This window comes from Leclercia sp. LTM14 (assembly GCF_023736175.1).
Classification (GTDB): domain Bacteria; phylum Pseudomonadota; class Gammaproteobacteria; order Enterobacterales; family Enterobacteriaceae; genus Enterobacter; species Enterobacter barmai.
Map to the genome: position 1 here is coordinate 287,978 of NZ_JAIKTT010000003.1, position 57,172 is coordinate 345,149.

Sequence of the window (57,172 nt, forward strand, 5' to 3'; positions counted from 1 at the left end):
GTCGATAAAGGTTAAGTAGCCCAACGAATATAATTTGGCAACGAGAATGCGTACCATGCCGATAAACAGAATGGCGAAAAAAGCCGTCAGGAAAAGCCGCCGTTGGTTGCGTAACTTGTTGTTTTTAGGTCGATACAAATAACACTGCGTGTACTCGCCAAACAGTAAAAATGCGGTGGAGTATAATAGGCTGATCAAAATTACAGTGTCGAAAGACTCCATTTTCAACCACCAACCACTGAGCATCAGAATTAAATTAATTGAGAAGAAATCAATTAATTTAATGAATACTGAGTAACCTCCATGGGTGATCTTTTGCGAATTTCTCAGCATGTCCTGACCTACTTATAATTAAGCATCGGTATTATTTTTTTGTTGTGCTAATTGCACCGGTAAGCGTAGTAAAAATAAAACACGGGTCCGCGCAGGGAGGCGCAACCTAAATGAGTCAGCATTTTAGGGTCTGGCTGGGTTCACTGCTATGTCGGTGTAAGACTCGGCATACACATCCCTTATAGCGCTGAAGCGTCGGTTTTATAGAGACATCTGTTTATATACAGCGTAAGCACTATTCAATAAAACCGCCAACAAACTTTAGTTGTATTCCGTTCAGGAATGAAAAAAGCGATTACGCAAACTAAAGGCATAAAAAAACCCGGCCGAGGCCGGGTTTTTAATTTACTCGTTTATGCGGGGGTGTTGGTCCACCAGCCGGGACCGCTTCGCCTGCAGCTCCGCGATTTCAGCATCGATATCTTCAATCTTCTGCTCGATGTTGTCATGATGCTCACGCAGGATCTCCTTCGCTTCCTGGAGGTCAGACGCAGCAGGCGTCGCCCCTTTCAGCGGCAGGTTCGCCGTCTCTTTCATATAAATGCCGGTAACCAGGCCGATGACCGCAATCACCATCAGGTAGTACGCGGGCATCATCAGGTTCTGGGTACTCTCTACCAGCGATGCCGCCAGCGTAGGGGTAATACCGGCAATCAGCACCGAGATATTAAACGCCGCTGCCAGCGCACTGTAGCGAATGTGCGTCGGGAACATCGCTGGCAGGGTCGAGGCCATCACGCCGATAAAGCAGTTGAGGATCACCGCCAGCATCAGCAGACCGGCAAAAATCAGGCCGATCACATTACTGTTGATCATAATGAAGGCCGGGATAGCCAGCACGAACAGCGCGACACTGCCGAAAATAATGAAGGGACGACGGCCGAAGCGGTCGCTCAGCAGGCCCATAATCGGCTGCACAAACAGCATCCCAACCATGATAGCGATGATGATCAGCACGCCGTGATCTTCTGAGTAGTGCAGGTTATGCGACAGGTAGCTCGGCATGTAGGTGAGCAGCATGTAATAGGTCACGTTGGTGGAGATCACCAGACCGATACAGGTCAGCAGACTGCGCCAGTGACGGGTGGCAATCTCTTTGAACGAGACTTTAGGCCCTTCCTGCAGACCTTCGCGATCGCCCTGCTCCAGCTTATCAACGTGCTGCTGGAACGCCGGAGTCTCTTCTAACGCGTGGCGCAGATAGAGGCCGATGATGCCTAACGGCAGCGCCAGGAAGAACGGAATACGCCAGCCCCAGGAGAGGAAGTTCTCTTCGCCCACCACGGTGGAGAGCAACACCACCACGCCCGCGCCGAGCACGAACCCGGCAATGGAGCCAAAGTCGAGCCAGCTGCCCATAAAGCCGCGCTTACGGTCCGGAGAGTACTCGGCGACGAAGATCGACGCACCGGTGTACTCGCCCCCAACCGAGAAGCCCTGAGCCATCTTACACAGCAGCAGCAGGATCGGCGCCCAGATACCAATGCTCTCATACGACGGGATCAGGCCGATACAGAAGGTACTGACCGACATGATCACAATGGTTATCGCGAGGATTTTCTGACGTCCATACTTGTCCCCCAGCATCCCGAAGAACAGGCCGCCGAGCGGACGAATAAGGAAAGGCACAGAGAAGGTCCCGAGGGCGGCAATCATCTGCACGCTGGGATCGGCACCGGGGAAGAAGACTTTACCCAGCGCATAGGCCACAAAGCCATACACGCCAAAATCGAACCACTCCATCGCATTACCGAGCGAGGCGGCGGTGATCGCTTTGCGCAGTTTGCCGTCATCAATAATGGTGACGTCGCGCAGGGTGATCGGTTTAACTTTTTTCCTTTTAAGCATTGCTATCCTCGTAGACTGAGCCCAGCTCTCCCCACAGCGCTCAAAAAAAGCACTCTGTGGAACCCGGGAAGCGCCTCATGCGCATTCTCCTCACTCAAGCGTAGCAGGTTTACTTACACTGACCTTTTTTGACCGGTACAACCGAACCTGTTGACGCCTGCCTGGGCTTGTTGATGACCTCAATACCCTACCAGCGTTTATATGTGTGATCAACTTCACATATATTTTTCAGTTTATCACCAGAAGTGTAAAAACTGTAAAACCATGACCATTAGTTGTTTCTTATGTCTGCCTCTGTAAATACCCTTCCGCGCGTTATTATTTGCGGTGAAATTAAAAAAGAACGACATTTTTTTACAAGACATTCACAGCCGCTTTAATAATCAAGAGGCAAATATCCTGTTTCCTTAAAATATGTGATGAAGATAACTAAAACGGTGTTTTATTTTGATTGAATCATCATTCCAACGATCGCATCATAAGTCCGTCAGAACGAGTCAGGCCTCCTTCAAATGAAGGTTTAATGAGCCGAACTGTTTTATATCTGCTGTATGAATAACGAATCGCCTGACGTCAATGAGCAGCAATTCGTTGTATTAATTAGATTATTAATTATGACTTGTCCGCCGGCGATGCGCGATGAGATGTGAGGGTTGATGATGAAGATTAAAGCCGCGATTGAACGCATCCCCGGTGGGATGATGCTGGTTCCGCTGGTTCTGGGCGCAATTTTAAATACCTTAGCACCAAATACCGGAGCCTATTTTGGTGGGTTCACCAAAGGTATGATTACCGGCACAGTTCCAATTCTTGCGGTATGGTTCTTCTGTATCGGCGCCTCCATTAATTTACGTGCAACGGGCACGGTATTACGTAAATCCGGTACGCTGGTTATTACCAAAATTGCCGTGGCGTGGATTGTGGCGATGGTTTGCGCGATGTTTATTCCGGAAAACGGCATTCAGACCGGCTTCTTCGCGGGCCTCTCGGTGCTGGCAATTGTCTCTGCAATGGACATGACCAACGGCGGTCTGTACGCCAGCCTGATGAACCAGTACGGCACCAAAGAAGAGTCCGGTGCTTTCGTTCTGATGTCTCTGGAGTCCGGCCCGCTGATGACCATGCTGATCCTCGGCTCCGCAGGTCTGGCGTCCTTTGAACCACACCACTTTGTTGGCGCCGTCCTGCCGTTCCTGATCGGTTTTGCCCTCGGCAACCTCGACCACGATCTGCGCGACTTCTTCAGCAAAGCAACACCGGTTCTGATCCCGTTCTTCGGCTTCGCGCTGGGTAACACCATCAACCTGAATGTGATCCTCGACACTGGCCTGCTGGGTATTGTTCTGGGTGTGGCGGTTATCGTTATCACCGGTATTCCGCTGATTATTGCCGACCGTGTTATCGGTGGGGGGAATGGTACTGCGGGTGTGGCCGCCTCTTCAGCAGCAGGCGCTGCGGTGGCAAACCCGGTGATTATCGCCCAGATTAACCCGGCGTTCGAACCGGTTGCCGCTTCCGCTACCGCGCTGGTTGCCGCAAGCGTCATCGTCACCGCGATTCTGGTTCCGATTATTACCGCGCTGTATGCCAAACGCTTTGGTCAGGTCCCGGCAAAAGCCGAAGAACCGCAAGCGGTGGAGTCACTGCACCACTAACAGGTAAACCCTAAACGTTAGCCCTCTCCCCTACAGGGAGGGGGCTTTGTATTTATAGCAAGGAAGTCATTACAGGATAATAAATGACTTACAGCGGCGCCCTGGTCCGGCTGAAAATCGCCGAAGCGTTGACCGCAGGCCGTGGCGAGGCGCATGGATGCGCCGAGAGGGCGTGACCTACAGGGATGTAGGATCACGCCCGACCCTAAGCCTGCGGGAATAAGCTGAGGACAAAATTGCCGGGAGCAATTTTGGACAGCGCTTGCGCTGGCCCCGAAGGGGTGAGCCCCAGGGATGGGGCGAACAATCCGCGAAGCGGCGATTTTCTTGCCGGGAGCCGGGATTGTTAAGGGGCGCGATAGCCCCCTTAACACGTTCACAGTTGACGTTGTTTACAAAGGAGCGCTGCTCTGGAAGTGAACGGAAAAACCATCGGTGCCGCATATTCCCCCTCACCCCAACCCTCTCCCTCAAGGGAGAGGGGGCTAACCGTGCCAACCCTTACTCCCCAAACACCTCCCCCACCATCGCTTTTGCCAGCCTGGCCGCCGAACAAAGCCTCGGCATCCCCAATGCCACGTTCTGCCAGCTCTGCGTCACCGACCAGCACACCGGATGCCTGTCGGTATCACACCAGTCCCCCAGCCAGCCCAGCATGTCTTTATGATCGATAATCCCCGGCGTACCGGGCGTGGTCAGCCACTGGTGATAGAAATGTCGGGTGTTGGGCGCGGCGTTGATCCCCTGTGCCAGATAGTTCGCCACCATGCTGCACAGGTTATCTTTCAGCATGGCGCTGACGTCCGCATTCGCCAGCCGGCAGGCGTCACCAAACGCTCCCCAGCGCAGCTCCTCCAGCGCCACATAACCGCGCCCGGCCAGCGACCAGCCGTCATAGTGTCCGGCCCGCCAGCGGGTAAAAATCTGCTCGCTGTGAACGCCGGCCTGCACCGTTAATCCGCGCTGGGTTAAGGCTTTCTCTTTAAACTGCGCACGTTGCTGGAAATGGGCGGCGAGGGTTTCGTACTGATGCACCAGCCCGATGGCTGGCTGATTACGCAGGCTGGCCTGCTGGCGCAGGGTGGTGAGGATTTGCGTCATCCGGGTCAATGCCAGATGGCCGGGGTCAAACATCCCCGCCAGCTTCTCTGCCAGCCCGAGCCGCAGCACAGCATTTTCGCTGAACATTCCCCCCATGGCCCACTGGCGAAGCTGAGTCTGCGCCATGATCTCCTGGGTTAAACGTTCACGAAAGTGCTGCTGTTGCGACGCCACAGAGGTATGACGCTGCGCGTCAGCCCCCTGTACCAGGTCGACCATAAATTTAGGATGGATACATTCCAGCGTCCGTCCGGGACCGTCCAGTAAGTGTTTTGTCATGGTTGCTCTGCCGCGAATAGCGTTTGAATATCATCGCGTAACAGTCGGGTATCTTCCTGAATCCACGTCGCAGTGGTAATACATTGCTGCAGCAGCTGGCTGAGCGCCCGTGTGGCATGCTCATTTTGCTGGCGCACTGCGAGGCTATCACGCAAGCTTTCCTGTAATCCAGCAAGGCATAACGAGAATTCCGCAAAGAATGTTGCCATACCTGCTGTAACAGAGACATCGACCTGCGCCGCCAAAGCTTTACGAATTTGTTCACAAAAGTGATCTATATGCTGTTTAAATTTTTCATGAAGCTGTGACACGTTGATAACGTATCGCGTCCGCGTCATCACGTAATCTTCCCAGCCCCAGCCCGGATTGTTCAACCAGCGGGAGACCGTCTCGCGCAACGCGCTGCTGGCTCCCTGCGCCTGGCTGGCGGGCTGACTCTCCTGGGCGATAGCGTCGCTGAACAGGCTCCGGGTGTTGAAGTTAAGCTGGTTCGCCTGGAACGCCGGGAAGCTGATCCGCGCGCGGAAACCGGCGTGGCTTAACTCCTCTTTAATGCGCGTCTCAATCGGACGCATGGCGTCGTTCAGCGAGCGGGCCAGAGTGGTTTCCAGCTGGTCAAACCGCAGCGCCAGCTCGCGGCCGATTTTGGCCTGCGCATCCAGCATGATCGTTTCGCAGGAGGAGCGGATTTTGCTCAGCAGGATCTGCGCCTGGCCTTCATCCTCAAGCACCAGCTGGCCGGGCGTCGCTAATGCATCGGCATACAGCGTATGCGGATTAAACCCGGCCAGATCCAGCAAATTGTCCGGGTTGAAGATGTGCTCTACCGCAAGTTTGATATCGCTCTGCTGGGTGCTGATAAACAGATCGGTTGCCGTCAGCGCCTGGCTAACCTCATGCCTCACCTCATCGCTCACCGACGCCTGGCGGGACTGCAGCAGCGCCATATCCTCTTCCAGCCGGGCGATATTTAGCTCCAGCTCCTCAAAGGCCACCGTCAGCCCCTGATAGCGGAAATCCAGATATTCGCGGGCGTTCTGGGCATAGTTCAGCAGCTTATGTGACGCCGAGCGTAGCGCGTAGAGCGAGGCGTTAGCGTAGGCGGCGTGAATCAGCTTGCGGATCGGCTGCTCGAAGAGGGAGTCCTCCCACAGCAGATCGGCGGAGTGGCGAACATGTTCAATATCGTCCAGATCGGCAGTCCGCCAGCGGCGGCCCAGCGCGGCTTCGGCAAAATCCTGCACCCAGCGCTGCTCCTGGTGATCCGGCAGCTTACCGTGCTGCGTCAGCTCATGACGGGCGCGGTTCGCCAGGTATCCCCACATCGACGACACCGGGAAGATCTGGCCCGGAGAGATGTGGCCTTTCATCAGGGTGCCGGATATCATCGCCCGCACCTGCTCTTCATCGTCGCTGTTACGGTCTTTCTGATCGAATTTATTGACCAGCGCATACAGCGGAACCGATTTGCTGACGGCAGAAATAGCCAGCCGCACTTCGGCATCCGAAATCGACTTCAGCTGCGTATAGTCCATCACCGCCAGCACCGCCGAGGCACGTGAGAGCTGCTCGGTGAGCATTTTTTGCAGATGAGGCTGCCCGGCCTCGTTCGGCCCCGGGGTGTCCAGCAGGGTTAATTGCCCCAGATGCGCGTCCAGCCCGGCCAGATGAACAAATTCCACTTCAATAACCGGGATATTTTCAATTGCGGCATAGGCCGAAAACGGAAAATCGGTTCCCAGCGCCTGGGAAAGGCGCACTAAATCGTTAAGGTTTTTTAAACAGTTAAATATTGGCTGCGCACCCAAATAATGTTTTTCAAATGCCTCGCCGGATTCAATGCGCCCCAGCAGCGCATTCATATCTTTATCAATTTCAAGTTGCTGGGCCAGCTTGCCACGATCGAAATTGGCGAGCTTCTTTTGCATCTGTTTTATTAATGTATCGATCGGCGCCACGTGAGAAAAATGCAGCACCGGCTCTTTCTGGCCCGGGGTATGGCGGATCAGCGTCGGCAACGCGGTCATCGGGCGGTTGCGGTTGGGCAACACCTCGGTGCCCACGATGGCGTTGATGGTGGTGGACTTCCCGGCTTTCATGGTGCCCACGATCGCCAGCACCATCTCCAGACGGGTAATTTTGCGCAGCTCATTATTCAGCATCGACTGCTGCGCTTCTAAGCCACGGGCACTAAAGTGCAGAGGTAATATGTTACTGGTTTCGCCGGTAAGGGCCGACGTCGCGTTGTCCAGCATCGCAACAGGCATGGCGCTCAGCGCATCGAGATTCTGCAAGGAGAGTTGCAGCAGCCTTTCTGCTTCCTGGCTTAACTCAAATATTGTTTGTGTGTGCATGGTAAAAGCCTTCCCTTAACACAAATTTTATATAACCGAATTATTTTAAGAATGAAGGATCGGCTTATATGATTCCGTGTAGCAAATATGTTCGACGCAATATAATTGCTTGATGGCAATAAAATATATTCTTTCGGCGCGTAAAGCAGCGGAGCACGCTCCTTCGGTCAGGGAAACCGAAAGATAAAGAGCGTAGCTCAAATTGACGAAATTTCAGGATAAACCATCTTTAATCGCCCACCAAAAATGAGGGGTAATTCACCCCTTTGTGGATCGGGGATGGCTTTAAAAACATTTACGGTGAATATCATTAGCACCTTAACCTTATCTGAAATAGTACGGCGTATCAATTTGCCGCAATAAATATTATTGCTTTCATTCATAAGAGTTTCTCCTCCTGTGCCTGAGACTTATCATTACCTGAGTCACTGACAAACAATGTCACTGAAAACGCTTTTTTGGACAAAAGCGAAAAATAATATCACCGACAACAGTAAGGACATGCGCTATACTTGCCGCCTTTTTCGACAACCTGTCGATTTTTGGCGGGCCTTATTGCCGCCGGTTCGCACTATTTTGAGGAGAACACCATGCAGCTTCCACACTGTCCAAAATGCAACTCTGAATACACCTACGAAGATAACGGTATGTTTATCTGCCCGGAATGCGCTTACGAATGGAATAACGCAGAGCCCGCAGCAGAGAGCGACGAACTGATCGTCAAAGATGCCAACGGCAATCTGCTGGCGGATGGCGATAACGTCACCGTCATTAAAGATCTGAAGGTAAAAGGCAGCTCGTCAATGCTGAAGATCGGCACCAAAGTGAAAGGCATTCGTCTGGTCGAGGGCGATCACAACATCGACTGCAAAATTGACGGCTTCGGCCCGATGAAGCTCAAATCCGAGTTCGTGAAAAAGAACTGATTTGTTTTGTAGGCCCGGCAAGCGAAGCGCCGCCGGGCGCTTTTGCCGGATGCGCTCCGCTTATCCGGCCTACAAAAAGCGAACTAAACTTAACGGGCTTCTCTTACCTGAGGTAACGATTATGCCGTTAAGTCCCTACATCTCTTTCGCCGGCAACTGCGAAGAGGCCATCGCCTACTACCAGCAGGCCGTTGGCGCAGAACTCCTCTATAAAATGACCTTCGGTGACATGCCCAAAGACGACAACAGCGAAGAGGGCTGTCCGTCCGGCATGCAGTTCCCCGACTCCGCTATCGCCCACTCCAACGTGCGCATCGCCGGCAGCGACATCATGATGAGCGACGGCACGCTCAGCGGTAATGGCACCTACGCCGGGTTTACCCTGGTACTTGATACCCAGGACGTGGCCGAGGGCAAACGCTGGTTCGATAGCCTGGCCGCAGGCGGCACGGTTGATATGGCCTGGCAGGAGACCTTCTGGGCGCACGGTTTCGGTAAAGTGACCGATAAGTTCGGCGTTCCCTGGATGATCAACGTTGTTAAACAACCGTGATCCCGTCGGCGGGGGCCATGCCTCCGCCTGTCATCGCTTTCACCTCAACTCTTCAAACTCCCGCAACTAACACTTAACCTAAATGTCACATTGATCCGCCAGCATGAGGCCACATTCGAATCGAGGCCTCACCCATGCACACTGTCATCCGCGTCGAGAAACTGAGCAAGACCTTCCATCATAACAAGGCTCTGCATGCCGTTGATCTGACCGTCCATCAGGGCGAAATGGTAGCGCTGCTCGGGCCGTCCGGTTCCGGTAAATCCACCCTTCTGCGCCACCTAAGCGGCCTTATCACCTGCGATAAAACGTCGGAAAGCTTTGTAGAGCTGCTGGGCAACACCGTGCAGCGCGCGGGCCGTCTGGCGAGTGACATCCGTAAAAGCCGCGCCCAGACCGGCTACATCTTCCAGCAGTTCAACCTGGTGAATCGCCTGACGGTGCTGGAGAACGTGCTGATCGGCGCCCTCGGCAGCACCCCGTTCTGGCGCACCTGCCTGCGCTGGTTCTCCCCTGCCCAGAAGCAGGAGGCGCTGCAGGCGCTGGCCCGCGTCGGCATGGCCCATTTCGCCCACCAGCGCGTCTCCACCCTGTCCGGTGGACAACAGCAGCGCGTGGCGATCGCCCGGGCGCTGATGCAGAAAGCCAAAATCATTCTCGCCGATGAGCCGATTGCCTCGCTGGATCCGGAGTCGGCGCGCATCGTCATGGAGACCCTGCGCGACATCAACCAGAAAGACGGCATCACCATCGTGGTGACGCTGCATCAGGTGGATTACGCCCTGCGCTACTGCGAGCGCATCGTCGCCCTGCGTCAGGGCCACGTCTTCTTCGATGGCGCCAGCCATCAGTTTGATAACGAACGTTTTGACCATCTCTACCGCAGCATAAATCGCGTCGAAGAGAGCGCGCAGGCTGCTTAACGTCCCCACAATGAGGAATGGAAATGAGCTATAAAACGGTTGCCGCGCTGGCCTTCACCAGCATGTTCAGCATCAGCACCCTGTTAAGCCCGGCGTTCGCTGAGGAGCAGGAAAAAGCGCTGAACTTCGGCATCATTTCGACGGAATCACAGCAGAACCTGAAGCCACAGTGGGAACCCTTCCTGAAGGATATGGAAACCAAACTGGGGATCAAAGTGAACGCCTTCTTCGCCCCGGACTACGCGGGCATCATCCAGGGAATGCGCTTTAACAAAGTGGACATCGCCTGGTACGGCAACCTCTCCGCCATGGAAGCGGTGGATCGCGCTAACGGTCAGGTCTTTGCGCAAACCGTCGCCGCCGACGGCTCCCCGGGTTACTGGAGCGTGCTGATCGTCAACAAAGACAGCCCGATCAACAACCTTCAGGACATGCTCGCAAAACGTAAAGAGCTCACCTTTGGCAACGGCGACCCGAACTCCACCTCGGGCTTCCTGGTCCCTGGCTACTACGTCTTCGCCAAAAACAACGTCTCCACCAGCGAATTCAAACGCACGGTCAACGCCGGGCATGAAACCAACGCCCTGGCCGTCGCCAACAAGCAGGTGGATGTGGCCACCAACAACACCGAAAACCTCGACAAGCTGAAGACGTCCGCTCCGGACAAGCTGAAAGAGCTGAAGGTGATCTGGAAATCTCCGCTGATCCCGGGCGACCCGATTGTGTGGCGTAAAAACATCTCCGAAAGCACCAAGGACAAGGTGTACGACTTCTTTATGAACTACGGCAAAACGGCGGAAGAGAAAACCGTGCTGGAACGTCTGGGCTGGGCACCGTTCCGCGCCTCCAGCGACCTGCAGCTGGTACCTATCCGCCAGCTGGCGCTGTTCAAACAGATCCAGGGCGTGAAGGACAACAAGGGTCTGAAAGAGGAAGAGAAGAGCAGCAAGATGTCTGAAATTCAGGCCCAGCTGGACGATCTCGACCGCCTGACCGCCGCGCTGGGCGCCATGACCAGCGTGAGTAAAGCGGTGCAATAACCCTATACCCCTCACTCCAGCCCTCTCCCCATAGGGGAGAGGGTGTTCAGGTTCCCTCTCCCCTATGGGGAGAGGGTTAGGGTGAGGGGAACATAAACCAACGGAGTTAACATGCAAACCATCACTCTCCCACCGCCAAAGCGCGGCTGGTTCTCGCTGATCGGCTGGGCCGTTCTGCTGGCGGTGCTCGTCGTCTCCTGGAAAGGCGCGGAAATGGACCCGCTGACGCTGGTACGTGACTCCGGCAACATGGCGACCTTCGCCGCCGACTTCTTCCCGCCGGACTTCAGCCAGTGGCAGGACTACCTCAGCGAAATGGCCGTCACCCTGCAAATCGCCGTCTGGGGCACCGCCCTGGCCGTGGTGCTCTCCATTCCGTTTGGCCTGATGAGCGCCGATAACATCGTGCCGTGGTGGATTTACCAGCCGGTGCGCCGCCTGATGGACGCCTGCCGCGCCATCAACGAAATGGTCTTTGCGATGCTGTTCGTGGTCGCCGTCGGTCTCGGTCCCTTCGCCGGGGTGCTGGCGCTTTTTATCCACACCACCGGCGTGCTCTCCAAACTGCTTTCGGAAGCGGTGGAAGCCATCGAGCCCGGCCCGGTCGAAGGCATTCGCGCCACCGGCGCCAACAAGCTGGAAGAGATCCTCTACGGCGTCCTGCCGCAGGTGATGCCGCTGCTCATCTCCTACTCCCTCTACCGCTTTGAGTCCAACGTCCGCTCGGCGACGGTGGTCGGCATGGTGGGCGCGGGCGGAATTGGCGTCACCCTGTGGGAAGCGATTCGCGGCTTCCAGTTCCAGCAAACCTGCGCCCTGATGGTGCTCATCATCATCACCGTCAGCCTGCTGGACTTCCTCTCTCAACGTTTGCGTAAGCACTTCATCTGAGTAGCGAGGCATTGTTTTATATGCACTTATCCAGACATCCGACCAGTTACCCAACCCGCTGGCAAGAGATCGCCGCGAAGCTCGAAGTGGAGCTGCGTACCCACTACCGCTGCGGCGACTACCTGCCTGCCGAACAGCAGCTTGCCGACCGCTATGAGGTCAACCGCCACACCCTGCGCCGCGCCATTGACCAGTTGGTGGAGCGCGGCTGGGTCCAGCGCCGTCAGGGCATCGGCGTGCTGGTGCTGATGCGTCCGTTCGACTACCCGCTCAACGCCCAGGCGCGCTTCAGCCAGAACCTGCTCGATCAGGGCAGCCACCCTACCAGCGAAAAACTGCTCTCGGTGCTGCGTCCGGCCTCCAGCCACGTGGCGGACGCGCTGGGGATTTCGGAGGGCGACAACGTCGTTCACCTGCGCACCCTGCGCCGGGTCAACGGCGTGGCGGTCTGCCAGATCGACCACTACTTCGCGGACCTGGCCCTCTGGCCGGTGCTGCAAAATTTCACCAGCGGCTCGCTGCACGACTTTCTGTTCGACGCCACCGGGATCGCCCTGAAGCGTACCCAGACGCGGATCAGCGCCCGCCGCGCCCAGGCTAAAGAGAGCAAGGTGCTGGAGATCCCCAACATGGCGCCCCTGCTCTGCGTGCGCACCCTTAACCACCGTGACGACGAGGTGAACGCGACGGAGTACTCCGTCAGCCTGACCCGCGCCGACATGATTGAATTCACCATGGAGCACTGAATGCACTTCGATACCTCCACCCGTCAGCACTGGATGGCCGTGCTCGCCCACAGCCAGCCTGCGGCACTTGCTGCGCGGATGTCGGCCCTGAGCCTGACCCCGGTTTATGAGCTGATCCGCGCCCCACAGAGCGGGCTGGTGCAGATCCAGGCCCGGATGGGCGGCACCGGCGCACGCTACTTTGCCGGCGACGCCACCCTGACCCGCGCCGTGGTGCGCCTCGCCAGCGGCACGCTCGGCTACAGCTACCTGCTCGGGCGCAACAAAACCCACGCCGAGCAGTGCGCCGTCGTGGACGCCCTGCTGCAGGAAGCCCCCCATTTTCAGGCCCTGATGGAAACCGTTATTGCCCCGCTGGAAGCCGATCGCGCCGCACGCCTTGCTGCCCGTCAGGCCGAAGTGAACACCAGCCGGGTCGACTTCTTTACGCTCGTTCGCGGAGACAACGCATGACCCTTCATCCCGCTTTTACCCTCGCCGTGCAGGATGCCCAGCACAGTTTTCGTCGTCTGCTGAAAGCCATGAGCGAACCGGGCGTCATCGTCTCGCTGCATCAGCTTAAGCATGGCTGGCAGCCGCTGAACCTCGCCACCACCAGCGTGCTGCTGACCCTGGCCGATAACGACACCCCGGTGTGGCTGTCGGGCGCCGTCAGCAACGATATCGTCAGCAGCAACCTGCGTTTTCATACCAGCGCCCCGCTGGTGGATCAGCCCCAGCAGGCGGTGTTCGCCGTTGCCGACGAGCACATCAGCCACGAGCAGCTCAACGCCCTGAGCGAAGGCACCGCCGTGGCCCCCGAGACCAGCGCCACCCTGATTTTGCAGGTTTCCAGCCTGAGCGGCGGACGCATGCTGCGCCTGACCGGCGCCGGGATCGCCGAGGAACGGATGGTCGCCCCGCAGCTGCCGGAGTGCATCATTCATGAGTTGACCGAGCGCCCGCACCCGTTCCCGCTGGGGATCGACCTGCTGCTGACCTGCGGCGAACGCCTGCTGGCGATCCCGCGAACCACCCATGTGGAGGTGTGCTGATGTACGTTGCCGTCAAAGGGGGCGAGAAGGCGATCGCCGCCGCCCACGCGCTGCAGGAGCACCGACGCCGGGGCGATGACCAGCTTCCCGAGCTGAGCGTGGCCCAGATTGAACAGCAGTTGAACCTCGCCGTCGACCGGGTGATGACCGAAGGCGGCATTGCCGACCGCGAGCTGGCGGCGCTGGCGCTGAAGCAGGCCAGCGGCGATAACGTCGAGGCCATCTTCCTGCTGCGCGCCTACCGCACCACCCTGGCAAAGCTGGCGGTGAGCGAGCCGGTGAATACCGCAGAGATGCGCCTCGAGCGCCGGATTTCTGCCGTCTATAAAGACATTCCCGGCGGCCAGCTGCTCGGCCCGACCTACGACTATACCCATCGCCTGCTCGATTTCACCCTGCTGGCAAACGGTGAAACGCCGGAACTGAACACGGCAGAGCCGCAGCAGGATGCCGCCCCGCACGTCTTTAGCCTGCTGGCCAGCCAGGGGCTGGCGAAGGCGGAAGAGGACAGCGGCGAGGAGCCGGACGACATCACCCGCACCCCGCCAGTCTACCCCTGCTCCCGCGCCTCGCGCCTGCAGCAGCTGATGCGCGGCGACGAGGGCTACCTGCTGGCGCTGGCCTACTCCACCCAGCGCGGCTACGGACGCAACCACCCCTTTGCCGGTGAAATTCGCAGCGGCTACATCGATATCAACATTGTGCCGGAAGAGCTGGGTTTTGCGGTGAACGTCGGCGAAATGCTGGTGACCGAGTGCGAAATGGTTAACGGCTTCGTCACCCCTGACAACGACGCGCCGCACTTTACCCGCGGCTACGGGCTGGTGTTTGGCATGGGCGAGCGCAAGGCGATGGCGATGGCGCTGGTTGACCGCGCCCTCCAGGCGCCGGACTACGACGAGAACCTCTCAGGCCCGGCGCAGGACGAGGAGTTCGTGCTGGCCCACGCGGATAACGTCGAGGCTGCCGGGTTCGTCTCGCACCTCAAGCTGCCGCACTACGTCGATTTCCAGGCTGAACTGGAGCTGCTTAAACGTCTGCAACAGGAGCGCAAAAATGGCTAACCTCAGCGGCTACAACTTTGCTTATCTGGATGAGCAAACCAAACGCATGATCCGCCGCGCCATTTTAAAAGCGGTAGCCATCCCCGGCTATCAGGTGCCGTTTGGTGGCCGTGAAATGCCCATGCCTTACGGCTGGGGCACCGGCGGCATTCAGATCACCGCCAGCGTGATTGGCGAGGCGGACGTGCTGAAGGTCATCGACCAGGGGGCCGACGACACCACCAACGCCGTGTCGATCCGCCAGTTCTTTCAGCGCGTCACCGGGGTCAACACCACCGAGCGCACCGAAGACGCCACCCTGATCCAGACCCGCCACCGCATCCCGGAAACCCCGCTCACCGAAGATCAGATTTTGATTTTCCAGGTGCCGATCCCGGAGCCGCTGCGCTTTATCGAGCCGCGCGAGACCGAAACCCGCACCATGCACGCCCTGGAAGAGTACGGCGTGATGCAGGTGAAGCTGTACGAGGACATCGCCCGCTTCGGCCATATCGCCACCACCTACGCCTACCCGGTGAAGGTCAACGGCCGCTACGTCATGGACCCGTCGCCGATCCCGAAATTCGATAACCCGAAGATGGACATGATGCCTGCCCTGCAGCTGTTCGGTGCCGGGCGCGAGAAACGCATCTACGCCGTGCCGCCCTACACGCGTGTTGAAAGCCTCGATTTCGACGACCACCCGTTTACCGTGCAGGAGTGGGACGAGCCCTGCGCCATCTGCGGATCGAAACACAGCTATCTGGATGAAGTGGTGCTGGATGACACCGGCAAGCGGATGTTTGTCTGCTCCGACACCGATTTTTGCCGCCAACAGAGCGAGGCCAACAGCCAATGAAACCGCTGCTTTCGGTCAATAACCTGACCCACCTTTATGCGCCGGGCAAAGGCTTCAGCGACGTGTCGTTCGACCTGTGGCCGGGCGAAGTGCTGGGGATTGTCGGCGAGTCCGGTTCCGGCAAAACCACCCTGCTGAAGTCCATCTCCGCCCGTCTGGCCCCGCAGAACGGCGACATTCTCTATGACGGCGATTCGCTGTACGGCATGAGCGAGGCGGAGCGCCGCCGCCTGCTGCGCACCGAATGGGGCGTGGTGCACCAGCATCCGATGGACGGCCTGCGCCGCCAGGTGTCGGCGGGGGGCAATATCGGCGAACGGCTGATGGCCACCGGCGCGCGTCATTACGGCGAGATCCGCGCGACGGCGAAACACTGGCTCGAGGAGGTGGAGATCCCATCCTCGCGCATCGACGACCTGCCCACCACCTTCTCCGGCGGCATGCAGCAGCGTCTGCAGATCGCCCGCAACCTGGTCACCCATCCGAAGCTGGTGTTTATGGACGAACCCACCGGCGGGCTCGACGTCTCGGTGCAGGCCCGTCTGCTGGATCTGCTGCGTGGTCTGGTGGTGGAGCTGAACCTGGCGGTGGTGATTGTCACCCACGATCTGGGCGTCGCCCGCCTGCTGGCGGACCGTCTGCTGGTGATGAAGAGCGGCGAGGTGGTGGAAAGTGGGCTGACCGACCGGGTGCTCGACGACCCGCATCACCCTTACACCCAGCTGCTGGTGTCGTCCGTTTTGCAGAATTGAGATTGCTGTTGCCCGGCGGCGCTTCGCTTGCACGGGCCTACGATTTTGTAGGCCGGGTAAGGCGTAGCCGCCACCCGGCAATAAATCCAGCACCTTGTAGGCCGGGTAAGGCGCAGCCGCCACCCGGCAATAAATCCAGCACCTTGTAGGCCGGGTAAGGCGCAGCCGCCACCCGGCAATAAATCCAGCACCTTGTAGGCCGGGTAAGCGAAGCGCCACCCGGCATCCCGAACCACGAGGCCAACATGATCCGCGTTGAAAACGTCAGTAAGACCTTTGTACTCCACCAGCAAAACGGCGTCCGCCTGCCGGTGCTGCAAAACGCCTCCCTTGAGGTAAAAAATGGTGAATGCGTGGTGCTGCACGGCCACTCCGGCAGCGGTAAATCGACCCTGCTGCGCTCGCTGTACGCCAACTATCTGCCGGACGAAGGCCACATCCATATCCGCCACGGCGACGAATGGGTGGATCTGGTGCAGGCCCCGGCGCGCAAGGTGCGCGATGTGCGCCGTACCACCATCGGCTGGGTCAGCCAGTTTTTACGGGTGATCCCGCGCGTTCCGGCGCTGGAAGTGGTGATGCAGCCCCTGCTGGATCTCGGCGTGCCGCGCGACACCTGCGCCGCCAAGGCCGCCAGCCTGTTGACGCGCCTCAACGTGCCGGAGCGCCTGTGGCATCTCGCCCCCTCCACCTTTTCCGGCGGGGAGCAGCAGCGGGTGAACATCGCCCGCGGCTTTATCGTCGATTACCCGATTTTACTGCTCGATGAACCGACCGCCTCGCTGGATGCGAAAAACAGCGCCGCGGTCATGGAACTGATCGAAGAAGCCAAAGCGCGCGGCGCGGCGATCGTCGGGATCTTCCACGACGACGCCGTGCGGGATCGCGTGGCGGATCGTCTGCACCCGATGGGGATCACAGCATGATCGTAAACAACGTAAAACTGGTGCTGGAAAACGAGGTCGTTGACGGCTCCATCGACGTTCAGGACGGCGTCATTCGCGCCTTTGCCGAAACCCAGAGCCGCCTGCCCGAGGCGATGGACGGCGAAGGCGGCTGGCTGCTGCCGGGGCTGATCGAGCTGCACACCGACAACATGGACAAGTTCTTCACCCCGCGCCCCAAAGTTGACTGGCCCGCCCATTCGGCGATGAGCAGCCACGACGGGATGATGGTCGCCAGCGGCATCACCACCGTGCTGGACGCGGTGGCGATTGGCGACGTGCGCGACGGCGGCGACCGTCTGGAGAATCTGGAGAAGATGATCAACGCCGTGGAAGAGACGCAGAAGCGCGGCCTCAACCGCGCCGAGCACCGTCTGCACCTGCGCTGCGAACTGCCCCATCACACCACCCTGCCGCTGTTCGAGAAACTGGCGGGCCGCGAGCCGGTGACCCTGGTATCGCTGATGGACCACTCCCCAGGCCAGCGCCAGTTCGCCAACATCGAAAAGTATCGCGAATACTATCAGGGCAAGTACTCCCTCAACGACGCGCAGATGGCGCGCTATGAAGAGGAGCAGCTGGCGCTTGCCGCCCGCTGGTCGCAGCCCAATCGTCAGGCCATTGCCGCGCTGTGCCGGGAGCGCAATATCGCTCTTGCCAGCCATGACGACGCCACCGCGGATCATGTCCGGGAATCCCACCAGCTTGGCAGCGTTATCGCCGAATTTCCCACCACGTTCGAAGCCGCAGAGGCTTCGCGCCAGCACGGAATGAACGTGCTGATGGGCGCCCCGAACATCGTGCGCGGCGGATCGCACTCCGGCAACGTGGCGGCAAGCAGGCTGGCGTCCCTCGGCCTGCTGGATATCCTGTCGTCCGATTACTACCCCGCCAGCCTGCTGGATGCCGCGTTCCGCGTGGCGGATGACGAAGGTAACGGATTTACCCTGCCGCAGGCGATCCGCCTGGTGACCCGAAACCCGGCGCAGGCGCTGAGCCTGCACGATCGCGGGGTGATTGGCGAAGGCAAGCGGGCCGACCTGGTGCTGGCGCACCGTAAAGGCGAGCATATTCATATCGACCACGTCTGGCGTCAGGGAAAACGGGTGTTCTGATGGGAAGAGTGATCTGGTTAATGGGGCCGTCCGGCTCCGGAAAGGACAGCCTGCTGGCGGCGTTGCGCCAGCAGTCACAGCCGCAGATGCTGGTGGCGCATCGCTACATTACCCGCCCTGCCAGCGCCGGGAGCGAAAACCATATCGCCCTCAGCGAGCCCGAGTTTTTTACCCGCGCCGGGCAGCAGCTGTTTGCCCTGAGCTGGCACGCCAACGGCTATTATTATGGGGTGGGCCTGGAGATCGACCTGTGGCTGCACGCCGGGTTTGACGTGGTGGTAAACGGCTCGCGCGCCCATCTGCCCCAGGCGCAGGCGCGGTATGCGCAGGCATTGCTGCCGATCTGCCTGCAGGTGTCGCCGGAGATCCTGCGTCAACGCCTGCAGGACCGGGGTCGGGAGAGCGCAAAAGAGATCGACCAGCGGCTGGAGCGCGCCGCCCGCTATACGCCCTCCCACTGCCCTGTTCTGAATAACGACGGAAGTTTGCACCAGTCTGTCGATAACTTCCTGTCACTCATTAGCCAGAAGGAGAAAAACCATGCCTGAGTGTGAGTTGCGTCCCGCCACCCCGGAGGACGTCGATGCGGTCTATGGCCTGATCTGCGAATTAAAACAGGCGGAACTTGACCGCTCGGCGTTTCATGCCGGGTTCGCGGCCAATCTGCAGGATCACAATATGCGTTACCAGCTGGCCGAACGGGATGGACACATCATCGGGATGATCGGCCTGCACATGCAGTTTCATCTCCATCACGCCAACTGGATCGGCGAAATCCAGGAGCTGGTGGTGATGCCCCAGGCGCGCGGCCTGAAGGTTGGCAGCCAGCTGCTGGCCTGGGCGGAAGAGGAGGCCCGCCATGCCGGGGCGGAGATGACCGAGCTTTCCACCAGCGTCAGGCGCCTCGACGCGCACCGTTTTTATCTTCGTGAAGGGTACACACAGAGCCATTTCCGCTTTACCAAACCGCTGTAAGGGGGCGCTATGAGTCTGACCATAACGTTAACGGGAACCGGTGGCGCCCAGCTGGTGCCCGCCTTTGGCTGCGACTGTCCGGCCTGTCGCCGGGCGCGTTTGCAGGAGGATCATCGCCGTCGCCCCTGTAGCGCGGTGGTCAAATTCAATGATGCGGTGACGCTGCTTGATGCGGGGATCACACACCTGATGGACGACTGGCCGGCGGGCAGTTTTCAGCAGATTTTGCTCACCCATTACCACATGGATCATGTTCAGGGGCTGTTCCCGCTGCGCTGGGGGGTGGGGGCAACCATTCCGGTGTACGGCCCGCCGGATGAAAGCGGCTGCGACGATCTGTTTAAGCACCCCGGCATCCTCGACTTTAGCCACACCCTGGAGCCCTTTATGGTGTTTGAACTGCAGGGTCTGCGGGTAACGCCGCTGCCGCTCAACCATTCGAAGCTGACCTTTGGCTATCTGCTGGAGAGCGCCCACAGCCGGGTGGCATGGCTGTCCGATACCGCCGGGCTGCCGGATAAAACGGTGAAGTTTTTACTCAACAACCAGCCGCAGGCTATCATGATTGACTGCAGCCACCCGCCGCGGGAAGAGACGCCGCGCAACCATTGCGACCTGAATACGGTTATCGCGCTCAATCAGGTGATTGGCTGTCCGCAGGTGATCCTGACCCATATCAGCCATGAGTTTGACGTCTGGATGATGGACAACCCGCTGCCGGAGGGGTTTGAGGCGGGGTATGACGGGATGGTATTGATGCTGGATTGAGGCATCGCATCGCCCGGCGGCGCTGCGCTTACCCGGCCTACGGGTTTTGTAGGCCCGTGCAAGCGAAGCGCCGCCGGGCGTTACCGCCGATCGTAATCATCCTCCAAACGACGCTCGTCATCTTCTAAACGACGTCGCTCTTCATCCAACTGCCGCTGACGATCGTCCAGCTGACGGCGCCGGTCCTCAAGCTGTCTGCGACGATCTTCATACTGTCGGCTGTCATTACTGCGACGGCTATCTTCGTAGCGATCGTCGTCGGAATTACGATTATTGCTGTCAGGATTGTAAGCGTCGTTGATGGCCTGCTGAATATTGCCGATCGTATCGTCAACGATATCGGCATGAGCCAGATGGCTGGTTAAAGAGAGCAGACCAAATAACAGAGCGGTAGAGTAACGTTTCATAAAGCCAGTCTCGCAGGTGGGCTGGCTTTACGGTAATAAACGGCGGGTGGGGCGAGTAGCGGAGGAATCTCAAATTCTCATCGCTTTTTGTAGCGCCTGCGCCAGCTGCGCCTGGGTAAAGGGCTTGCGCAGCAGCTCCACGTCCGGGAGCTGCGGGTTGTGAGCCGGACGCAGATCCTGGCCGCTCATCAACAGCACCGGCAGATGCGGGAACTGCTGGCGGACCTGCTGGATCACCTCCGCGCCGCTCAGCGTGCCGGGAAGCATTAAGTCGCTGATAAACATCTCGATATCCGCCGAGGCGCTCAGCATCTGTAATGCCTGCTCGCCGGTTTCGGCCTCCAGCGTCAGATAGCCCAGCTGGTGCAGCTGTTCGCACAGGGTCTGGCGGACATCGCTCTGATCGTCCAGCACCAGTACCAGCCGGTCGCTTTGCGCCGCTGCGGCTGCCGCCAGCGTTTCCGGCTGGGGAAGCGCCTGCTGCGTGGCGCGCGGCAGATGCAGCCGCACGGTGGTGCCCTGTCCGGGGGCGCTTTCGATCTCCACCCGCCCGCCGGACTGGCGCACGAAACCATACACCATCGACAGCCCCAGCCCGCTGCCGCTCCCGGTCTGCTTGGTGGTGAAGAAGGGTTCAAAGACCCGGGATTTGATGGCCTGCGACATGCCGCTGCCGTGGTCGATCACCTCCAGCGCCACCATATCCTGCCTGCGGCCGTCGCTGCGGGTGACGCGCTGGTTCCAGGTGCGGATTTTGATGGCACCGGCGTGCCCTTCCATCGCATCGCGGGCGTTCATTACCAGGTTGATAATGGCGTTCTCGAGCTGGCTGACGTCAATCCATGCCGGCCACGCTGGGGTTTGCGCTTCGATCTCCAGGGCGATAGTGGCGGGCAGAGAGTGGCGCATCAGCTCGGCCAGGTTCTCCAGCAGGGGCTTCATCTCCACCGCGTGCGGGTTCAGGGACTGCTTGCGGGAGAAGGCCAGCAGGCGCTGGGTTAACAGCGCCCCGCGCTCGGCGGCCTTCAGCGCCCGGCTGATGCGCGGCGCGTCCGGCGAATGGGGATCGGCAAGCTCCAGGCTGCCGATGATCACCGCCAGCAGATTGTTGAAATCATGCGCCAGCCCGCCCGTCAGCTGGCCCACCGCCTTCATCTTCTGGCTGTGCAGCAGCGCCTCTTCCAGCCCCTGACGTTCAATGCGGTCCACCTCCATCTGGGAGGTCTTCTCTTTTAACAGCCGGGTGGTGTGCTCCAGCGACGCGGTATTGCGGGCAAAGACGTTGAACGCCCGCGCCAGCTCGCCCAGCTCATCCCGGCGCTGCAGCGCAGGCACCGAGACATCCTGCTCGCCGTGGGCCAGCCGCGACATCGCCCGGGAGATGGCGGTCAGGTTGGTGCCCAGGTTGCGGTAGATGTACCAGCAGGCAAAGGCGGTAATAATCAGCGCCAGCACGGCAAAAAAAGTGATAAAAACGCTGATGGAGCGCAGCTCCTGATGGCTCTCAGCGGTGCGCAGCTGCGAGGCCTGCGCCACCTGCTCCACGTACTGATTAATGTCGCTGTTGAGGATCGCCACCAGCGCTTTGATGTGGAACATATACCAGCTGATGGAGAGATCGCTCTCCTCCAGCTGCCTGGAGAGCGGGCCGAGCTTGTTCAGCTCGGCGTTAAAATCAGGCAGGACGAGGCTCACCACTGGCTGCGTGACCCCCTGAGGCAACATCGCCGTCACCCTGTCCAGCTGCTGAATGGTCGCCCGCGGCGAGGGGGTTTCGATGGCGGCGACGATAAGGCGGTCCATCTCGCTGAGCAACCGGGCGTCGGGGACGTTACTGGCGAAGCGACGGTTGATGTCCTGCAGATGACGCAGATAGCTCTGGCTCTGGTAGAGCGAGCTCAGCAGAGCGTTACGCTCCAGATGGCGACGCTGCCCGCGCTCGAGCATCCCGGTCACGCTTCGCTGCAGCTCGTTGCTGCGCCGGATGATCCGCGCCACCAGCGCCGGCTCCTGCTGTGCCAGCGGTGCCCAGGCAAGCTGCTCCAGCGAGTGGCCCAGCGCGGTCTGGGTCTGCTTAAGCCGGTTAGCTTCGTCTTTATATTCCAGCGCCCCCACCACCTGCGACAGCCGTACCGCCGCCGTCGCCACGTTGGCAGTTTCCCGCGCCAGGTTCATGCTGCCGGTCATGTCGTCCAGGGTCTGGCGCTGCACCTCCTCCTGAATATGGCTGGCGTGGCGAAAGCCCAGCACTGCCACGCCGCTGACCATTAACGTCACCGCCACCACCAGCAGATTAAAGATCAGCAGGCGGCCACGGGCGCTGGCAAAGAAGGGGGGACGGCGTGAGGGCATTAATTTTAGCTCCGCTGTAAGCATGTATTTTCCCCTCACCCCTCACCCTAACCCTCTCCCCATAGGGGAGAGGGAACTTGAACACCCTCTCCCACAGGGAGAGGGGAAAAGCGGGGAATTGTGACGGCGGTTAACTATTCAGAACTATGACAAATATGAACGACTTCTGACATTTTGCATTTACCGGGCTGTGATGAAGTGCGGATATCGAACGTCACAGGAGATCCGCCATGAGCAGGACCCCGGTTTTAGAGATGCGCAACATTGCCAAAACCTTTGGCAGTTTCCACGCGCTGAAGGGTGTGGATCTGACGGTCTTTCCCGGTGAGATCCACGCTTTAATGGGTGAAAACGGCGCCGGAAAAAGCACGCTGATGAAAATTCTCGCCGGGGCTTACATCGCCACCAGCGGCGAGATCCTGATCGACGGCAAGCCGTTTCACATCAAAGGCCCGAAGGACGCGCTGGCCGCGGGCATCACCCTGATTTATCAGGAGATGCAGCTGGCACCGAATCTCACCGTGGCCGAAAACATCTTCCTCGGCAGCGAGCTGTCGCGCGGCGGGCTGGTGCAGCGCAGAGAGATGGCGGCCCAGGCGCAGGCGGTGATTGACCGCCTCGGCGCTCACTTTAAGGCCACCGACCTGGTGATGAAACTGACCATCGCCGAGCAGCAGCAGGTGGAGATTGCCCGGGCGTTGCACCGCAACAGCCGCATTCTGGTGATGGATGAACCCACCGCCGCCCTCTCGTCGCGGGAAACCCACCGTCTGTTTGAGCTGATTATGCGTCTGCGCGATGAGGGGATGGCGATTATCTATATCAGCCACCGTATGGCGGAGGTCTATGAACTGTCGGACCGCGTCAGCGTGCTGCGTGACGGCCAGTATGTCGGCAGCCTGACCCGCGACAAGCTCAACGCCTCCGAGCTGGTGCGGATGATGGTCGGGCGGCCCTTAAGCGATCTGTTTAACAAGGAGCGCGATATCCCGCTCGGCAGCCCGCGTCTTAACGTCCATCACCTCACCGACGGCAGCAAAGTGCAGCCCTGCAGCCTGCTGGTGCGCTCCGGCGAAATCGTCGGCCTCGCCGGGCTGGTGGGGGCCGGGCGTTCGGAGCTGGCCCAGCTGATTTTCGGCGTGCGCAAAGCGACGGGCGGCATGATAGAGGTGGACGGCGAGCCGGTGGTGATCCACTCCCCGCGCGCCGCCATCGACCACGGGATCGGCTTTTTAACCGAGAACCGCAAGGAGCAGGGGCTGTTTCTCGAGCTGGCGGCGCAGGAGAACATCACCATGGCGACGCTGGAGCGTGACGCCACCTTCGGCTGGCTCAACCGCAAAAAAGCGCAGTCGATCTCCGATGACGCTATCGCCCTGCTCAATATTCGCGTGCCGCATTCCCAGGTGCGGGCGGGCGGGCTCTCCGGCGGCAATCAGCAAAAGCTGCTTATCTCCCGCTGGGTGGCGATTGGCCCGCGCATTCTGATCCTCGATGAACCGACCCGCGGCGTGGACGTCGGCGCCAAAAGCGAGATCTACCGGATCATGAACCAGATGGCGCGCAAAGGGGTGGCGATCCTGATGATCTCCAGCGAATTGCCGGAAGTGGTCGGCATGAGCGATCGCGTGTATGTGATGCGCGAAGGGAGCATTGCCGGGGAGCTACACCGGAGCGATATCTCTCAGGAAAATATAATGACGCTGGCAACCGGCGTGAACGACTCTCATCACCAGGCGGTAAAATCATGAGCCAACAAAACAGTCCGCAACAGGTGGCCAAAGCGGCCTCCGCCAAAAAAATGCTGATGGGCGATCTGATGCAAACCATCGGTATCCTGCCGATATTGATCCTGATTGTCGCGGTATTTGGCTTTATCGCGCCTAACTTCTTTACCGAAAGCAACCTGCTGAACATCACCCGTCAGGCGTCGATCAACATCGTGCTGGCGGCGGGGATGACCTTCATCATTCTGACCGGCGGCATCGATCTCTCGGTGGGGTCGATTCTGGGCACCACGGCGGTGGCGGCGATGGTGGTGTCGCTGATGCCGGAGCTGTCCATGCTCTCGGTCCCGGCGGCATTGATGCTCGGCATGGTGCTGGGGCTGTTCAACGGCGCGCTGGTGGCCTTTGCCGGGCTACCGCCCTTTATCGTCACGCTCGGCACCTATACGGCGCTGCGCGGGGCGGCCTACCTGCTGGCCGATGGCACGACGGTTATCAACTCCAGCATCAGCTTTGAGTGGATCGGCAATAACTACCTCGGGCCGGTGCCGTGGCTGGTGGTGATTGCCCTGGCGGTGATTGCCGTCTGCTGGTTCATCCTGCGCCGCACCACCCTTGGGGTACACATCTACGCGGTGGGCGGCAACATGCAGGCCGCGCGCTTAACGGGGATTAAGGTCTGGCTGGTGCTGCTGTTTGTCTACGGCATGAGCGGCCTGCTGTCGGGCCTCGGCGGGGTGATGAGCGCCTCCAGGCTCTACAGCGCCAACGGCAACCTGGGCACCGGCTATGAGCTGGACGCCATCGCGGCGGTGATCCTCGGCGGTACCAGCTTCGTCGGCGGCATCGGCACCATCACCGGCACGCTGGTGGGGGCGCTGATCATCGCCACCCTCAACAACGGCATGACGCTAATGGGCGTCTCCTACTTCTGGCAACTGGTGATCAAAGGGGCGGTGATCATCATTGCGGTACTGATCGACAAATACCGTACCCGACACCATCAAAGTGCATAACAACAATATTTCCCTAAATCATTCTGGTCGCAGGAAGGCGGCAAGTGAGTGAATCCCGATGAGCTTACTGTAGTAAGTGATTCGGGTGAATGAGCGCAACCAACGCATCTGCGGTCAGAAGGATGACGGGAAACCCTACGTGAGGAATACAGCATGAAATTGAAGCCCTTAGTTACCGCGCTCTGTGCTGGCGCACTGCTTGCAGCAAGCCCGTTTGTCCAGGCCAAAGAGCTGAAATCCATCGGCGTGACGGTGGGCGATCTGGCGAACCCGTTCTTTGTGCAGATCACCAAGGGGGCGGAGCTGGAAGCGCGCAAGCTGGCAGGCGATAACGTGAAAGTGACCCTGGTCTCCAGCGGTTACGATCTCGGCCAGCAGGTTTCTCAGATTGATAATTTTATCGCGGCGAAGGTCGATATGATAATTCTCAACGCCGCTGACTCGAAAGGGATCGGCCCGGCGGTGAAGCGCGCGAAAGATGCCGGGATTGTGGTGGTGGCGGTTGACGTGGCGGCAGAAGGTGCCGATGCCACTATCACCTCCAACAACACCCAGGCCGGTGAGATAGCCTGTAAGCTGATTACCGACCGCCTGAAAGGTAAAGGCAACGTGGTGATCATCAACGGACCGCCGGTCTCTGCGGTACAGAACCGTGTGGAAGGGTGCCAGAATGAGTTCAAAAAGCATCCGGATATCAAGGTGCTCTCGGATAACCAGAACGCCAAAGGCAGCCGCGAAGGCGGGCTGGAAGTCATGACCTCCCTGCTGGCGGCCAATCCGAAGATCGACGGCGTGTTTGCGATCAACGATCCAACGGCGATCGGTGCCGATCTGGCAGCCAAACAGGCGCAACGTAGCGAGTTCTTTATCGTTGGCGTGGATGGCTCACCGGATGCCGAAGAGGCCCTGAAGCGTGAAAACTCTCTGTTCATCGCGACCCCTGCCCAGGATCCGCAGGTGATGGCGGCGAAAGCGGTGGAGATCGGCTATGACATTCTGCAGGGCAAACCTGCGCCGAAAGAGCCGGTTCTGATCCCGGTGACGATGATCGATAAGAACAGCGTCGGCACCTATAAGGGCTGGACGGTGAAGTAAGGTCTGTGCGGCCTGATTCCCCTCACCCCGGCCCTCTCCCCATAGGGGAGAGGGTGTTCAGGTTCCCTCTCCCCTATGGGGAGAGGGTTAGGGGTATATCTGCACATCACGCAAGGAGTCCACATGAAACGCTCCGAAATCAACGAAATCCTCGGCCACACGCGGCAGTTTTTCTCCATGCACGATGTGCATCTGCCCCCTTTTGCCAGCTTTCCCCCTGCCCGCTGGCAGCAGCTTGAGGCTGACGCCTGGCGCGAAGTGTTCGAGCTACGTCTCGGCTGGGACGTGACCGCCTTCGGCGGGGACAATTTTGCGGCGCAGGGGCTGACCCTGTTTACCCTGCGTAACGGTTCGCCCGGCGGCAAGCCGTGGGCCAGATGCTATGCGGAAAAGATCATGCACGTGCGCGACGGCCAGGTAACGCCCCTGCACTTCCACTGGCGCAAGCGCGAGGACATCATCAACCGCGGCGGCGGCAATCTGATTGTGGAGTTGTGGAACGCCGATGAGGATGAGCAGAAAGAGGATGGCGATATCATCGTCTCCATCGACGGATGCCAGCAGACCCACGTCGCGGGCAGCCATATCCGTCTCACGCCGGGAGAGAGCATCTGCCTGCCGCCCGGTTTGTATCACAGCTTCTGGGGTGAAGCGGGCTTTGGGGATGTGCTGGTCGGGGAAGTCTCTTCAGTGAATGACGACGACACCGACAACCACTTCCTGCAACCCACCGCCCGCTATAACCACATTGATGAAGACGAACCGGCCGTGCTGGTGTTGTGTAACGAGTACAGCCTGTTTCGCCCGTAAGGAGTCACTGATGCCGCTTATCTCTCTCGCTGAAGGGCTGGCGCACGCCCGGGAACACCGTTACGCGCTGGGGGCCTTTAACGTCCTCGACTCTCACTTCCTGCGCGCGCTGTTTGCCGCGGCCCGCCAGGAGAACTCGCCTTTTATCATCAACATTGCCGAAGTGCATTTTAAGTACGTCTCGCTCGACTCCCTGGTGGAGGCGGTGAAGTTCGAAGCCGCCCGGCATGACATTCCGGTGGTGCTCAATCTCGATCACGGCCTGCATTTCGAGGCGGTGGTACGGGCGCTGCGCTTAGGGTTCAGCTCGGTGATGTTCGATGGCTCAGCCCTCAGCTACGAGGAGAACATTCGCCAGACGCGGGAGGTAGTGAAGATGTGCCACGCGGTTGGCGTGTCGGTGGAGGCGGAGCTGGGCGCGGTGGGTGGCGATGAGGGCGGTGCCCTGTACGGCCACGCCGACGAAGCCTTTTTCACCGACCCTGCCCTGGCGCGGGAGTATGTCGACCAGACCGGCATCGACGCCCTGGCGGTGGCGATCGGCAATGCCCACGGCAAGTACAAGGGCGAGCCAAAGCTCGATTTTGCGCGTCTTGACGCCATCCGCCAGCAAACCGGCCTGCCGCTGGTACTCCACGGCGGGTCCGGGATCAGCGACGCCGATTTCCGCCGCGCCATTGAGCTCGGGATCCACAAAATCAACTTCTACACCGGCATGTCCCAGGCGGCGCTGGCGGCGGTGGAACAGCGCATGGCCAACCGACAGCCGCTGTACGATGAATTTGCCGAACTGCTGCTGGGCATCGAAGAGGCCATTACCGACACCGTCGCCGCGCAGATGCGAACCTTTGGCAGCGCGGGGTTTGCCTGATGGAACGCCGGGGGATTATCGCGGCGGGGAATATGCTGGTGGATCACGTCCACCAGATTGTGCAGTGGCCGGAGCGCGGCTGGCTGGCTGAGATCACCCACAGCGAGCGCGCTACCGGCGGCGCACCGCTCAACGTGCTGTTAACCCTGGCGAAAATGCACGCCGGGATGCCGTTGCAGGCGGTCGGGCTGGTGGGAGACGATCACGACGGGGATTATATTCTCGCCATGCTCGACCAGTATCACGTCAACCGCCAGCGGGTGCAGCGCACCACCTTCGCCCCGACCTCCATGTCGCAGGTGATGACCGACCCCAGCGGCCAGCGCACCTTTTTCCACTCGCCGGGGGCCAACCGCCTGCTGGATCTGCCCGCCTTCGACCGGCTCGATCTCAGCATGAAGATTTTCCATCTGGGCTATCTGCTGCTGCTCGACAGCCTGGATATGCCGGACGAGGAGTTCGGCACCCGCAGCGCGCGGCTGCTGGCCCAGATGCGCGCTGCGGGGTTTAAGACCTCTCTCGACCTGGTGTCGCGCAAGGGCGATCCGCGCTATCAGCCGCTGGTGCTCCCTGCCCTGCGTCATCTCGACTATCTGGTGATCAACGAGCTGGAGGCGGGAGAATTCAGCGGCCTGCACATGCGTGACGATAACGATGCCCCGGCGATCGCCCACATCGCCACTGCCGCAGAGCAACTGCTGAAGGCGGGGGTCAACGCCAGGGTGGTGATCCACTGTCCGGAAGGGGCATGGGGTCAGGAGCCGGGCCAGGAAGGAAGCTGGATCCCCTCGTGGCGGCTGACGCAGGCTGAGATTGTCGGCAGCGTCGGCGCGGGTGATGCCTTCTGCGCCGGTTTTTTGTATGGCTGCCACGAGTCGATGTCGCTGACGGAGAGTATTCATCTGGCGCACGCCTGCGCGCGGGCGAGCCTTTTGGCGGCTAACGCCATCGACGGGGCGAAAACGTTGCAGGAATTACAGCTGTTTATCGCCGAAAACCGTCTGGTTTAGGCCGCCCTGTCGCCATGCTGGACGTCGGCGGCAAACACGTAACCCAGCCCGCGGATGGTTTTAATCAGCAGCGGCTGGTGGGGGTTGATTTCGATTTTGCGGCGCAGGCGCATGATCAACACATCAATGGTGCGGTCAAACACCTCCGCGCTTTCGCTGTGGGTCAGCTCCAGAAGCTGTTCCCGGCTCAGCACCCGACGGGCGTTTTGCGTCAGCGCCAGCAGCAGACCGTATTCACCCTGGGTCAGGGGAACCACGCTGCGCGCGGCGTCAATCAGCTCACAGCGGGCGGTATCCAGCGTCCAGCCGTTAAAGCTAATTCCACCCGCCCGGGCGACGGCCGCAGGCTCTGCCGCCAGCGCGCCGGTGCGGCGCAGCACGGCTTTGACGCGGGCCACCACCACCCGGGGGTTGAAGGGTTTACCGATATAATCGTCGGCCCCCATCTCAAGACCCACCACCACATCCGACTCGCTGCCGAGGCCCGTGAGCATGATCACCGGCAGCTCAGGACGCTGCTTTTGCAGCTGCTGCAACACCTGCAGGCCGTTGATATCCGGCAGCATCATATCCAGCAGCACCAGGGCAATATCCGGCTGCCGGGCCAGACGCAGGGCATCCTGACCGTTGTGGCACACATGGACGGTAAAGACGTGCTCGTTGAGGACGTCCTGCAACAGTTCGCAGACCGCGGTGTCGTCATCGACCACCAGAATTGCTGGTTTCATCACGGGATCCCATAGAGAAGATAACAATCAGTCTGGCCCATTCTGTGCAAGGCTCCAGCCCAAACGCCCTTTCCGTCTCGGATCTTCAACCGCCGTCACATCCCCGTCACTTCCGCTGCGACATTTTTTGCAGCTCGCCTGCTTCTGGTCAGGGTTTTGACCAGGATTCCCCCGTAAAGTCTGGGAAAAACCACAACAAGGATGTGGCATAGAAGCTGCATACTACACCGACACATCAGCATCATTTGACATGGAGCGAGAGCGATGAAAAACGTCATCACGGTTTGCCCCTATTGCGCATCAGGTTGCAAGATCAACCTGGTGGTCGATAACGGCAATATCGTCCGGGCGGAGGCTGCGACGGCAAAACCAACCAGGGCAAGCTGTGCCTGAAGGGCTACTTTGGCTGGGATTTTATCAACGATACCCAAATCCTGACCCCGCGCCTGAAAACCCCGATGATCCGCAGAAAACGCGGCGGCAAGCTGGAAGCCGTCTCCTGGGATGACGCGCTGGATTATGTCGCCAGCCGTCTCAGCGCTATCAAAGCAAAGCACGGCCCCGACGCGATCCAGACCACCGGCTCCTCACGCGGCACCGGGAATGAAACCAACTACCTGATGCAGAAGTTTGCCCGCGCCGTTATCGGCACCAATAACGTCGACTGCTGCGCGCGCGTCTGACACGGCCCCTCGGTTGCAGGTCTGCACCAGTCGGTCGGTAATGGCGCCATGAGCAATGCCATCAACGAGATTGATAATACTGCGTTAGTGTTTATTTTCGGCTATAACCCGGCGGATTCGCACCCCATCGTTGCGAATCACATTCTGCGCGCGAAGCAGAACGGGGCGAAAATTATCGTCTGCGATCCGCGGCGCATTGAAACCGCGCGCATTGCCGATATGCATATCGCGTTGCGAAACGGCTCGAATATCGCCCTGCTCAATGCCATCGGGCAGGTGATTATTGCAGAGGATCTCTACGATCGGGCTTTCGTTGCCACCCGCACGGAAGGCTTTGAGGAATACAGAAAAATCGTCGAAAGCTATACGCCGGAGTCGGTGGAAGCCATTACCGGCGTAAGCGCCCGGGAGATCCGTCAGGCCGCGCGCCTGTATGCCGGGGCGGAAACGGCCACCCTGCTGTGGGGAATGGGCGTCACCCAGTTCTGGCAGGGTGTGGAGACGGTACGGGCGCTGACCAGCCTCGCCATGCTGACCGGCAATCTCGGGAAAGCCCATGTCGGGGTCAACCCGGTGCGCGGGCAGAATAACGTTCAGGGGGCCTGCGATATGGGAGCCCTGCCGGATACCTATCCGGGCTACCAGTACGTTAAATTTCCGGAAAATCGCGAGAAATTCGCCAAAGCCTGGGGCGTGGAGAGCCTGCCTGCGCACACCGGCTACCGTATCAGCGAACTGCCACACCGCGCGGCCCACAAAGAGGTTCGGGCGGCGTACATCATGGGTGAAGATCCGCTGCAAACGGATGCCGAACTTTCGGCGGTGCGTAAGGCCTTTGACGATCTGGAGCTGGTGATTGTCCAGGATATCTTTATGACCAAAACCGCGGCGGCGGCGGATGTTGTCCTGCCGTCCACCTCCTGGGGCGAGCATGAAGGGGTCTACACCGCAGCCGATCGCGGCTTCCAGCGCTTCTTCAAAGCGGTGGAGCCGAAGTGGGATCTGAAAACCGACTGGCAGATTATCAGCGAGATCGCGACCCGGATGGGTTATCCGATGCACTACGACAACACGCAGCAGATCTGGGATGAGCTGCGCCAGCTCTGTCCGGGCTTCAAAGGGGCGACCTACGAGAAGATGGGCGAGCTGGGTTATATCCAGTGGCCGTGCCGGGACGAGTCCCCGGAGGACCAGGGCACCTCGTACCTGTTCGCGGAGAAATTCGATACTCCGAACGGGCTGGCGCAGTTCTTCACCTGCGACTGGATGGCGCCGATGGACAAGCTCTCGCCGGCGTATCCGATGGTGCTCTCCACCGTGCGCGAAGTGGGCCATTACTCCTGCCGCTCCATGACCGGCAACTGTGCTGCGCTGTCGGCGCTGGCCGATGAGCCCGGCTATGTGCAAATCAACACTGACGATGCCAAACAGCTGGGCATTGAGGATGAGGCGCTGGTGTGGGTCAACTCCCGCAAGGGCCGGGTGATCACCCGGGCGCAGGTGAGCGATCGTCCCAACAAAGGTGCGGTCTATATGACCTACCAGTGGTGGATTGGCGCCTGCAACGAGCTGGTGACGGAAAACCTGAGCCCGATAACCAAAACGCCGGAATATAAATATTGTGCCGTACGCGTCGAGCCGATAGCGGACCAGGCTGCCGCCGAGCAGTATGTTATCGATGAATATAACGCGCTGAAAAAACAATTACGGGAAACCGCCCTGGGATAATTTAATTATCGGAACTGCTAATAAAAGGGGGTGAAATATTCACTCCTTTTTTATTTGGGATTTTAGAATTTAAAAAACGAATATTATTTTGCGAGCATGATTCCAGAGAAATGTAATTTCGCACAAAGTGGATTACATCTTTTCTTTTTACTTCATGAGGATAAGATTAGCGGCGGGTGCTTAAGACTTTCTGTCTTAAGCCGTGTTGAGGGACAGAAAGTGAAAAACCCCGGCAATGTTTCCATTAACCGGGGGCTATCCCTCAACTCCCAACAAGTTGAGGATAGCCCCTTATTCTTTTCTTAGCAAGGAGTAAAGGGCATGACGCCATTTAAAACTGTGTTAGGCATGATAATTATTATTTGCCTGACCATAATACTATTCGCCTTTATTAATCGCGGCACGTTATGCGACCTTAAAATATACCCTAAATAATTCGAGTTGCATGAAGGCGGCGACGCAGCGAATCCCCAGGAGCTTACTCTGGTAAGTGACTGGGGTGAGCGAGGAAAGCCAACGCACAGGCAACTTGAAGTATGACGGGTATAAAGAGTGAACAATATGAAGTGGCGTCTAATTAGCCTGCGCTGCAGGCTAACGTTAGTGGGCGGGGAAACCCGCCCGGCTTGTGGGAAGCTGAGGTCTTAATGCACCCATTTTTTTCTTCACATAGCGCGCTTATACTGCCCGCTATGTACCCCTAAGAAAATAACGCATGAAACACCTTTATCTGTTGTTGATACTTTTTACTTCACTTGCGAACGCCGAGGAGATTGGCGGTCAGTATCTGAAGCAGGCCGAGGCGGGCGACAGCCGTGCCCAGTATTATCTTGCCGAAACGTATTACAGTTCGGGCGATGATAAGCAGGCCGAAATGTGGGCCGAAAAAGCGGCCAAAGGCGGCGACGTGGACGCCATGGCGCTGCTGTCACAGATTAAGTTTAAGCACGGCGATCTGGCGCAGGCGAAAGGGCTGGCGCAGCAGGCCACCGTGGCGGACAGTTCGCCGGGGGCGGTGATGCTGGCGCGGCTGCTGGTGAATACCCGGGCGGGGAAAACCGACTATCCGCAGGCGCTGAGCTTGCTGCATAAAGTCGCAGAGAATACCGAAGATGACGCCGCCGTCGATGCCCGGTTGCTGCTGGGGCTGATCTACGCCAACGGCGTGGAGGTGGCGCAGGATGACGTGCAGGCCGCGCAGTGGTTTAAGCAGAGCTCCACTCTCTCGCGCACCGGTTACGCCGAATACTGGGCGGGCAAGGTGTTTCAGCAGGGCGAGGCCGGGTTTATCACCCCGAATAAACAGAAGGCGCTGTACTGGTTAAATCTGAGCTGTAGCGAAGGGTTTGATACCGGATGCGAGGAGTTTGATGCGTTAAGCGGGGAGTAACCGTGCGGTCTGTCTGCCGGGGGCGCTTCGCTTGCCCGGCCTACAGGACCGTAGGCCGGGTTAGCGCTAGCGCCACCCGGCTTTCTTATTTACTGGTCAGCGGTCTTATCAAAACGACCCAGCACTTCGCGCTCGTACGCCAGCGCTTTCTTACGGTCGAATTTGTGTTCCCACTTGGCAATCACCAGCACCGCCAGGGCATTACCCACCACGTTCAGCGCGGTACGCGCCATGTCGAGGATACGGTCAACACCGGCAATAAACGCCAGGCCTTCCAGCGGAATACCCACGCTTCCCAGGGTCGCCAGCAGTACCACAAAGGATACGCCCGGCACGCCGGCAATCCCTTTTGAGGTCACCATCAGGGTCAGCACCAGTACGATCTCCTGCCACAGGGAGAGGTCGATCCCGTACAGCTGGGCGATAAAGATGGCGGCGATACTCTGGTACAGCGTCGAACCGTCGAGGTTAAAGGAGTACCCGGTCGGCACCACGAAGCTGGTGATCGACGCCGGTGCCCCGTAGGCTTCCATCTTCTCGATTATGCGCGGCAGTACGCTTTCGGAGCTGGCGGTGGAGTACGCCAGAATCAGCTCGTCTTTCAGGATGCGGATCAAAATCCAGATGCTCAGCCCGCACATGCGCGCCACCAGCCCCAGCACCACCAGGGCGAAGAAGATAATCGCGAAGTGAACCAGGATCACCAGCTTCGCCAGCGGCCACAGGGAGGCAAAACCGAAGTTCGCCACCGTCACCGAGATCAGCGCAAAGACGCCGACCGGGGCATAGCGCATCACCATGTGGGTCACTTTGAACATGGTTTCAGAGATGGAGCGGAACACGGTCACCAGCGGCTCGCGGTGGGTGGACGGCAGCGACGCCAGCCCCAGACCGAACAGCACCGAGAAGAAGATGATCGGCAGCATTTCGCCCTTCGCCATCGACGCCACGATATTGGTCGGCACCAGCGACAGGATAGTGCCCATCAGGCCATGAGCATGGCTCTGCACATCGGCGGTCGTGCTTTGGTATTTCGAAATATCCACCGTCGCCAACTGCGACATATCAATGCCGGCACCAGGCTGGAACACATTCGCCAGCGTGATACCAAGAATGATGGCCACCGTAGTGATCACTTCGAAATAAAGGATGGTTTTTGCGCCGATGCGGCCCAGTTGCTTCGCGTCACCGACCCCGGCAATCCCTACCACCAGCGTCGAGATGACAATCGGCACCACAATCATCTTGATCAGATGAATAAAGATATCACCGGCAGGCGACAGGAGGTTGGCGATCAGCCATTCGCGGCTGTCACTGTGATAATGCAGATAACTACCCAGCAAGATACCCAGCACAAGGGCCAGCAAAATTTGCCAGGCCAGGCTGACTTTCAAATTTTTCATGACAAGAAACTTCCTCAATGAAGTGTTCGTACTCGTAAAACGAAGGGGACGACACATACTGAAAGGGTATGAATTGTGTTGCGTTCATTTATGGGGTTTTTTAACGCGCGGTATCAGTACCACTTGCACGGCATGCTGCGCAAGCCTTTCAGAACAAGGCATTTGACTGACAAAAGAGGTTGTTACGCTAATTTGTGTTGATGATGAAAAATAACCTTTTGTTATAAAAAAACTTTTTTATCCATAAAAGCAAATAATCCTTAAGAGCAATTATTTTTCTTCAAAGTGTCATTTGCTCGTTTTTTGTACTCTGTAACATTTGCGTGATCTGTCGCCCAAAAAGTAAACAAAGCTGGCAAAGCCCCTACAATTAACGTTTTTGCGACATATTATTAACATCCTACAAGGAGAACAAAAACCATGAGCCAAGTCCATAAACACGACATTCCCGCAAATATTGCGGACCGCTGCCTGATTAACCCGGAGCAGTACCAGGAGAAGTATCAGCAGTCCATCACCAACCCTGACGCCTTCTGGGGCGAGCAGGGCAAAATCCTTGACTGGATCACCCCGTACCAGACGGTCAAGAACACCTCTTTTGCCCCAGGCAACGTCTCGATTAAATGGTATGAAGACGGCACCCTGAACCTGGCCGCTAACTGCCTGGATCGCCATCTCGACGAGCGCGGGGACCAGACGGCACTCATCTGGGAAGGCGACGACGCCACCCAGAGCAAAAATATCACCTACCGCGAACTGCACCGCGACGTCTGCCGCTTTGCCAACGTGCTGTTGGCCCAGGGCATCCGGAAAGGCGACGTGGTGGCTATCTATATGCCGATGGTGCCGGAAGCGGCCGTGGCGATGCTGGCCTGCGCCCGCATCGGTGCGGTGCATTCCGTAATCTTTGGCGGCTTTTCACCGGAAGCGGTGGCCGGACGTATTATCGACTCCAGTTCAAAACTGGTGATCACCGCCGACGAAGGCGTGCGTGCAGGCCGTGCCGTTCCGCTGAAAAAGAACGTCGATGACGCGCTGAAAAACCCGAATGTGAACAGCGTTAACAGCGTGATTGTGCTGAAGCGCACCGGCAATGCCATTGAATGGCATGAAGGCCGCGACCTGTGGTGGAGCGACCTGATTGAGCAGGCCAGCGACCAGCACCAGCCGGAAGCGATGAACGCCGAAGATCCGCTGTTTATCCTTTATACCTCCGGCTCTACCGGCAAGCCGAAGGGCGTGCTGCACACCACCGGCGGCTATCTGGTCTATGCGGCCACCACCTTTAAGTATGTCTTTGATTATCATCAGGGCGATATCTACTGGTGCACCGCCGACGTGGGCTGGGTCACCGGTCACAGCTACCTGCTCTACGGCCCGCTGGCGTGTGGAGCTACCACCCTGATGTTCGAAGGCGTACCAAACTGGCCGACCCCGGCGCGTATGAGCCAGGTGGTGGACAAACATCAGGTCAATATTCTCTACACCGCCCCGACCGCTATTCGCGCCCTGATGGCGGAAGGCGACAAGGCGATCGAAGGCACCGACCGCTCCTCCCTGCGCATCCTCGGGTCCGTGGGCGAGCCGATCAACCCGGAAGCCTGGGAGTGGTACTGGAAGAAGATCGGTAATGAGAAGTGCCCGGTGGTCGACACCTGGTGGCAGACCGAAACCGGCGGGTTCATGATCACCCCGCTGCCGGGCGCGACCCAGCTGAAAGCCGGCTCTGCGACCCGTCCGTTCTTTGGCGTCCAGCCTGCGCTGGTGGATAACGAAGGCACACCGCTGGAAGGGGCCACCGAGGGCAACCTGGTGATCGTCGACTCCTGGCCTGGCCAGGCGCGTACCCTGTTTGGCGATCACGATCGCTTCGAGCAGACCTACTTCTCCACCTTCAAAAACATGTACTTCAGCGGCGACGGCGCGCGCCGTGATGAAGATGGTTACTACTGGATCACCGGTCGCGTGGACGACGTGCTCAACGTCTCCGGCCACCGTCTGGGTACCGCAGAGATTGAATCGGCGCTGGTGTCGCATCCGAAGATTGCCGAAGCGGCCGTGGTCGGTATTCCGCACAACATCAAAGGCCAGGCGATCTACGCCTACGTCACGCTGAACCACGGCGAAGAGCCGTCGCCGGAGCTGTACACCGAAGTGCGTAACTGGGTGCGTAAAGAGATTGGCCCGCTTGCCACCCCGGACGTGCTGCACTGGACCGACTCGCTGCCGAAAACCCGCTCCGGCAAGATCATGCGCCGTATTCTGCGCAAGATTGCGGCGGGCGATACCAGCAATTTAGGCGACACATCAACGCTCGCCGATCCTGGCGTGGTGGACAAGCTGCTCGAAGAGAAGCAGGCCATCGCAATGCCATCGTAATTTGTTTTCTCCCTCTCCCCTCACCCTAACCCTCTCCCCAAAGGGGAGAGGGGACTAAAAAAAACCAACCTTACCTTTGGAGATTCTGTGATGAATGAAAATATTTGTCAGCAGATAGAGAACAGTGCGCACTACAGGGAGCTCGTGGATAAACGGCAACGGTTTGCCTTCATGTTATCTATCATCATGTTAATCATTTACGTTGGCTTTATTCTGCTTATTGCCTTCGCCCCACACTGGCTCGGTACCCCATTACATGCGGGTACCAGCGTGACCCGCGGCATCCCTATCGGTATCGGCGTGATCGTGATTTCGTTCGTGCTGACCGCGGTGTATGTCATTCGTGCTAACGGTGAGTTCGACCGTCTGAATAAAGCGGTTCTGCGTGAGGTAAAAGCATCATGAAGAGAGTCCTGACGGCGCTTGCCGCCACCCTCCCCTTTGCGGCAAATGCCGCCGATGCCATTGGCGGCGCGGTGGAACGCCAGCCAACCAACTGGCAGGCGATTGTGATGTTCCTGATCTTCGTGGTGCTGACGCTGTACATTACTTACTGGGCGTCAAAACGCGTGCGCTCCCGCAACGATTACTACACCGCGGGCGGCAACATTACCGGTTTCCAGAACGGGCTGGCGATTGCCGGTGACTTTATGTCGGCGGCCTCGTTCCTCGGCATCTCCGCGCTGGTCTACACCTCCGGCTACGACGGGCTGATTTACTCCCTCGGCTTCCTCGTCGGCTGGCCAATTATTCTGTTCCTGATCGCCGAACGTCTGCGTAACCTCGGGCGTTACACCTTTGCCGACGTGGCCTCCTATCGCCTGAAGCAGGGGCCAATCCGTACCCTTTCCGCCTGCGGCTCGCTGGTGGTGGTGGCCCTGTACCTGATCGCCCAGATGGTAGGTGCCGGTAAGCTGATCCAGCTGCTGTTCGGCCTGAACTACCATGTCGCGGTGGTGCTGGTGGGCGTGCTGATGGTGATGTACGTCCTGTTTGGCGGCATGCTCGCCACCACCTGGGTGCAGATCATCAAAGCCGTGCTGCTGCTGTTCGGTGCCAGCTTTATGGCCTTTATGGTGATGAAGCACGTCGGTTTCAGCTTCAATAACCTGTTCAGCGAAGCGATGGCGGTTCACCCGAAAGGCGAAGCCATCATGAGCCCGGGCGGGCTGGTGAAAGATCCGATCTCGGCGCTGTCGTTAGGCCTCGGCCTGATGTTTGGTACCGCGGGCCTGCCGCATATCCTGATGCGTTTCTTCACCGTGTCAGATGCGCGTGAAGCGCGTAAGAGCGTGCTCTACGCAACCGGCTTTATGGGTTACTTCTATATCCTGACCTTTATCATCGGCTTCGGCGCCATCATGCTGGTGGGTGCAAACCCGGCCTTCAAGGATGCGGCGGGCGCGCTGATTGGCGGCAACAACATGGCGGCGGTGCACCTGGCTGACGCGGTGGGCGGCAACCTGTTCCTCGGCTTTATCTCCGCCGTAGCCTTCGCCACCATCCTGGCGGTGGTAGCGGGCCTGACCCTGGCCGGTGCGTCTGCGGTCTCCCACGACCTCTATGCCAACGTCTGGCGTAAAGGTGCTTCCGAGCGCGATGAGCTGAAAGTCTCCAAAATCACCGTGCTGGTGCTGGGTGTGGTGGCGATCCTGCTGGGTATCCTGTTCGAAAACCAGAACATCGCCTTTATGGTGGGACTGGCCTTCTCGATTGCGGCAAGCTGTAACTTCCCGATCATTCTGCTCTCCATGTACTGGTCAAAACTGACCACCCGTGGTGCGATGGTTGGCGGCTGGCTGGGCCTGCTGACGGCGGTGATCCTGATGATCCTCGGCCCGACCATCTGGGTGCAGATCCTCGGTCACGAAAAAGCCATCTTCCCTTACGAATACCCGGCGCTGTTCTCCATCGCGGTGGCGTTCATTGGGATCTGGATCTTCTCCGCCACGGATAACTCGGCGGAAGGGAATCTGGAGCGTGAGAAGTTCCGCGCCCAGTTTATCCGTTCCCAGACTGGCCTCGGCGTTGAGCAGGGCCGCGCGCACTAAAATCCCCTCCCCGGCCGCTGGTCGGGGATCACATTTTTCCCCCTTCAGGTGACGTTAATCACGTCACCAAAACAGAAAAAGCCGACGCGCATCACAGGCTTTATCTGCAATCCGCTAAGACCATCACACTTTTCCCGATTTCATGCCGTTCCTCCGCTTTCCCTCCGCGCGCAATACAGACAACCCTGGCCGCAGTTTTTATGCTTTAGTTACCGCGACTCGCTGAGGCTTCTGGCAAAGCGCTGCAGGCGCTCCGGGCTCAGCAGCAGCGGCAGGAACAAAGGGCCGCTGACGGGCGGGTTCGCCAGCCAGCGCGCCAGGGTGTCGGCGTAGTGCAGCAGGCGCTGCTGATGCTTCTGCAGGGTATCAGCGGGCAGGCTGCTTGCGCCGTAGTGGTCAAGCCACAGCACGTCGGTGACGGCGGCAGCCACATGGGAAAACATCTGGCTGTAGATCTCCGCGCTGCGCCAGGCGGCCAGCAGGATCTCCAGGGTGTCGTCCGGACAGGTCATGCGCGGCATCAGCTCCCGCAGGTTTTGCAGCGTGCGTGATGCGAGGAAGCAGGCGGCCTCTTTTTCCAGCGCCACCCGCTCACGCTGCTCTTTGCCAGCCGCAGGATCGTCAGCGGGCATCAGCGGCTGCCAGGCGTGCAGCCAGTTGGCGCTGCGGGTATCCATATGCAGCAGCTGCTGCGCCTGGGCAATGCTCTCCGGGATCTGGCTCTGGTAGTGCAGCCGTCGGCCAAGAAAGTTTGGCGTTTTACACAGCCAGTCGTAGCTGGCGTGGACGATAGTCGCGAGCTGATGTTTGTCCTGCAGGGAGCGAAAGCCCAGCTGATGATGCTCGGCCCAGCGCGTAAAAGCACCGGGCAGCGCCGCATCGGCGGCCTGGTTGGCGGCAGAGAGGCCGAAGAGGTTGATGGCGTTGACGGAGTCCATCACCCGGCTGTCGGGCAGCCACTGCCAGCTCACCCGGGAGGTGATGGCTTCGATTTCGTTCTCTGCGGCGCTGAGCGCCCAGCTTAAGCGGCCGCCGATCTCATCGGCCAGATAGCACGGCAGCGCGGTCCAGCCGTAGCCGGTGCCGAAGAGATCGTACTCGATCCACTTTTTATGCCCCGGCAGGGTAGCGATGTGCGGGTGGTTGGCAAAGCCGGGATGGTAATCCAGCTCGGTGGCTTTTACCGATGCGCGCACGTCGTCCGGGAGCGTCGCCAGCATGTTTGAGAGCTGCTGCCGCGGCCAGCTGTTGTCGATAAAGTCGCGCAGGATGAGCTTCTTTCCCCGGGCGCGCAGCAGGCTCCAGACATCATGCAGGCTTTGCTGCCAGCGGCTGGTCTGAAAGTCCGGCGTCGTCAGGCTGAGAATAATTCCGCCGAGATGGGGCAGCGCAGGTAATAACGGATGCAATATCGCGGCATAAAAATGCTGCCAGAAATCGGGCGCGCTTTTTTCGTCGAAGGTCAGTTCAGGAAATTTACGCTTAATAATGTCGTCATTGGGCGCGGCCTCACCCTGAAGCCAGAACGATAAATTATTTTCCGCCAGATAACTGTCGACCCGCTTTAAATAGTGCAGGGCGTAATGTTGCTGATGAATAAGGTTCTCGACGTTGAGTTTCTGGCTTAACGGCGAGGGCGTCGCAAGTACTGAAAGCAGTTCCTGTTGGTGCAGGATGATGCCGGTGAAGCCGTGCTGTTTCGCGCTTTTTACGCCCTGAATAAACCAGGGCCAGTGCCAGATAAAAGTGCTGTTCAGCTCCATCAGTTGATGGGGAATACGTTTCATTGCGTCACCTTGCTGATATTTATTTCGCTATTCAATCGAGGATGCCATGAAAAAATATGCTCTGGTCGGAACCGGCGGTCGCGCGGGTTTATATATTTCCGCCATCGGTGGCGCCTGGCGGGAAAATGCCAGACTGGTCGCGTTCTGTGATACTAACAAGACGCGCATGCACTACGCTAACCAGTTATTAAAAAACGAAGGGGCGGCGCCGGTTTCCACCTGGCAGGCAACCCAGTTTGAAGAGATGATCCGCGAGACGCGTCCCGATGTGGTTATTGTCACCACCATGGACCGCACCCACGATGATTACATCGTGCGCGCGCTGCACGCCGGATGCGATGTGATCACCGAAAAGCCGATGACCATCGACGAGCAGCGCGCCCTGCGCATTCTCGACGCCATCGAAGAGACCGGCCGCACCGTGCGCGTGGCCTTCAACTACCGCTACGCCCCGCACCACAGCAAAGTGCGCGAACTGCTGATGCAGGGGGTGATTGGCAAGGTGACCTCCGTTCACTTTGAGTGGCTGCTCAACACCGAACACGGCGCGGATTACTTCCGCCGCTGGCACCGGGAAAAACGCAACAGCGGCGGCCTGCTGGTGCATAAATCCACCCACCACTTCGACCTGATGAACTTCTGGCTCGGCAGCTACCCGGAGCGGGTTTACGCCGAGGGCAGCCTGCAGTTCTACGGCAGGGAGAATGCTGAGCAGCGCGGCGTGACGCAGTTCTACCCGCGCGCCCACGGCTTTGCCGAAGCCAAAGACGATCCTTTTGCGCTGAATATGGCAGAGAACGCGCAGCTTAAGGCGCTCTATCTGGACGCCGAGCATGAAGATAACTACTTCCGCGACCAGAGCGTGTTCAGCGACGGGATCACCATCGAAGACACCCTGTCGGTGCTGGTGAAATACCAGAACCAGGTCCAGCTCACCTACTCCCTCAACGCCTATCTGCCGTGGGAAGGGCTGAACGTGGTCTTTAACGGCACCGAAGGGCGACTGGAGATGAAAATCGTCGAGAAGTCCTACGTCAACGCCGGGGGCGAACGGGAAAACGAGGGCAGCCTCGAGCAGTGCGATCTCACCGTCTTCCCGATGTTCGCCGAACCCTGGAGGGCAGAGTTCAGCCTCGGCGAAGGGGGCCACGGTGGCGGCGACAACGCCATGCTGGCCGACCTGTTTGGCACGCCGGGAGAGGATCCGCTCCAGCGCGCGGCCGACCATCGCGCCGGCGCCATGTCCATCCTCACCGGGATTGCGGGCAACATCTCCATGCAGCAGCAGCGCCCGGTGAACTTCAAGGAGTTTGAGCTGGTTTCCCGTCTGACGAAACGTTAAGAGCATGACAAAGGCGCGGCAGAAGGCTGCGCCGTTACTCACCTGTTTACGAATAAAAGTCCCGGAGAAAAATAATGAATAAACTCCTGTCAGGTGTCATCGCATCGCTGTTATTTTCCTGTACCTCTGTCTGGGCGCAGTCGCCCGTTGAATTACGCATGTCGTGGTGGGGTGGCAACAGCCGTCACCAGGCCACATTAAAGGCGCTGGAAGCCTTTGAGAAAGCCCATCCGGAGATCAAAGTGAAGGCCGAATACACCGGCTGGGACGGACATCTTTCGCGCCTGACCACCCAGATGGCGAGCGGCACCGAGCCGGATGTGATGCAGACCAACTGGCCGTGGCTGATTATTTTTCCAAAAACGGCGAAGGGTATTACGACCTGGATAAGCTGAAAGCGGAGCTCGATTTAAGTCAGTACCAGGCGCAGGATCTGCAGTCGACCACGGTGAAAGGCAAGCTCAACGGCCTGCCGATTTCGGTCAACGCTCCGGTCTTTTATTATAACGACGTTACCTGGCAGAAAGCCGGGCTGGCGTATCCTAAAACCTGGGATGACTTCTTCGCCGCCGGGAAGATCTTCCAGCAGAAGCTGGGCAACAACTACTACCCCTACGCCATGGTCGATCAGGATGTCATTCTGCTGCTCAATGCATACATGATGCAGATCCATCAGAAGCCGATGTTCAACAGCGACGGCACCTTCGCCTGGAACGACGCCCAGTGGGTCGAGGCCTTCGGCTTTGTGAAGCGCCTGAGCGACGACCACATTCTGCCGTCGCCAAAAACCCTCTCCTCCTACGGCAAAGGCAACCTCTATGAGATGAAGCCGTGGATCAACGGCGAGTGGGGCGGCCTGTTCACCTGGAACATCACCATCCGCATGTTTGCCAACAATATGACGCCACCGGCGAAGCTGGTGCTGGGCGACTACGTGATGCAGCCCGGCACGCAGGAGTCCGGGGTGTACTTCAAAACGGCGCAGATGCTGTCGGTGGCGAAATCCACTAAACACCCGAAAGAGGCGGCCATTCTGGTGAACTACCTGCTCAACGATCCGCAGTCGGTGCAGGCCCTGGGGCTGGAGCGGGGCATTCCGCTCAACAAGGCGGCAAAAACGCAGCTAACGGAGAAAGGGGTGATTGACCCGGGCGATCCGGTAATTGCGGGCCTGCGTCAGGCGCAGTCGCTGCACACCACGGTCGTCGCCACGCCCTACATCGAAGATTTGCAGGTGATCGACCAGTTCAGCTCGGCGCGGGAAAAGCTGGAGCAGGGTCAGCAGCCCGCCCAGGCCGCGGCGGATTTCCGCCAGAAGGTGGAGCGGATTGTGCGCAGACTTAACCGTTAGCGTATTGCCCGGCGGCGCTGCGCTTGCACGGGCCTACGGTTCTGTAGGCCGGGTAAGCGCAGCGCCACCCGGCAATAAAAGTCTCAGAACATCAACCAGCCCACCAATGGTGCCACCAGCACCATCACCACGCCGGAGAGCATCATCACCAGGCTGGCGACAACGCCCTCCTGCTGGCCCAGCTCGTAAGAGCGGGCGGTGCCTGCGCCGTGGGATGCCGCGCCAAATCCGGCCCCTTTCGCCATCCCTTCGCGGATGGAGAGGCGCAGAAAAAGCATGTCCCCTACCGCCATGCCAAACACCCCGGTCACCACCACGAACAGCGCCACCAGATCCGGCTGTCCGCCGAGCGGTTTTGCCGCCGCCAGAGCAAACGGCGTGGTGACGGAGCGTACCGCCAGGCTGCGCTGGATCTCATCCGACAGGGTAAATAACCGCGCCAGCCAGACGGAGCTGGTGACGGCCACCACCGTGGCGGTGATCACCCCGGCAGAGAGCGACATCCAGTGGCGTTTGATCACCGCGAGATTGTCGTACACCGGCACCGCAAAGGCGATGGTCGCCGGGCCCAGCAGCCACAGCAGCCAGTGCGCTTCACCGATATAGTTCTGCCAGGAGATATGGCCCCACACCAGCATCATCACCAGCAAAATCGGCGTGAAAACCAGCGGCATCAGGGGCAGTTTGCGAAAGCGGCGATAGAGGCGTTTGTTGGCGAAGTAGATCGCCAGCGTCACCACCAGGCAGAGGACGCTGACCTGAAAGTTAGTCATGTTTCTGCCTGCTGATTTCGAAGCGGTACACTTTATCCACCACCCACGCGGTCGCACCCAGCACCATCAGGGTGCTCAGAGCGATCACCGCAAAGATGCGCCAACCATCCACCATCAGCAGCTGAACGTAATTGACCACCGCCACCACCGCCGGAACGAAAAACAGCAGCATCTCGGCCAGCAGCCAGCGCGAGCCCGCTCGCACCCAGTTGAGAGGAATAACGCGACAGAGGATCAGGCTGAACATCAGCAACATCCCGACCAGATTGGCCGGCAGCGGCAGGTGCAGCCAGCTCACAAGATATTCAGCGAAGACAAACAGACCCGCATAAAGCAGTACCTGAACCGGTACCTGGAGTCGTTGCACGACGGCAGGCGTAACGCGACTTAGCGCCACGGTCATGGGAGATTTCCTCAAAATGAGATGAAGCGCCAGTATAGTCAGCGCCCGTAATTCACTGAAATGAATTAAAATCATCAAAGGTATAGTTTCGAGGAATAGTCATGGACATACGCACGTTGCGTTACTTTGTCGAAGTGGTCCGCCAGCAGAGTTTTACCCGCGCCGCGGAGAAGCTCTTTGTTACCCAGCCCACCATCAGCAAAATGCTAAAAAACCTCGAAGATGAACTGAACTGTACCCTGCTGATCCGCGACGGCCGCAAGCTGCTCTTAACCGACACCGGGCGCGTGGTGTTTGAGCGCGGGCTGGCGATCCTGGCGGAGTTTCGCCAGCTGGAGGCGGAGCTTGGCGACATCAACCACCTGAACAAAGGCGTCCTGCGCCTCGGCATCCCGCCGATGGTGGGCATGATGATGGCCGGGCCCATCAGCCTGTTTCGCCAGCGCTATCCCGGCGTGGAGCTGAAAATTTCTGAATTTGGCGGCTTAACCGTCCAGCAGGCGGTGATCAACGGCGAGCTGGATCTGGCGATGACCGCCCTGCCGGTGGAGGAGGACAGCGGCCTGACCGCCCTGCCGCTGTTCAGCCATCCGCTGTGCGTGCTGGTGCCGCGCTCCGGCAGCTGGCTGAAGCTTGATGCCATCAATCCTGAACTGCTGGCCGAGCATCCTTTGCTGATCTACAACGAAGATTTTGCCCTCAGCCGTCAGCTGATGCAGCTGTTCAACCAGCACGGCGTCAAGCCGCGCATCGCGGTGCGCAGCGGGCAGTGGGATTTTCTGGCGGCGATGGTGCAGGCGGGAGTCGGGATCGCGATATTGCCCCAGCCCATCTGCGAGCGGCTGGATAAAAACACGCTGCGCTGGATCCCGCTGCAGAGCGATCTGCACTGGCAACTGGGGATGATCTGGCGGGAAGGGGTGTACCTGTCGCACAGCGCCCAGGCATGGTTGAAATGTTGTGAGGGGTTTTGGGCCCCCTCACCCTAGCCCTCTCCCCATAGGGGAGAGGGAAAAAGCCGCACCGTGCCCGATTATCCCCTCTCCCCTATGGGGAGAGGGTCAGGGTGAGGGGTATTCGCGGCTACTGCTTCTCTATCAGCAGCGCTTCCATCAAATCGAGATCGTGCAGCAGTTTTTGCAGCGTCTCGTTGCTGATCTCCCGGGTGGCGCGCAGGTGGTACAGCTCCGCGCGTTCAGCGCGCAGCGCGGCCAGGCGGAAGCGGCGTTCGAGGTTCTCCTCCTGCAGCGAGCTCTCAACGTCATTGCGGCCATCCGCACGGCGGCGCAGGTTACCAATCACCCGCGAGCTCACCTCTTTCAGTAGCTGGGTATCGATGTTCTCTTCGGTATCGGCCGCCAGACGCTCCTCCATCTTCTGAATGGTGACAATCGCCACCTCAGCGGTCGCTGCCCGGGCAATGCGCGCCTCTTTATGCTGCTGGACGTGGTCGGCCACCTCCATGTGTTGCATCAGGATCGGCAGCATCACCACGCCGACAAACAGCGAGAACAGGATCACCCCCGCCGCCAGGAACACCAGCTCGTAGCGCGCCGGGAAGACGTCGCCGGTCGGCAGCAGCAGCGGAATAGAGAGCACACCCGCCAGGGTGATCGCCCCACGCACACCCGCAAAGGTCGAGATCAACAGCTCGCGCGTGGTCCAGGAGCCAAACTCCATCGGTTTCTTTTTCAGGAAACGCACGCTGAAGTTTTTCATCGTCCACAGCCAGCCGAAGCGCACCAGCATCAGCGCGGCGTAAATCAGCACGATGTCGGCAAACAGCATCCAGGTTTCGACGTTCGGGTCGGCCTCTGCCGCCACCAGCGAGGATTCGAGAATGCCCGGCAGCTGCAGGCCCAACAGCAGGAACACCATGCCGTTAAAGACAAACTCCAGCATCGCCCAGGTGCTGTTGGCGCGCAGGCGCATCGCCAGCGGCGCGGTACGCATCACGCCGGAACGGGTGATGGTCATCCCCGCCGCCACCGCGGCCAGAATGCCCGACACGCCAATATGTTCCGCAATCAGATAAGAGGCGAACGGCAGCAGGAACAGCAGGACAATCTGCGTAGCGGGTTCATCGCCGCCCCAGCGGCTGAGGAAGCGCAGCGAACGGCCGTACAGCCAGCTCACCACAAACCCGGCGAGGATGCCGCCGATTGCCACTTTGAAGAACTCGACGGTAGCGCCGCCGACGGTAAAGATCATCGTGCCCATCGCCACGGCGACGGCAAACTTCAGGGCCACCAGGCCGGAGGCGTCGTTCATCAGCGCCTCGCCCTGCAAAATCCCCATGATTTTTCGGCATCCGTCCTTCACCGACGATGCCGGACAGCGCCACGGCATCGGTTGGCGACAGCACCGCCGCCAGCGCAAAGGCAGGTATCAGCGGGATACCCGGCACCACCCAGTAGATGAGAAAACCGATCCCCACCACGGTGACAACCACCAGCGCCAGCGCCAGGCCGAAGATCTCGCGCCCGTGTTCGAGAAACTCGCGCGTGGGCGTTTTCCAGCCGTCGGCAAACAGCAAAGGAGGAATAAACAGCACCAGAAACAGTTCCGGATCAAACTCGACATGCAATCCGAACGTCGGCCACGCCAGCAGAGCACCGATGGCAATCTGCATGAGCGGCAGCGGTAGCTGAAAGGGCAGTACGCGGGTGACTACCCCGGAAAGTGAGACCACAAGGGTCATGATGAGTATTGTGAAGAAAATTTCCATGCGTTCCCTGTTTGCGATGATTCGGTTCGTTTAGGCCATTGGCATCGTGCCTTAATGTACCTTTCCCAGAGTAACGCATAAGACAACGAGATGTGTTCTGAAAATAAAAACGGGCGGCCTGAGCCACCCGTCTTTTTATGCAGTTGACAGCTTAGATCGCCCAGCCGCCCGCGTAGAACGCCACCAGCGCGACGGCAATCACCACCGTACCGATGTTCAGCTTGCGCCATTCACCAGAAACCACACGGCCAATCACCAGGGAGGCGAAACCGATCATGATGCCGGTAACGATGTTACAGGTCAGCACGATGAATACCGCCGTGATCAGGCCAGCCATCGCATCAACGAAGTCGGCAAAATCAATTTTCGCCACGTTGCTCAGCATCAGCAGGCCAACGTACATCAGCGCAGGGGCGGTGGCGTAGGCCGGAACCAGATACGAGAGCGGGGCAAGGAACAGGATCAGCAGGAACAGCACGCCAATGGTGACAGCCGTCAGACCGGTTTTACCGCCTGCCGCGGTACCCGCCGCCGATTCGATGTATACCGCCGCCGGGGCTGCACCCACCAGGCCCGAGAAGACGCTGCTCAGGGAGTCGGTGGTCAGCGCTTTGCCGCCATCGATAATCTGACCGTCTTTATCCAGCAGGTTAGCCTGACCGGCTACCGCACGGATGGTGCCGGTGGCATCGAAGACCGCGGTCATTACCAGCGCCAGCACGCTTGGCAGCACCACCGGATTCAGCGCGCCCATGATATCCAGGCTGCCGATCAGCGATTTGCCGTTTTCGTCACTCAGGGAAGGCATCGCGAACACGCCGGAGAAGTGCACGGCAGGATCGAAAATCAGGCCAACAATGGAGACGCCAATGATGGTCAGCAGGATGCCGCCCGGCACTTTCAGTTTTTCCAGACCGATGATGACCGCGAGGCCAATCAGCGACATGATCACCGGGAAGCTGGCGAAATTACCCAGCGCAACCGGCAGACCGTCCAACGGGTTTTTGATAACCAGGCCCACGCCGTTAGCGGCAATCAGCAGCAGGAACAGGCCGATACCGATCCCCGTTCCGTGCGCAACGCCCTGCGGCAGATTGCGGAGGATCCAGCTGCGGATACCGGTGGCAGAGATAATGGTAAAGAGCACACCCATCAGGAACACGGCGCCCAGCGCAACCGGGACGCTGATCTGCTGGCCCAGCACCAGGCTGAAAGCGGTGAAGGCAGTCAGCGAGATAGCACAGCCGATCGCCAGCGGCAGGTTAGCCCACAGGCCCATCACGATAGAGCCGACACCGGCAACCAGACAGGTAGCGACAAAGACTGCCGCCGGTGGGAAACCGGCTTTGCCCAGCATGCCCGGCACGACGATCACCGAGTAGACCATGGCCAGGAAGGTCGTCAGACCGGCAACGATCTCCTGACGTGGGGTACTGCCGCGGGCAGAAATTTTAAAGAAGGCGTCGAGTGAACCGCCGGTACGCGCAGATGGCGTAGACATAGAAAACATCCCCTGAAAATTATAATTGTCGTCTGTCAGCGTGACGGACACTCCACGACCGGCAAAACGTCATATCCATGTGCTGCGTTTATGACAAATAGGGGCGTCATAAAAAAAGCAAACGTTTAGCTTTGCGCTGACAAAACGGGTGTCGAAATGAAGGCAAACGATTATCCGGTCTAAACGCGGGCTTTTTCAACTTAACTTTGACGTTTTTCGCCAAATTACGTGCGAGGCGGTGAAGAAGTGAGCAGAGTATGCGCAAACGTTATCGTGAATGCGCAATTTGATAACATTTTCATGGTTCGCCAGGGATTTCGAACGGACCGCCCTGCTGGATCGCCCGCTGCCAGGCGGGACGCATTTCGACGTTTTTCTTCCAGGCTTGCAGGCGAGGCAGATCCTCTATACCGCCACGTTCCAGCAGGGCGAAAACGGGAAAGCTCATCTGCACGTCCGCCATGCTGAGATGATCCCCGGCAAACCAGCGGTGATCCGCAAGTGAGGACTCCAGAAAACGGGCGTGGGTTTCCAGCTGACGGTTGAGATACGCCTTCTGCACCCCCTGCCCCAGCACCTTGCCAAGCGAACGCAGGCCAAACGGGATAGGCGGCTTACCCAGGCTGGAAAAGACCAGCTTCATCAGCAGCAGCGGCATCAGCGAGCCTTCCGCGTAATGGAGCCAGAAACGGTATTGCAGCTTCAGCTCGCGATCCTGCGGCTTTAGCTGCGAGCCCTGGTCGTAAGTCTCCTGCAAATATTCAAGGATAGCGCCCGATTCCGCCAGGATCAGGCCGTTGTCCTCCAGCACCGGGGATTTCCCCAGCGGATGGACTTTGCGCAGCGTGGCGGGGGCCATCATGGTTTTATCGCGCTGATAACGAACGATCTGGTAAGGCAGAGAGAGCTCTTCCAGCGCCCAGAGCACGCGCTGCGATCGGGACTGATTGAGGTGGTGGACCGTAATCATCGATATCTCCAGTTAGCTGTACTCACTAACTATAGAAAATTGCACAACCCGGCGAAAAAATTTTGCCGAGATTTTGCGCGATGAGGCTGGAAAACCTGATGCCGCGGCCTAGACTTAAATTGTCAGCACAAACCGGAACCTCCACCAGATGCTCGACTGAGGGGTGTTGATGTCGGGGGAAACCCTCCTGTGAACCAGCGGGATAGAGAGAAAGACAAAGACCGGGAATAAACTAAAGCGCCCTGTTGTGGCGCTTTAGTTTTTTATGCGCCGGGCTAATCCTCTTCCAGCAGTCGCGCGCCGGTTCCCTGCTCGCCCAGTTTATCCCCCGGGTTACGCAGCGGGCAGTCGCTGCGCGACAGGCATCCGCAGCCGATGCAGCCATCAAGTTCATCACGCAGCGCCACCAGGGTATGAATACGCCGGTCCAGCTCATCGCGCCACTGGGAGGACAAGGCTTTCCACTCCTTCGCACTCAGGGTATGTCCCTCCGGCAAAATGCCGAACGCCTCGCCGATGGTCGCCAGCGGAATGCCAATGCGCTGGGCGATCTTAATGATGGCGACATAGCGCAGCACGTCGCGGGTATAGCGCCGCTGGTTGCCGGTGTTGCGGATGCTCTTAATTAACCCTTTGCTTTCATAGAAATGCAGTGCGGAGACCGCCACGCCGCTACGCCTTGCCACCTCGCCCGGGGACAGCAGCGGTTTAATCCGCGGTAATTTCTTTTCCATAAAACCTCTTTACCTCAAGTTAACTTGAGGAATTATACTCGCCCGCAGACAAAACCACGAATCAACCGATACAGGTGTATCCAGAGAGAGGCTACTCTATGTCGCATCAACAAATTATTCAGACACTTATTGAATGGATGGATGACCATATCGATCAACCTTTGAGTATCGATGTGGTGGCTAAGAAGTCGGGTTACTCGAAGTGGTACTTACAGAGAATGTTCCGCGCCGTTATGCACCAGACGCTGGGCGAGTACATTCGTCAGCGCAGATTATTGCTGGCTGCCCAGGCGCTACGCACCACCCAGCGGCCCATTTTTGATATCGCGATGGATTTAGGCTATGTCTCCCAGCAGACCTTCTCCCGCGTCTTCCGCCGCGAGTTTGATCGCACCCCCAGCGACTATCGCCATCAGCTCAACTAGTGGCTATGGGCAAGGGCTGCCGCGACGGGCTGATGTTGCCAGGTCATGAAATCCTGCGGTGACATCGCCCTGGCAAAGTGCCAGCCCTGGCAATACTGCACGCCGCGCTTGTTCAGCCACATTACCTGCTCAACGGTTTCCACCCCTTCCGCGATGGTTTTCAGGCGCAGGCTCTGGGCCATTTCGATAATGTGCTCGACGATGAGATGGCTGGTGCTGTTGGTGGTCAGCGTATCGATAAAGGTCTTGTCGATCTTCAGGATGTCCACGTTCAGCGAATAGAGGTTGTGCAGGTTGGAATAGCCGGTACCAAAATCGTCAATCGCCACTTCGTATCCCGCCTGGCGGAAGGCCTGAATCACCGGCGTGGTTTTGGGAACGTCGATAAAACCGCGCTCCGTTACTTCGATCTTGATCTGCTGCGCCCGCACGTTGTAGTGCCGGGCCTTATCGGTGATCATCGCAATCAGGCGTGAAGAGTGGAAGTCCGTCGCCGAGAGGTTAATGGAGATATAGAGATGCGGGTTACAGGCCAGGAAATGGCCCAGATCGTTGAATACTTCTTCTACGACGTAGTCGGTGATACGTTCACTCATCCCCTCTTTTTCTGCCAGCGGGATAAACTCTACCGGACTCATTACCGGGCCGTTAAACCCCGGCCAGCGTAACAGCGCTTCTGCCCCTACACACTCATTGGTTTTGATGTCGATAATCGGCTGGTAATGCAGACAAAGCTGTCTCTTATTTAGTGCCCGATGCAATAAGCGACCCGGCGAATTAAATTCGCGTCGCGTTCGTGACCACATCAGTAAAATAATAATGCTGCTGATCATCCCCAGCGGCAGAGTTAATGTTGCCTGATGATAAAGCACTTCATAAAAGCGCTGACTGGTGGTGGAAACAATCGCGGCAATCGGACGTTTGTCCGAGCGAACGATGGTGTAAAAGCGGCCTTCGTTCTGGAAAATAGCGTCATTATCACCAGTCAGCTTTTTTAATTCATTTTCATTGGCCTGTTCGCTGATAGAGAAAAAATCGTTATTCACCGTGTCAAATACGCCCCATGCCAGGGAGCGGTCTGATGACATCACTTCGCTATAGGTCAGGGGATTAACCACCACCACATAATTATCGACCTGCATATAGGTCATTTTATATCCCGCGTAAAACGGCGTATCGCGATAATAATAGATAGAGACGTCAGGCGCGCGTTGGTAATTGGCAGCAGAAATTATATAGGGGTTTTCAGGGGTGCTGGTCGTTGAACAGAGAAACTCTTTACCCTGGGCATACAGCAGGTCGGCAATGTAGAGTCGTCCACGGACAACATTTAACATATATTGCCGGTGTTCCGGTGTGCAAATATCACCCGAGTATTTTTCCGCCTCATGACGGGCCAGTTCAACCTGCTGAATAACCAGTTCAGTTTTGTCTAAAGCAAGGGCAGCAAATGAGCGAAGTTGACTGCTTGTTTCGTTGACCGCGCGTTGCTGAGCAAACCATAGCGCAAGCATCACAGGTAGCAAAACTACCATGATAACCCCGACTATCTTCAGCACCTTGTCCCGTGCGTTACGATTCATTTCCGCCCTATTATCCCTGCTTTTTATGTGCCTGTAGTCATGAAGGCCGGATGCTTTGCTAAACAGGTGATTACGTTGCATGAATCATGCGAAGTTAGCAACTGACTTTTAACGCCAATAACCTAATATTTAGTTATGCCGATAATATTTGTCCGTAAGCCAAACTGAAAGTATTCGTTTCGTCTTTATTCAGGAAAATAATTATCGGACGACAAAGCCAGGCTCCCGGATTACTCAACAGAACGTTGTTGATTAAGGCAAACTACCGGGAGAGTGAAAGAAGCGCAACTTCATCATGAAATTTTGTGCTATTTATCCCGTGAGCCTCATTAAAGTGATTTATAAATAATCAACCGCGACGATTGTTTTTCCTCTTCCGCCGCGCTTGGCATCGTAAAGTGCCTTATCTGCGCTAATGAGTAGCGATGAGGTATCGCGCGGTTTTCCGCACACCTCCACCACGCCAGCGCTGAAAGAGAGGGTTAAGGATCGGCTGCCGACCTTAAGCGGCGTAAGCGAGAGCGCCTGGCGCAGCGCTATTGAGAGCTGCACCGCCGCGTCGCTGCGGGTTTTGGGCAGCAGCAGTAGAAACTCCTCGCCGCCAACCCGACCCAACGCCGAGCCCGGCGGCATCAGCGCCCGCAGGCAGTCGCAAAAATGGACCAGCGCGGCATCGCCCACCAGATGACCCCACTTGTCGTTAATCTGTTTGAAGAAATCCAGGTCGAGCATCATAACGGAGAAGTGGCTGTCGGCCTGCTCGCGTCGGCAGGCCTCCAGCGCTGCGCCAATCTGCTGCAGGATGGCAAAGCGGTTCAGGCAGCGCGTCAGATCGTCGGTGGTGGCCTTCATATGCAGCTGCTGCTCCGCTTTCTTACGCGCGGTAATATCGAGCCCGATATTAAGGATGGAGCCGTCCGGCAGGGAGATGTTCGACCAGAGGATCGTCAGCTGCACGCCGTCCCGCCGCACCGGGTGCCATTCGTACATGTCGTTCAGGGGCGTGGTATTGACCGACTCGCGCACCCGGCGGCGCACCTCAGGGTCAGGATAAAAGAGCGCCAGCGGATCGGAATGGGCGTTGATTTCCGCCATCGTCCAGCCAAATACCTTTTCGCACTCGGCATTCCATAATACGCAGCGGCTGTGCCGGTCAAACGAGTTCATCAGCACCGGTGCCCGTTCAAACAGCGTTTTATACTGGGTGATCACTCGCTGCATCTCTTTGGCCGTGCGCTCGCGGGCAACCAGCCCGGTCAGATAGTCCTTCAGCTTTTCAACCAGAATTACCACCACCTCTTTCAGCACGGTGATGCTCTCTTGCGGTTGCGTAAACCCGAGGAAGAAGTAGCCGTTGCACGGGTCATGTTGCGGGGACAATTTATACAGCACGCCGCACTGTAATTGCGTATGTCCCGGATGCGTGGGAGGGAATATCAGCGTGCCTGAATTTTCTTTCCAGCAGATTACCCGCCACGCCTGGTGATGACGCTGCAATAACGTGCTGGCGAGAAAGGCTTTAATTTCCGTTGGATAACAGGTTAATTCACCAGTACTGACAAACTGCTGCTGGCCTGCTTCATCCTCCATCATTACCCAACTGAGCTGGGCGCCAAAGGTATGATTAATCGTCTGCAGGAGATCCATTAAGGTCCGCTGCGACGATAGTTTTGGCATTAATTTAGCTAATGCGTGCAGGGCCCGTGCACTGTCATTTATATTCTCTCGATTTGCTTGCTTCATCGTTTTATTCGTAGCTCATTAACGAGATAAAAAATGTCGCAACGAATAAATCAGGGGTGCAGGGTAATTCAGTCAGCATCAATTAATGCGGCTGTAGGCCTGTCGAATAAGAACGCGTGTGTAAAATTAAAAGTACAGAAAAATAATAACCAGTTAAAACCTGATTTATTTATTACGGGCAAATTAAGTAACCGGATGAAGCATAATCTATAGCCCTGAGGCTGTAAATATTGTACATCGCCCCGTGGCCTGTACATGTTTTCTTATCTCAATGAATTATCAATGAAGTTATCGCGACTACGGCACTTAGCAGACTAAAGATATATTCTTTGGCGATATATCCACAGTTATATAGTGGTTAAAAAACGCTTTTTTCGTGCGTTTGCCCACTGGCGAATAAAAGAACAAGTGTGATATAGTTCACACATTCCGATGTAACACAAAACATCGTTTCATTTTGATGAGTCTGAGCTTGCCGATAGCCAGTTTGCCATGTCCGGGCAACGTCGCGCTATACCCGGCGGCGGTTATCTTTGAGGATCGTTTTATGGCAGCTATTACCACCGGTGTTGTCCTGGCACGCTGGGAGTTGTTGAGCGCTGTGCTGATGTTTCTGGCCAGCACGCTGAACATTCAGTTTAAAAAATCAGATTACGCGGCGCTGGCGGTGATCAGCACCTGTCTGGGGCTGGCGGCGGCATGCTGGTTTGCCACCGGCCTGCTGGGCATTACCCTGCTGGATATGGCTGCGGTCTGGAATAACGTAAAAACGATCATGGTAGAGGCGATGAGCCACACCCCGCCGGACTGGCCGATGATGTACACCTGATGCCTGCGGGCATTTACGCTGAATATAAAAACCCAGACGCTTGTCTGGGTTTTTTGTTTTTGCGAATCGCAGGTTCTGGCGATCAGAACGGGATATCGTCGTCGAAATCCATTGGCGGTTCGTTGGACTGCGCTGGCGCAGACGGCTGCTGCGGACGAGACTGCGCGCCGCCGCTGAACTGGTTGCCGCCCTGTGGCTGCTGAGGCTGACCCCAACCGCCCTGCTGCTGCTGGCCGCCACCTGCCGGTGCGCCGCCGCCCTGACGGCCACCCAGCATCTGCATGGTGCCGCCGACGTTGACCACCACTTCGGTGGTGTATTTTTCTGCGCCGGACTGATCGGTCCATTTACGGGTACGCAGCTGGCCTTCGATATAGACCTGAGAACCTTTACGCAGATACTCACCGGCCACCTCGGCCAGTTTGCCAAACAGCACAACGCGGTGCCATTCGGTCTGCTCTTTCATCTCACCGGTCGCTTTATCACGCCAGGATTCGGAAGTAGCCAGCGTAATGTTGGCCACTGCACCACCACTCGGCATATAGCGCACTTCCGGGTCCTGGCCCAGATTACCGACGAGAATCACCTTGTTTACGCCTCTGCTGGCCATGATCGTGTCTCCTGAAAACATTTCTGAATAGTGTAAGCGCGCGAGTGTACCATTTCCACGTGGTCTTCCGATAGTTGCGGAGCATCTTCCAGAGTTCTCACGAACTGTACATTGTTGCACACTTAATCAGAGTTTGCATTCCAATACTGTATATCCAGCCAGTTCAATTTGTGTCATAATTAGCCGTTTCTGCCGGTTGTCCTTCAAACAAACCAGGCATTCCGTGTATCTACCTACCGGGAAAGGTGAATGGATAAGATCGAAGTTCGGGGCGCCCGCACCCACAATCTCAAGAATATCAACCTCGTCATCCCTCGCGACAAACTGATCGTCGTGACCGGGCTGTCAGGCTCAGGCAAATCTTCTCTGGCTTTCGACACGCTGTATGCCGAAGGACAGCGTCGTTACGTTGAATCGCTCTCTGCTTATGCGCGTCAGTTCCTGTCGCTGATGGAAAAACCGGACGTCGACCATATCGAAGGGTTGTCGCCGGCTATCTCTATTGAGCAGAAGTCGACCTCCCATAACCCGCGTTCCACCGTCGGGACCATCACCGAAATCCATGACTACCTGCGTCTGCTGTATGCCCGCGTAGGCGAGCCGC

At 58.2% G+C, this 57,172-nt stretch carries 51 protein-coding genes and 3 pseudogenes (2 of these 54 cut by a window edge); 35 read left to right on the forward strand and 19 right to left on the reverse strand.

What is annotated here, in order from left to right; genetic code table 11:
• Both K5I40_RS10285 and proP read right to left on the reverse strand, forming a co-directional pair.
• A protein-coding gene (locus tag K5I40_RS10285; RefSeq protein ID WP_223074492.1) for an undecaprenyl-phosphate glucose phosphotransferase crosses the window boundary here: on the reverse strand, positions 1-333 show its beginning. It extends 1,083 nt beyond the left edge of the window; only the first 333 of its 1,416 coding nucleotides appear in the window; it begins with the start codon at positions 331-333; the stop codon falls past the left edge of the window.
• Between the two features lie 345 nt (positions 334-678).
• Positions 679-2,181: a glycine betaine/L-proline transporter ProP gene (gene proP / locus K5I40_RS10290; RefSeq protein ID WP_039028390.1), complete on the reverse strand. Its 1,503-nt coding sequence runs from the start codon at positions 2,179-2,181 to the stop codon at positions 679-681.
• A 659-nt stretch (positions 2,182-2,840) separates the two neighbouring features.
• On the opposite strand from proP, the gene kdgT reads away from it, so the two are divergent.
• A complete protein-coding gene (gene kdgT / locus K5I40_RS10295) occupies positions 2,841-3,836 on the forward strand; it encodes a 2-keto-3-deoxygluconate transporter (RefSeq protein ID WP_039028389.1) in 996 nt (331 codons plus the stop codon).
• A gap of 501 nt (positions 3,837-4,337) precedes the next feature.
• Here the strand turns inward: kdgT and K5I40_RS10300 are convergent.
• The 3 genes from K5I40_RS10300 to K5I40_RS10310 all read right to left on the reverse strand — a co-directional run bounded on the left by K5I40_RS10300 (position 4,338) and on the right by K5I40_RS10310 (position 7,953).
• Complete coding sequence (locus K5I40_RS10300; protein WP_039028388.1) at positions 4,338-5,216, reverse strand: diguanylate cyclase regulator RdcB family protein; 879 nt, start codon at positions 5,214-5,216, stop codon at positions 4,338-4,340.
• Complete coding sequence (gene crfC / locus K5I40_RS10305; RefSeq protein WP_223074493.1) at positions 5,213-7,570, reverse strand: clamp-binding protein CrfC; 2,358 nt, start codon at positions 7,568-7,570, stop codon at positions 5,213-5,215. The genes K5I40_RS10300 and crfC overlap by 4 nt, the downstream gene beginning before the upstream one ends.
• Positions 7,571-7,767: 197 nt before the next feature.
• Positions 7,768-7,953, reverse strand: coding sequence for a hypothetical protein (locus tag K5I40_RS10310; protein WP_039028386.1), 186 nt, complete (start codon positions 7,951-7,953; stop codon positions 7,768-7,770).
• Positions 7,954-8,160: 207 nt separating this feature from the next.
• On the opposite strand from K5I40_RS10310, the gene K5I40_RS10315 reads away from it, so the two are divergent.
• From K5I40_RS10315 to phnP, 16 genes are all read left to right on the forward strand, one after another.
• Positions 8,161-8,496, forward strand: a complete 336-nt coding sequence (locus K5I40_RS10315; RefSeq protein WP_039028385.1) for a zinc ribbon domain-containing protein YjdM — start codon at positions 8,161-8,163, stop codon at positions 8,494-8,496.
• Between the two features lie 121 nt (positions 8,497-8,617).
• On the forward strand, positions 8,618-9,049 hold the full coding sequence (gene yjdN, locus K5I40_RS10320; protein ID WP_138370056.1) for a VOC family metalloprotein YjdN: 432 nt from the start codon (positions 8,618-8,620) through the stop codon (positions 9,047-9,049).
• A 134-nt stretch (positions 9,050-9,183) separates the two neighbouring features.
• Complete coding sequence (gene phnC / locus K5I40_RS10325) at positions 9,184-9,972, forward strand: phosphonate ABC transporter ATP-binding protein (RefSeq protein WP_039028383.1); 789 nt, start codon at positions 9,184-9,186, stop codon at positions 9,970-9,972.
• Between the two features lie 23 nt (positions 9,973-9,995).
• Positions 9,996-11,012: a phosphonate ABC transporter substrate-binding protein gene (gene phnD, locus K5I40_RS10330; protein ID WP_223074494.1), complete on the forward strand. Its 1,017-nt coding sequence runs from the start codon at positions 9,996-9,998 to the stop codon at positions 11,010-11,012.
• Positions 11,013-11,123: 111 nt separating this feature from the next.
• The gene (gene phnE, locus K5I40_RS10335; RefSeq protein ID WP_039028381.1) at positions 11,124-11,903 is read left to right on the forward strand and encodes a phosphonate ABC transporter, permease protein PhnE; all 780 of its coding nucleotides are present in this window, start codon (positions 11,124-11,126) and stop codon (positions 11,901-11,903) included.
• Positions 11,904-11,923: 20 nt separating this feature from the next.
• Positions 11,924-12,649, forward strand: a complete 726-nt coding sequence (gene phnF, locus K5I40_RS10340; RefSeq protein WP_039028380.1) for a phosphonate metabolism transcriptional regulator PhnF — start codon at positions 11,924-11,926, stop codon at positions 12,647-12,649.
• Positions 12,650-13,102, forward strand: coding sequence for a phosphonate C-P lyase system protein PhnG (gene phnG, locus K5I40_RS10345; protein WP_039028379.1), 453 nt, complete (start codon positions 12,650-12,652; stop codon positions 13,100-13,102). It begins immediately after the preceding gene.
• Positions 13,099-13,683, forward strand: a complete 585-nt coding sequence (gene phnH, locus K5I40_RS10350) for a phosphonate C-P lyase system protein PhnH (protein ID WP_039028378.1) — start codon at positions 13,099-13,101, stop codon at positions 13,681-13,683. The genes phnG and phnH overlap by 4 nt, the downstream gene beginning before the upstream one ends.
• The gene (locus K5I40_RS10355) at positions 13,683-14,747 is read left to right on the forward strand and encodes a carbon-phosphorus lyase complex subunit PhnI (protein ID WP_223074495.1); all 1,065 of its coding nucleotides are present in this window, start codon (positions 13,683-13,685) and stop codon (positions 14,745-14,747) included. Before phnH ends, K5I40_RS10355 begins: the two co-directional genes overlap by 1 nt.
• On the forward strand, positions 14,740-15,585 hold the full coding sequence (gene phnJ / locus K5I40_RS10360) for an alpha-D-ribose 1-methylphosphonate 5-phosphate C-P-lyase PhnJ (RefSeq protein ID WP_039028376.1): 846 nt from the start codon (positions 14,740-14,742) through the stop codon (positions 15,583-15,585). The genes K5I40_RS10355 and phnJ overlap by 8 nt, the downstream gene beginning before the upstream one ends.
• Positions 15,582-16,337 (forward strand): phosphonate C-P lyase system protein PhnK, encoded by a 756-nt coding sequence (phnK, locus tag K5I40_RS10365; RefSeq protein WP_039028375.1) that lies wholly within the window; start codon positions 15,582-15,584, stop codon positions 16,335-16,337. The genes phnJ and phnK overlap by 4 nt, the downstream gene beginning before the upstream one ends.
• Positions 16,338-16,582: 245 nt before the next feature.
• A complete protein-coding gene (phnL, locus tag K5I40_RS10370) occupies positions 16,583-17,263 on the forward strand; it encodes a phosphonate C-P lyase system protein PhnL (protein ID WP_138370051.1) in 681 nt (226 codons plus the stop codon).
• Positions 17,260-18,396, forward strand: a complete 1,137-nt coding sequence (phnM, locus tag K5I40_RS10375; protein ID WP_223074496.1) for an alpha-D-ribose 1-methylphosphonate 5-triphosphate diphosphatase — start codon at positions 17,260-17,262, stop codon at positions 18,394-18,396. Before phnL ends, phnM begins: the two co-directional genes overlap by 4 nt.
• Positions 18,393-18,944, forward strand: coding sequence for a ribose 1,5-bisphosphokinase (gene phnN / locus K5I40_RS10380; RefSeq protein WP_138370049.1), 552 nt, complete (start codon positions 18,393-18,395; stop codon positions 18,942-18,944). Before phnM ends, phnN begins: the two co-directional genes overlap by 4 nt.
• The gene (gene phnO, locus K5I40_RS10385; RefSeq protein WP_039028371.1) at positions 18,937-19,371 is read left to right on the forward strand and encodes an aminoalkylphosphonate N-acetyltransferase; all 435 of its coding nucleotides are present in this window, start codon (positions 18,937-18,939) and stop codon (positions 19,369-19,371) included. The genes phnN and phnO overlap by 8 nt, the downstream gene beginning before the upstream one ends.
• Positions 19,372-19,380: 9 nt before the next feature.
• Positions 19,381-20,139 carry a phosphonate metabolism protein PhnP gene (phnP, locus tag K5I40_RS10390; RefSeq protein WP_223074497.1) on the forward strand — a complete coding sequence of 253 codons (759 nt, stop codon included), beginning with the start codon at positions 19,381-19,383 and terminating at the stop codon, positions 20,137-20,139.
• An 80-nt stretch (positions 20,140-20,219) separates the two neighbouring features.
• On the opposite strand, the gene yjdP is transcribed toward phnP, so the two are convergent.
• On the reverse strand, positions 20,220-20,546 hold the full coding sequence (yjdP, locus tag K5I40_RS10395; protein ID WP_139564002.1) for a DDRRRQL repeat protein YjdP: 327 nt from the start codon (positions 20,544-20,546) through the stop codon (positions 20,220-20,222).
• 69 nt (positions 20,547-20,615) lie between these two features.
• Complete coding sequence (locus K5I40_RS10400; RefSeq protein WP_223074498.1) at positions 20,616-22,898, reverse strand: hybrid sensor histidine kinase/response regulator; 2,283 nt, start codon at positions 22,896-22,898, stop codon at positions 20,616-20,618.
• A gap of 230 nt (positions 22,899-23,128) precedes the next feature.
• Between K5I40_RS10400 and K5I40_RS10405 the strand changes: the two genes are divergently transcribed.
• The 6 genes from K5I40_RS10405 (at position 23,129) to K5I40_RS10430 (ending at position 29,427) form a co-directional block, all read left to right on the forward strand.
• On the forward strand, positions 23,129-24,649 hold the full coding sequence (locus tag K5I40_RS10405; protein WP_039031975.1) for a sugar ABC transporter ATP-binding protein: 1,521 nt from the start codon (positions 23,129-23,131) through the stop codon (positions 24,647-24,649).
• Entirely contained in the window at positions 24,646-25,641 is a 996-nt protein-coding gene (locus K5I40_RS10410; RefSeq protein ID WP_039031974.1) for an ABC transporter permease subunit, read from the forward strand. The genes K5I40_RS10405 and K5I40_RS10410 overlap by 4 nt, the downstream gene beginning before the upstream one ends.
• 153 nt (positions 25,642-25,794) lie before the next feature.
• Complete coding sequence (locus K5I40_RS10415; RefSeq protein WP_223074499.1) at positions 25,795-26,736, forward strand: ABC transporter substrate-binding protein; 942 nt, start codon at positions 25,795-25,797, stop codon at positions 26,734-26,736.
• A gap of 123 nt (positions 26,737-26,859) precedes the next feature.
• Positions 26,860-27,546, forward strand: coding sequence for a D-lyxose/D-mannose family sugar isomerase (locus tag K5I40_RS10420; RefSeq protein ID WP_138370044.1), 687 nt, complete (start codon positions 26,860-26,862; stop codon positions 27,544-27,546).
• A gap of 10 nt (positions 27,547-27,556) precedes the next feature.
• On the forward strand, positions 27,557-28,417 hold the full coding sequence (locus K5I40_RS10425) for a ketose 1,6-bisphosphate aldolase (RefSeq protein ID WP_039031971.1): 861 nt from the start codon (positions 27,557-27,559) through the stop codon (positions 28,415-28,417).
• On the forward strand, positions 28,414-29,427 hold the full coding sequence (locus K5I40_RS10430) for a carbohydrate kinase family protein (RefSeq protein WP_223074527.1): 1,014 nt from the start codon (positions 28,414-28,416) through the stop codon (positions 29,425-29,427). The genes K5I40_RS10425 and K5I40_RS10430 overlap by 4 nt, the downstream gene beginning before the upstream one ends.
• On the opposite strand, the gene K5I40_RS10435 is transcribed toward K5I40_RS10430, so the two are convergent.
• Positions 29,424-30,155, reverse strand: a complete 732-nt coding sequence (locus K5I40_RS10435; protein WP_139563999.1) for a response regulator — start codon at positions 30,153-30,155, stop codon at positions 29,424-29,426. The genes K5I40_RS10430 and K5I40_RS10435 overlap by 4 nt on opposite strands.
• Before the next feature lie 264 nt (positions 30,156-30,419).
• On the opposite strand from K5I40_RS10435, the pseudogene fdhF reads away from it, so the two are divergent.
• The 3 genes and pseudogenes from fdhF to K5I40_RS10450 all read left to right on the forward strand — a co-directional run bounded on the left by fdhF (position 30,420) and on the right by K5I40_RS10450 (position 33,956).
• Positions 30,420-32,566: pseudogene (fdhF, locus tag K5I40_RS10440) on the forward strand (formate dehydrogenase subunit alpha).
• 348 nt (positions 32,567-32,914) lie between these two features.
• A complete protein-coding gene (locus tag K5I40_RS10445) occupies positions 32,915-33,001 on the forward strand; it encodes a Hok/Gef family protein (protein ID WP_251931020.1) in 87 nt (28 codons plus the stop codon).
• Between the two features lie 280 nt (positions 33,002-33,281).
• Complete coding sequence (locus tag K5I40_RS10450) at positions 33,282-33,956, forward strand: tetratricopeptide repeat protein (RefSeq protein ID WP_138370039.1); 675 nt, start codon at positions 33,282-33,284, stop codon at positions 33,954-33,956.
• 89 nt (positions 33,957-34,045) lie between these two features.
• Here the strand turns inward: K5I40_RS10450 and gltP are convergent, their stop codons facing one another.
• Positions 34,046-35,359 carry a glutamate/aspartate:proton symporter GltP gene (gene gltP, locus K5I40_RS10455; protein WP_039031964.1) on the reverse strand — a complete coding sequence of 438 codons (1,314 nt, stop codon included), beginning with the start codon at positions 35,357-35,359 and terminating at the stop codon, positions 34,046-34,048.
• Positions 35,360-35,779: 420 nt separating this feature from the next.
• On the opposite strand from gltP, the gene acs reads away from it, so the two are divergent.
• From acs to actP, 3 genes are all read left to right on the forward strand, one after another.
• On the forward strand, positions 35,780-37,738 hold the full coding sequence (gene acs, locus K5I40_RS10460; RefSeq protein WP_251929653.1) for an acetate--CoA ligase: 1,959 nt from the start codon (positions 35,780-35,782) through the stop codon (positions 37,736-37,738).
• Between the two features lie 90 nt (positions 37,739-37,828).
• Positions 37,829-38,143 (forward strand): DUF485 domain-containing protein, encoded by a 315-nt coding sequence (locus tag K5I40_RS10465; RefSeq protein ID WP_138370037.1) that lies wholly within the window; start codon positions 37,829-37,831, stop codon positions 38,141-38,143.
• Positions 38,140-39,789 carry a cation/acetate symporter ActP gene (actP, locus tag K5I40_RS10470; protein WP_039031962.1) on the forward strand — a complete coding sequence of 550 codons (1,650 nt, stop codon included), beginning with the start codon at positions 38,140-38,142 and terminating at the stop codon, positions 39,787-39,789. The genes K5I40_RS10465 and actP overlap by 4 nt, the downstream gene beginning before the upstream one ends.
• Positions 39,790-39,998: 209 nt before the next feature.
• Here the strand turns inward: actP and K5I40_RS10475 are convergent, their stop codons facing one another.
• A complete protein-coding gene (locus K5I40_RS10475) occupies positions 39,999-41,576 on the reverse strand; it encodes a hypothetical protein (RefSeq protein WP_223074502.1) in 1,578 nt (525 codons plus the stop codon).
• 46 nt (positions 41,577-41,622) lie between these two features.
• Here K5I40_RS10475 and K5I40_RS10480 point away from each other — a divergent pair, with 46 nt between their 5' ends.
• A complete protein-coding gene (locus K5I40_RS10480; protein WP_223074503.1) occupies positions 41,623-42,918 on the forward strand; it encodes a Gfo/Idh/MocA family protein in 1,296 nt (431 codons plus the stop codon).
• 74 nt (positions 42,919-42,992) lie between these two features.
• Positions 42,993-44,269, forward strand: a pseudogene (locus tag K5I40_RS10485) (ABC transporter substrate-binding protein).
• 83 nt (positions 44,270-44,352) lie between these two features.
• Here K5I40_RS10485 and K5I40_RS10490 read toward each other — a convergent pair.
• Positions 44,353-45,042 carry an LrgB family protein gene (locus K5I40_RS10490; protein WP_039031958.1) on the reverse strand — a complete coding sequence of 230 codons (690 nt, stop codon included), beginning with the start codon at positions 45,040-45,042 and terminating at the stop codon, positions 44,353-44,355.
• Positions 45,035-45,445, reverse strand: coding sequence for a CidA/LrgA family protein (locus K5I40_RS10495; RefSeq protein WP_039031957.1), 411 nt, complete (start codon positions 45,443-45,445; stop codon positions 45,035-45,037). The genes K5I40_RS10490 and K5I40_RS10495 overlap by 8 nt, the downstream gene beginning before the upstream one ends.
• Positions 45,446-45,546: 101 nt before the next feature.
• Here K5I40_RS10495 and K5I40_RS10500 point away from each other — a divergent pair, with 101 nt between their 5' ends.
• Entirely contained in the window at positions 45,547-46,434 is an 888-nt protein-coding gene (locus K5I40_RS10500) for a LysR family transcriptional regulator (RefSeq protein ID WP_039031956.1), read from the forward strand.
• 94 nt (positions 46,435-46,528) lie between these two features.
• Here K5I40_RS10500 and K5I40_RS10505 read toward each other — a convergent pair.
• The 4 genes and pseudogenes from K5I40_RS10505 to soxR form a co-directional block, all read right to left on the reverse strand.
• Positions 46,529-48,173: pseudogene (locus tag K5I40_RS10505) on the reverse strand (Na+/H+ antiporter).
• A 151-nt stretch (positions 48,174-48,324) separates the two neighbouring features.
• Entirely contained in the window at positions 48,325-49,674 is a 1,350-nt protein-coding gene (gene ghxP / locus K5I40_RS10510; protein ID WP_039031954.1) for a guanine/hypoxanthine transporter GhxP, read from the reverse strand.
• A 298-nt stretch (positions 49,675-49,972) separates the two neighbouring features.
• Positions 49,973-50,644, reverse strand: coding sequence for a glutathione S-transferase family protein (locus K5I40_RS10515; protein WP_223074505.1), 672 nt, complete (start codon positions 50,642-50,644; stop codon positions 49,973-49,975).
• A gap of 275 nt (positions 50,645-50,919) precedes the next feature.
• Positions 50,920-51,378, reverse strand: coding sequence for a redox-sensitive transcriptional activator SoxR (soxR, locus tag K5I40_RS10520; protein WP_039031952.1), 459 nt, complete (start codon positions 51,376-51,378; stop codon positions 50,920-50,922).
• Between the two features lie 98 nt (positions 51,379-51,476).
• Here soxR and soxS point away from each other — a divergent pair, with 98 nt between their 5' ends.
• Positions 51,477-51,803 carry a superoxide response transcriptional regulator SoxS gene (gene soxS, locus K5I40_RS10525; RefSeq protein ID WP_039031951.1) on the forward strand — a complete coding sequence of 109 codons (327 nt, stop codon included), beginning with the start codon at positions 51,477-51,479 and terminating at the stop codon, positions 51,801-51,803.
• Here the strand turns inward: soxS and K5I40_RS10530 are convergent.
• Positions 51,800-53,386 carry an EAL domain-containing protein gene (locus K5I40_RS10530; RefSeq protein WP_223074506.1) on the reverse strand — a complete coding sequence of 529 codons (1,587 nt, stop codon included), beginning with the start codon at positions 53,384-53,386 and terminating at the stop codon, positions 51,800-51,802. The genes soxS and K5I40_RS10530 overlap by 4 nt on opposite strands.
• A 339-nt stretch (positions 53,387-53,725) precedes the next feature.
• Positions 53,726-55,129 (reverse strand): sensor domain-containing diguanylate cyclase, encoded by a 1,404-nt coding sequence (locus K5I40_RS10535; RefSeq protein ID WP_223074507.1) that lies wholly within the window; start codon positions 55,127-55,129, stop codon positions 53,726-53,728.
• A gap of 547 nt (positions 55,130-55,676) precedes the next feature.
• On the opposite strand from K5I40_RS10535, the gene K5I40_RS10540 reads away from it, so the two are divergent.
• Positions 55,677-55,958 carry a YjcB family protein gene (locus K5I40_RS10540; RefSeq protein ID WP_039031948.1) on the forward strand — a complete coding sequence of 94 codons (282 nt, stop codon included), beginning with the start codon at positions 55,677-55,679 and terminating at the stop codon, positions 55,956-55,958.
• A gap of 82 nt (positions 55,959-56,040) precedes the next feature.
• On the opposite strand, the gene ssb1 is transcribed toward K5I40_RS10540, so the two are convergent.
• On the reverse strand, positions 56,041-56,568 hold the full coding sequence (gene ssb1 / locus K5I40_RS10545) for a single-stranded DNA-binding protein SSB1 (protein WP_039031947.1): 528 nt from the start codon (positions 56,566-56,568) through the stop codon (positions 56,041-56,043).
• 249 nt (positions 56,569-56,817) lie between these two features.
• Between ssb1 and uvrA the strand changes: the two genes are divergently transcribed.
• Positions 56,818-57,172, forward strand: partial view of an excinuclease ABC subunit UvrA gene (uvrA, locus tag K5I40_RS10550; protein ID WP_223074508.1) — the beginning only. It continues 2,471 nt past the right edge of the window; the window shows 355 of its 2,826 coding nt (coding positions 1-355); it begins with the start codon at positions 56,818-56,820; its stop codon lies off the right edge, out of view.

What these genes read in the sequence shown, in the direction of transcription:
- proP (WP_039028390.1), bottom strand. Translation starts at nt 2,181, where the DNA reads ATGCTTAAAAGGAAAAAAGTTAAACCGATCACCCTGCGCGACGTCACC.
- kdgT (WP_039028389.1), top strand. Translation starts at nt 2,841, where the DNA reads ATGAAGATTAAAGCCGCGATTGAACGCATCCCCGGTGGGATGATGCTG.
- K5I40_RS10300 (WP_039028388.1), bottom strand. Translation starts at nt 5,216, where the DNA reads ATGACAAAACACTTACTGGACGGTCCCGGACGGACGCTGGAATGTATC.
- crfC (WP_223074493.1), bottom strand. Translation starts at nt 7,570, where the DNA reads ATGCACACACAAACAATATTTGAGTTAAGCCAGGAAGCAGAAAGGCTG.
- K5I40_RS10310 (WP_039028386.1), bottom strand. Translation starts at nt 7,953, where the DNA reads ATGAATGAAAGCAATAATATTTATTGCGGCAAATTGATACGCCGTACT.
- K5I40_RS10315 (WP_039028385.1), top strand. Translation starts at nt 8,161, where the DNA reads ATGCAGCTTCCACACTGTCCAAAATGCAACTCTGAATACACCTACGAA.
- yjdN (WP_138370056.1), top strand. Translation starts at nt 8,618, where the DNA reads ATGCCGTTAAGTCCCTACATCTCTTTCGCCGGCAACTGCGAAGAGGCC.
- phnC (WP_039028383.1), top strand. Translation starts at nt 9,184, where the DNA reads ATGCACACTGTCATCCGCGTCGAGAAACTGAGCAAGACCTTCCATCAT.
- phnD (WP_223074494.1), top strand. Translation starts at nt 9,996, where the DNA reads ATGAGCTATAAAACGGTTGCCGCGCTGGCCTTCACCAGCATGTTCAGC.
- phnE (WP_039028381.1), top strand. Translation starts at nt 11,124, where the DNA reads ATGCAAACCATCACTCTCCCACCGCCAAAGCGCGGCTGGTTCTCGCTG.
- phnF (WP_039028380.1), top strand. Translation starts at nt 11,924, where the DNA reads ATGCACTTATCCAGACATCCGACCAGTTACCCAACCCGCTGGCAAGAG.
- phnG (WP_039028379.1), top strand. Translation starts at nt 12,650, where the DNA reads ATGCACTTCGATACCTCCACCCGTCAGCACTGGATGGCCGTGCTCGCC.
- phnH (WP_039028378.1), top strand. Translation starts at nt 13,099, where the DNA reads ATGACCCTTCATCCCGCTTTTACCCTCGCCGTGCAGGATGCCCAGCAC.
- K5I40_RS10355 (WP_223074495.1), top strand. Translation starts at nt 13,683, where the DNA reads ATGTACGTTGCCGTCAAAGGGGGCGAGAAGGCGATCGCCGCCGCCCAC.
- phnJ (WP_039028376.1), top strand. Translation starts at nt 14,740, where the DNA reads ATGGCTAACCTCAGCGGCTACAACTTTGCTTATCTGGATGAGCAAACC.
- phnK (WP_039028375.1), top strand. Translation starts at nt 15,582, where the DNA reads ATGAAACCGCTGCTTTCGGTCAATAACCTGACCCACCTTTATGCGCCG.
- phnL (WP_138370051.1), top strand. Translation starts at nt 16,583, where the DNA reads ATGATCCGCGTTGAAAACGTCAGTAAGACCTTTGTACTCCACCAGCAA.
- phnM (WP_223074496.1), top strand. Translation starts at nt 17,260, where the DNA reads ATGATCGTAAACAACGTAAAACTGGTGCTGGAAAACGAGGTCGTTGAC.
- phnO (WP_039028371.1), top strand. Translation starts at nt 18,937, where the DNA reads ATGCCTGAGTGTGAGTTGCGTCCCGCCACCCCGGAGGACGTCGATGCG.
- phnP (WP_223074497.1), top strand. Translation starts at nt 19,381, where the DNA reads ATGAGTCTGACCATAACGTTAACGGGAACCGGTGGCGCCCAGCTGGTG.
- yjdP (WP_139564002.1), bottom strand. Translation starts at nt 20,546, where the DNA reads ATGAAACGTTACTCTACCGCTCTGTTATTTGGTCTGCTCTCTTTAACC.
- K5I40_RS10400 (WP_223074498.1), bottom strand. Translation starts at nt 22,898, where the DNA reads ATGCCCTCACGCCGTCCCCCCTTCTTTGCCAGCGCCCGTGGCCGCCTG.
- K5I40_RS10405 (WP_039031975.1), top strand. Translation starts at nt 23,129, where the DNA reads ATGAGCAGGACCCCGGTTTTAGAGATGCGCAACATTGCCAAAACCTTT.
- K5I40_RS10410 (WP_039031974.1), top strand. Translation starts at nt 24,646, where the DNA reads ATGAGCCAACAAAACAGTCCGCAACAGGTGGCCAAAGCGGCCTCCGCC.
- K5I40_RS10415 (WP_223074499.1), top strand. Translation starts at nt 25,795, where the DNA reads ATGAAATTGAAGCCCTTAGTTACCGCGCTCTGTGCTGGCGCACTGCTT.
- K5I40_RS10420 (WP_138370044.1), top strand. Translation starts at nt 26,860, where the DNA reads ATGAAACGCTCCGAAATCAACGAAATCCTCGGCCACACGCGGCAGTTT.
- K5I40_RS10425 (WP_039031971.1), top strand. Translation starts at nt 27,557, where the DNA reads ATGCCGCTTATCTCTCTCGCTGAAGGGCTGGCGCACGCCCGGGAACAC.
- K5I40_RS10435 (WP_139563999.1), bottom strand. Translation starts at nt 30,155, where the DNA reads ATGAAACCAGCAATTCTGGTGGTCGATGACGACACCGCGGTCTGCGAA.
- K5I40_RS10445 (WP_251931020.1), top strand. Translation starts at nt 32,915, where the DNA reads ATGATAATTATTATTTGCCTGACCATAATACTATTCGCCTTTATTAAT.
- K5I40_RS10450 (WP_138370039.1), top strand. Translation starts at nt 33,282, where the DNA reads ATGAAACACCTTTATCTGTTGTTGATACTTTTTACTTCACTTGCGAAC.
- gltP (WP_039031964.1), bottom strand. Translation starts at nt 35,359, where the DNA reads ATGAAAAATTTGAAAGTCAGCCTGGCCTGGCAAATTTTGCTGGCCCTT.
- acs (WP_251929653.1), top strand. Translation starts at nt 35,780, where the DNA reads ATGAGCCAAGTCCATAAACACGACATTCCCGCAAATATTGCGGACCGC.
- K5I40_RS10465 (WP_138370037.1), top strand. Translation starts at nt 37,829, where the DNA reads ATGAATGAAAATATTTGTCAGCAGATAGAGAACAGTGCGCACTACAGG.
- actP (WP_039031962.1), top strand. Translation starts at nt 38,140, where the DNA reads ATGAAGAGAGTCCTGACGGCGCTTGCCGCCACCCTCCCCTTTGCGGCA.
- K5I40_RS10475 (WP_223074502.1), bottom strand. Translation starts at nt 41,576, where the DNA reads ATGAAACGTATTCCCCATCAACTGATGGAGCTGAACAGCACTTTTATC.
- K5I40_RS10480 (WP_223074503.1), top strand. Translation starts at nt 41,623, where the DNA reads ATGAAAAAATATGCTCTGGTCGGAACCGGCGGTCGCGCGGGTTTATAT.
- K5I40_RS10490 (WP_039031958.1), bottom strand. Translation starts at nt 45,042, where the DNA reads ATGACTAACTTTCAGGTCAGCGTCCTCTGCCTGGTGGTGACGCTGGCG.
- K5I40_RS10495 (WP_039031957.1), bottom strand. Translation starts at nt 45,445, where the DNA reads ATGACCGTGGCGCTAAGTCGCGTTACGCCTGCCGTCGTGCAACGACTC.
- K5I40_RS10500 (WP_039031956.1), top strand. Translation starts at nt 45,547, where the DNA reads ATGGACATACGCACGTTGCGTTACTTTGTCGAAGTGGTCCGCCAGCAG.
- ghxP (WP_039031954.1), bottom strand. Translation starts at nt 49,674, where the DNA reads ATGTCTACGCCATCTGCGCGTACCGGCGGTTCACTCGACGCCTTCTTT.
- K5I40_RS10515 (WP_223074505.1), bottom strand. Translation starts at nt 50,644, where the DNA reads ATGATTACGGTCCACCACCTCAATCAGTCCCGATCGCAGCGCGTGCTC.
- soxR (WP_039031952.1), bottom strand. Translation starts at nt 51,378, where the DNA reads ATGGAAAAGAAATTACCGCGGATTAAACCGCTGCTGTCCCCGGGCGAG.
- soxS (WP_039031951.1), top strand. Translation starts at nt 51,477, where the DNA reads ATGTCGCATCAACAAATTATTCAGACACTTATTGAATGGATGGATGAC.
- K5I40_RS10530 (WP_223074506.1), bottom strand. Translation starts at nt 53,386, where the DNA reads ATGAATCGTAACGCACGGGACAAGGTGCTGAAGATAGTCGGGGTTATC.
- K5I40_RS10535 (WP_223074507.1), bottom strand. Translation starts at nt 55,129, where the DNA reads ATGAAGCAAGCAAATCGAGAGAATATAAATGACAGTGCACGGGCCCTG.
- K5I40_RS10540 (WP_039031948.1), top strand. Translation starts at nt 55,677, where the DNA reads ATGGCAGCTATTACCACCGGTGTTGTCCTGGCACGCTGGGAGTTGTTG.
- ssb1 (WP_039031947.1), bottom strand. Translation starts at nt 56,568, where the DNA reads ATGGCCAGCAGAGGCGTAAACAAGGTGATTCTCGTCGGTAATCTGGGC.